Raw genomic sequence first — 57,509 nt, 5'->3', positions numbered from 1 at the left:
TTGATTAATTCTTGAGATACTTTTTGAGAGTTTGAGAGAATTAATCTTTCTCGTTTCAATTTATCCCTTAATTCAAGATTAGGTCTTAATTTGTCTATTTCTAATTTTTTATCTTTTAGAAATTTTTGCAGAGATTCATAAAATTCTTCAGGAAGCATTTGGAGTTTCTTTATTTTCTTTTCTTCTCTTAATAAATTGTACAGAGAATTGTAAGTTAATAAAGGTAATTCTGAAGAATTTTGGTTGTCCATATGTAAGACTTTCGTTGTTTATATATAAATTTTGTTAATTTTTAATAGGTTTTATTAATATTTGAGACTATTTAGAGTTCGAACAGAATAAGAATTAAATGATTTTTTATTCTTATAAATTGTGTTCTTTATCAATAATATGAATGACACAACAATTTATAAATCAATTAAGGTTAATATTTTTAGGTGTTATTGTAATAATAACGCTATTTATCCTTCATAGAAGGTTGCTTAAATAAAAGACAAATGGCAAAAGAGACAATTGAAATATTAATCGAGGGTGGTAAAGCGAGTGCTGCACCTCCTCTAGGACCAGCATTAGGTCCACTAAAAGTAAACATTGGACAAGTTGTAGCAGACATTAATAAGAAAACTGCAGACTTTAAGGGTATGAAAGTTCCAGTAAAAGTTATCGTTGATACTGAGACTAAATCATATGATATTGAAATTGGAACTCCTCCTGCTTCACAATTAATTAAGTCTGAATTAGGAATCGCTAAGGGTAGCGGAACTCCTGATAAGACTTATGTTGCAGATATTACAATTGAACAAATTAAGAAAGTAGCTAGAATGAAATTTGACTCATTACTTGCAAATGACTTATCTGCTGCAGTTAGAGAAATGGCTGGAACATGTTATTCATTAGGTATTAAAGTTGATGGGAAAGTTCCTAGAGAATTTATTGCAGATGTAAAGAAAGGAAAGTACGATAAAGTATTAAATGAGGAAATCTAAAAATGACTAAATCTAAAGAAAAGGCAAAATCATCAGCTCCATCAAAGAAGTATGAAGCATATTCAGATGGTAAAAAAGTTAAGAAAGAGTGCCCTAAATGTGGTAGAGGAATTTTTTTAGCAGAACATAAAGATAGATTCCATTGTGGAAAATGTGCTTACACAGAATTCAAATAAGAATTCTGTGATTAAAAATTACATAATTTTTATTTTACAGAGTTTAAAACTCAAAAATAATTTTTTAATTTTATTTTATATTGTGAATTTATTTATTCTAAAATCTAAACTTCGATACATTAATAAAAACTTAAGTTGAATTTATTCTATGAATGAGAACGAGTATGATTTAATTATTGTTGGTGGTGGGTGTGCTGGTTATCCTGCTGCAATTTATGGTGCAAGATTTAATTTGAAGACTTTAGTTATTGCTAAAGAACTTGGCGGTTTAATTACAACAACAAATGAAGTTGAAAATTATCCTGGATTTACAAAAATTTCTGGACCTGATTTAGCAAAGAACATGGAAGACCATGTTAGAGCAAATGGAGTTCCAATTGAAAATGATGTTGTGAAGAGTGTTGAGAAAAAAGGTGAATTTTTTGTTGTGAAAACTGATTTGATGAATAAAGAATTTACTGCAAAATCTATTGTTCTGGCAACAGGAACAAAACATAAACATCTTGGTGCTCCAGGAGAAGAAGAGTTTAGAGGTAAAGGAGTTAGTTATTGCGCTACTTGCGATAGTATGTTTTTTAGGAAAAAGACTGTAGGAATGATTGGAGGTAGCGATAGTGCTGCAAAAGAAGCTATGGTTTTAGCACAAAATTGTGAGAAAGTTTATATGTTTGTGAGGTCACATCTTAAAGCTGAACCTGTAAATATTGATAGATTAAGAAAAATCTCAAATATTGAAATTATTGAAGGAGTTAATGTTAAAGAAATTTGTGGAGATAAATTAGTTAATCATGTTATATTAGATAAAGAGTATAATGGTTCAAATAAAATTGACCTTCAAGGAGTTTTTATTGCTGTAGGACAGCTTCCTCAAAGTGAACTTGCAAAGAATCTTAGTGTGGAACTTGCAGGAAATGGAGAAATTATTATAGATAAATTGTCAAAAACTAACATTGAAGGAGTGTTTGCTGCTGGAGATGTTACAAATATGGGTTGGAAGCAAGCTATTACTGGAGCTTCAGAAGGCTCAATTGCTGCATATTCTGCATTTGAGTATATTCAAAAAAAATTCTAAAAATCATTAAATTTGATTTTGCTGCCTTCAAGAAAATTTTAAATGAGGGAATTTCTAGTATAAAGTTTAGATAAGTGATAAGAAAAATTTTTAAAGAAACTTCAACATAATCAATTATGGTTGTAGTCCCTATAGTTTTTTGGAGTTATGTTGGAATTGGAACTTTACTAATTTTATTTAGTAAGTCAATTAGTTCTTATATCTATAAAATGGTTTTAGTTTTCACAAATAAGGCTAATCTTTCTGAGCTTTTCATATTTAAAACTAATAAAACTCAAAGAGATTCATTTTTTATGTTTGCAAGATCTTTTACTGTAATATTTGGTCTTCTCATCGCATTTTTTAGTTTATATATCATGTATTTTAATTGATATTATAACTTTAATCTAATTCAAAGTAATAAATAATATTATAAGTCTCTAGTTTAAAGTATAGATATGGTAGATAAAAATGAAAACCATTTGAAAAAGAACTGGAAAAATTATGTTATAAGTATTTTTGCAGCAATGTTTCTAATTCCAATGCTAGGAGTAATTTTAATGATTGGAGTTAATTTTACAGATTTTGGTGGACTTAGTTCTATGAGTTCAAAGAGTATATCAAATGATATGATGTATGAGAGAAGCATGGGAAGTAGTTATTATCCTTCTTATGATGAAGGATTTTCTCCTGAGGCTGAAGATAGGAAAGTTATCAAGAATGCTAATATTCAATTAGAAGCTGAAGATTTTGATAAGTCTAAATCTCAAATTCAAAATTCAATTACAGCACATGAAGTAATTGTATTGTCTGAGTCTGAATCAAAATATAGAGATGATTACAGAAATGTGAATTATAGATTTAAAGTTAATTCAGCATCACTTGATGTATTTTTGGGCGAGATTAAAACTTATGGAGAAGTTCAGAGTTTGAATGTTTATGTTAATGATGTAACTGGATCTTATACAGATTATACTCAAAGAGTTGAGAGGTACAATAATCAAATTGTAACTTATATTACAATGCTTCAAAAAGAGAATATCTCAATTCAAGATGAAATCCAAATTCAAAATAGAATTGATAATTTAGAGGATCAAATCTTTTATCTCAATAATAGGATTTCAACTATTGATGAAGAAGTTGCATACTCTGAAGTTTATTTAACAGTTAGAGAGAAACCATCTACACTCTCAGAGATTGACTTTTTAGGATTAAAGGATGGATTCAAATTATTTGTTAATTCATTTGAAGCAGGATTACAAATCATGCTTGCTCTTTTAGGATTTATCATAGTTCCATTTGTTGTTGGATATGGTGTATTTAGAAGTATTAAGTGGATGAGAAAATAATTTATTATTTATTTATTATTTTTCTATAAAATAACCAATATAATTATACAAGTTTTCTTCTATGGCAAAACATAAACCCCCAATAAATGAGTCTCTATGGATATTTTTTTTAAATTTAGATAATAAGTCATACATCTTATGAATATTATTCTCGAATAAATAGACTACATACATCTCAATTGATTTGATTGTTAGATCTATATTTTCTATATCTGTTTTTGAGATTCTTTTTTTGACATCTAGTCTTTTTGATAGTTCAGATAAATAATCTCCGATACTCTCTATTGTTGAAGTTAGTAAAAAATATTTGTAAGAGTTTTCTACTTTTTCATATTTGTTAATATATCTTAGACAGTAAAATAAATTATTATCAAGAAGCCTTTCTTCATTTTTCACATCTTCTTTTGTGGCTTGTTTTTCTAGTTGCTTTCTTATTGTTCTTGCTTGCTGAATTAATAATTGACATCCTCTCTTAAATAACATTATAAAATCATCTTCTGGAATCCCTATTATGTCTTTCATTATCAATTCTTCACTTGTATGGTTTTCAATAATCATTCCTAAAAACCCATTGCCAATTTCTTGTGACAAAGAAAAGTTGTCGTGCTTTAATATTATTCGATCATATCCTTCAATATATTTGCCCGTGATTATATGAAAAGCTAGTCCTCTTCTCATACCCCTGATGTCAAGTTTTATTTCTCTTTTTTCTAAAGACTTATTTGAACTGATAATTAATTCTCCTTTTTCTTCTCTTACCTGAACTGAATCCTTTTCGGATAAATAGTGTGATTTTATCCACTTAGATGGAAGCGTCATTGTTAGAGCATTTCTTCCTTGTTTTACTAGTTGTCTTTCCATTGTTATATTTGTTATATAACATATATAGTTTAAATATATATAAATCTATCGCCTTAAATAAGTATTATGGCTTCAATAATATTTTATGACTTAGATGGTGTTCATGTAGATTGGGAAGGTAGAGCAATAGAAATTTTAGGTTTAGATAAATCTGAAATAATGCCTCAACTAAAATCAGGAAAAAAATTGGAAGATATTCATTCTGACATTTATGATAGAATTGAGAATAGTGGGACTGATTTTTGGACTGGCCTTGAGTTGTATCCTTGGGCAAAAGAGTTAATTGAATTAGGTAAGAAATATGGAGAAGTTGCTTTTTTATCTTCCGGAGGTAATATTCATAAAAGAACAAATGCAGTTGCTGATGCTAATGCAGGAAAGACTAGATATGTTGCAAAAAATTTTCCAGGCATCCCCTTAGTTCTTACAAGAGAGAAGTATTTATGTGCTAGTCCTAATGCGATTTTAATTGACGATACACAGGAAAAAATAGATAAGTTTAGAGAATATGGAGGGATTGGTTTTGAGTTTCCCCATCCTTATAAAATTATAGAAGGAGATTTAAAATTGAATGAAGTTTTAGGTCAGCTTGAGAAGAGTTTATCAAATATGTAATAAATTGTGAAAATATTAATATTTTTTGCACATTGCGTAAGCACAATATTTATATATAATCTTTTTTTATTAATTCTATGAGTATTAATATATTACCTGGAGAGATTATTAATCAAATTGCAGCTGGTGAGGTTATTGAGAATCCTTCAGCAGTTATTAAGGAATTAGTTGAAAATTCAATCGATGCAAATGCTAGTCAAATAGATGTTGAGATTGAAGATTCAGGACTTAAAAAAATTGTCATTAAAGATAATGGTAAAGGAATTTCTAAAGAAGATTTACTTAAAGCACCACTTAGGCATGCAACTTCTAAAATCAAAAATTTTGATGATTTGTATCATATTTCAACTATGGGATTTAGGGGTGAAGCATTAGCCTCAATTTTTAGTGTGTCAAATGCAAAGATAGTATCTAAAACTCATGGTTCTAATGAGGCGTACGAGATTACTTCTGAGAATACTAATGAGGTTAAAGTTTCTGCAACTAGCTTAGGTACAACTATTAGTGTTGAGAATTTATTTTACAATACACCTGCTAGAAAGAAATATATGAAATCTAGTAATTTGGAACTCAAAGCAATTGTTGATATTATGAATAGATTTTTAGTTTATTATAATGAGGTTAAATTTACTCTAAAACATAATGGAAAATTACTGATAAATAAACCACAATTTAAATCGAAGTTAGATAATCTCTATTATATTTTAGGTAAAGATTTGAAAGATAATTTGATTTATTTTGAAAATGAGAATTATGGAATTAAGGTTTCAGGATTTTTAGGAAAACCATCACAAATAACTTATGGATATAAAAAGAATCAACATTTATATGTTAATTCAAGATATGTGAAATCTAAATTAATTAATGATTCTATGTATGAAGGATTTTCTACAAATTTAATGGAAGGCAGACATCCCCTTTTTGTTTTATTTGTCGAGATTGACCCAGAGATTATTGATGTAAATGTACACCCTACAAAAATTGAGATTAGATTTGAGAATGAACTTGAGATTTATGAGTTTGTGAAGAATTCAATTAGAGAAGTTTTTGAAAAAGTTGATACAATTAAACCTTTTGATAAAGCTGAGAGGAATTATTCACTTGATGAAGTTAGCGAAGTTCAACCTGTTAGAGAATATACTAAACAAGAAGTTATAAATAAACATTATACTAAAGATGTTCAAAAAACTTTTGAAGTTAATGAGGATGAAATTGACTATAAAAAATCATATGATTTTCAAGAAGATATTCTTGAAGATAGTCAAGTTGAACAAGAAAAAAAAGAAATCTCTTATGGACCACTTTTCGAGATACTTGAAGATTATAGAATTTTAGGACAAGTAGATAAAACTTTTATTATTGTTGAAACTAAGAACGAGATGATTTTATTTGATCAACATGTTGTTGAAGAAAAGTTTTTTTATGAAACTTTTAAGAAACAAATTGAAGAGAAAAGTGTTAAGAAACAAGTTTTATTGAAGCCAGATATTATTAATTTCTCACAATCCGAAATGCTGCTTTACAAAGATAATGTAGGAATGTTTGAGAAACTTGGTTTTGAGATTGAAGAGTTTGGGAGTAATGAGATTGTTGTAAGAAGTGTTCCTATTGGACTCTCAAGGTTTGAAGTTAGTGCAAAGATTGTTGCAGATATTATTGGTGAGATTACTGTTGATAAGAAATTTAAATTACTTGAAGATTCAAAGCTTGATAAAATAGCTTCTATGTCTTGTAAGAAGTCTTTGAAAGGTGGAGAAGAATTAACTATTCCTCAAATTCATATGATGATTGAGAATCTAAAGAGATTAAAAGAACCATTTAATTGTCCTCATGGAAGACCTATTATGCTTAGATATACATTTAAAGATTTGGAGAAGAATTTTAAGAGGATTGTTTGAAAAAAGCAAATTTTATAAACCTTAAATGTTGAAAGATTATTATGAAAGAAGAAGCTGAAAAATTATTAGAGATTATTTAAAGCCTATGATAAGAATACTTCATTATTTGAAACTGTTACTTCAATTTCATCAGAAATTTATCCAGGAGATGCCAGGATTTTTTTGAATATTTATCATGAATTAACTAATGATGATGATAGTGAAAAGATACTTTTAACTTATATGAAAACTGCTGCAAAACTTTGTAATAGGTCAGGAAATAGATCTTTATTGGAGATTCAATTAAATGAGAGTATGCAAATATTGGACGAAAATGAAGTACTTAAAGATGTTGGGAACAAACTTGTATATATAACTCAACAAAGTCTAAAAGAGCCTGATTATTTTGTGAAGCCTAATAAAATAGTTGAACAAGAAAATCCAACTTATCATTAATTAATATCTTCATGAATAATACTTGGACAACTCTCAGTTACACCATTAATTCCATTTATTTCTTCCATTATTTTATTTAATTCTTTCATTCCTTTAACCCAAACTTCAAACATTATCATATGATCTCCTGAAGAAGTTGTTAAATTTTTTATGTAAGAAAAATCTTTTAGAATATTCATAACTTTAAAATAATCTTTAGGAGTTGTATCTACACCCATTATTATCTTATTTGAATATCCTAATTTTTTATAATTAACTGAAGCCTTATATCCTAAGATTATCTCTTCCTTCTCTAATTTCTTTACTCTTTTTCTTATTGCAGCCTCAGAAATATTTAGTTTTTTTGCAATTTGAGTAAAAGATATTCTAGCATTTTCTTCTAACATGTCAAGAATTGTTTGATCCTTTGTATCTACCATTTTTCTATTATATATAAAAATGAAGAAATTTATTAATAAATTTCTAAATTAAGCAATACTAAGTATTTTACTTAATACCATAATATATCTTAAAGTTATTTGTTTATAAATCTTACCTAATAAGTTCGATACTCGAGCCAAACCTTTATATATTTGAAACTTCAAATATTAATATCAAAATGGTTGAAGAAATAAAAACAGAAACAATAATTATTGAGAAAGAAACCCCAAGTATGCCTAGATTGGGAGAAAAAGCTCCACACTTTGAAGCAAATACTACTCATGGTATGAAAAAATTAACAGATTACAAAGGTAAATGGTTAATATTATTCTCACATCCTGCAGATTTTACACCAGTATGTACTACAGAATTTATGGCTTTTCAAGATATTAAACCTGATTTAGACAAGAGAGGAGTTGATTTACTTGGATTAAGCATTGATAGTATTTATGCACATATTGCATGGGAGAGAACAATTGAAGAAAAATTTGGAAGAAAAATTGAATTTCCTATTATTGATGATTTATCAATGAAAGTTGCTAATGCATATGGAATGGTTCATCCTGGAGAAGCAGTAACTGCTGCATCTAGATGTGTATTTGTTATAGATGATAAACAAATAGTTAGAGCAATGATTTACTATCCTTTATCTGCAGGTAGAAATATGGACGAAATTCTAAGATTGATTGATTCACTTCAAACAACAGATAAACACTCAGTTGCAACTCCTGCAAATTGGAGACCTGGTGAAAAAGTAATTGTTCCTCCTGCTGGAACTACAAAGCTTGCAGAAGAGAGAATGAATGATAAATCCTTAGAATGTACAGATTGGTTTTTCTGTAAAAAAAATATTTAAATAATTTTTAATTTATTCTTTTAAACTGCAAGTTCGATATTCGAGCCAAATCTTTATAAAATAAAAACCTTTAAAATTAATACGATGGTTAAATTAAATCAAGAGGCACCAGTATTTAAAGCGCAAGCAATGCAAGATAAAGGTTTTAAGGAAGTTAGTTTAGAAGACTATAAAGGAAAATTTGTAGTTTTATTTTTTTACCCTGCAGATTATACTTTCGTATGTCCTACAGAGTTAGAAGATATGGCTGAGAATTATGAAGAATTAAAAAGCTTGGATGCTGAAGTTCTATCTGTTTCAACAGATACTCATTTTGTTCATTTAGCTTGGCATAATGAGTCTCCAAGTATTGGTAAAATCAAATTCCCAATGATTGCAGATGCAACACATCAAATTTCAGTAGCATATGATGTACTAAGAGATCAAGAAGGTGTTGCAGATAGAGCAACAATTGTAATTGATCCGGATGGAATGATTAAAGCAATTGAGATTACCGATGAACCTATTGGAAGAAATGCTAAAGAGTTACTTAGGAAGATTAAAGCTTTAAAATATGCTAGAGAGAATCCTGGTTATGCTTGTCCTGCTAAATGGAATGTTGGTGAGAAAGTTTTGAAACCTGGTGCAGATTTAGTTGGAAAATTATAAATTTTATTTTTTAACAAATATTTATTAATTCAAATTAAATTCTTTCTTATATGGTTGATTTGAATGAGTATATTTATAGTAATCATTTATTATCCAAAGAAGTTGTTACTTTGGTTTATAATTTTGAAAATATAAATTATCAAAATTTTTTGGAATCTTTTAAATCAAATTCTCCTTTTAGTGGGAAAAATGAACATTATTCCTTTGAATCTCTAAATTGTGTATTTTTTAGAAAAGGAAGAATTGAAAATATGTCTGAAAATAGGAGCCAATTTAGTAAGTTAAATGTTTTCTTATATGATTTTGACATATTTAATCACTCTGCTCCTAATCGCGCTATTAAAACTTTAGATATGATAGTACAAAAATATGATGATGAAAATGGAGATTATAACTTAAATAAAGTTTTAATATTTGCAAAATCAAATGCTAAACTTTTTTGTAAAGACAAACAAGAAGAAAGTAATAAACTGCTAAATTTGATGGGAAGAATGAATATTATTGACCTTTTAAGGATCTAATCCATCTAATTTCTTTATTTCTGAGTATAAATTAAATCCCGGACAGGATTGAAATTTTTTTATTAAAGTTACGCTACTATCTGAAGCATCAAATTCTAGAACTTGAGTTGTTATGTCCCTTGTGAAATTTTTATATGTTTCTTTATTTTCAATATCTAGTGGATTAATGTTTGGCAAATGTAATTTCCAATTTCTTTCTTTAATCTTTTTGTATATTGCTTCATTGTGTCCAAATATTTTTTTAATATTATAATTCTCTTTTAATTTGGTTACTAATGAATTTAAAGCATCAATTTGTTTTTGAGTAGGTTCTACTTCATCAAAATTTCCAAATAGTGCTATACCAATTGCATTTTTATTGTATCCATAAGTATGCGCTCCGGCTGATTTTAAGTCTCTAGCGTAATAAATAGTTCCTTTTTTAGAAATCATGAAATGATATCCTATTGATGAATAATGTTGTTTTTTTACATGATTATCTATTAAACTTTGAATAGTTTTGTTCTTTCCAGTATGATGAATTATAATTTTTATGAATTTTGTGGGTTCGTTTGTATCTTGAACTTTAAAATCATAATGAATTTTCTTCATTGGAAGTCCAAATTCCACTATTTTTGCAAGTATATATTGTTTCATTTATTTCTTATGGTGTTATTAATTAATAAATTTAATTGTTGAGTATAAAAATGAAAATCTTAAATATGAATTTTTGAACATTATTTCTGAAAACCTTTTATTTGAATTAATTACCATTCATGAATAATAAGATATAAATTTATAATTATCATCTGTAAATTAATTACTAGTTAGAGATGATAAAATAAAAACATTTATTAATGAATAAGATTTTAATAATTTAAGATGGAATTAATTTTAGAAAACCCAGGTCTGTTAAAGAAGAGTATGGAAATTATTTCTGATATTGTTTTAGAAGGAACTTTCGTATTTAAACCTGATTATATGGAGCTTGTTGCCCTAAATTCAAACAATGTTGTTATGGTAATTTTTAGATTATTGTCAACTAATTTTGAAAAGTATGAGATTAAAGAAAATTTTCAAATCTCACTTAGTTTAGAGCATTTTAGTGATGTTTTGAAAAGATGTAATGATAAGTCTAAACTTATATTAAAAGTTGATCAAGATGGAAATAAATTGAAAATTGTAAGTGAAGGTAAGAATAAAAAAGAGTTTGAATTATCACTTATTGATTTTAATGATGAAAATCTACAAAAGGTCCCTAATTTAGATTTCCCTTTAAAAATTGTTACTTCTTCTTCTAATTTTACCAATTCAATTAATGATTTAAATTTCCTTGAGAATGGAGTTAGTTTTAAAATTGCAAATAAAAAGTTTTCAATTGAAGGAAAAACAAATTCAATGTCTGGGAAAATTGATTTTGATGAAGATATTGATATTAAAACTGAATCCTCTAAAGATATGCATTGTAGATATTCAATTGAATATTTAAAGAAATTCATTAAAGCTGATAAGATTGTAAATAATGTTGAAATGAGTTTTAATGATGATTATCCTTTGAAGGTTGAGTATAAATTAGTTGACAAATTACTACTAGGATTTATCCTTGCTCCAAGAGGAGAGGATTAGTTTTATTTTATTCTTTTTTAATTGAAAAGACAAAATTTTATAAATAATAAACACAGAATTTTTTTATATGCCTCATCAATGTCTTAAATGCGAATCAATATACGATAATACTTCAGAAGTTATTATTCAAGGATGTCCTAAATGTGGGTCAAAATTATTTTTATTTATGAAGAAAATCCCAACAGTAAAAGCTGAAATCGAACTTAGCAAGGAACAAAAAGATATTATTTTAAAAGAAGTTGAGAGTTTTGTTGATATTGAAGAAATAGATAAACCAATTATTTTGAAATTAGAAAATGTTAGAGTTTTAGCTCCTGGAAAGTATGAGATAGATATTAATCAGCTGATGAAAAGAGAGAAACCTCTTATTTACAAAGTTCAAGATGGAACTTACATTATTGATATTGATTTTTTAAGAGGTGTTAGAAATGACAAATAAAACCTTGTTAAATGAGAAATTAGATTTAATTTTGAAGAACCAGAAGAAGATTTTGAAGAATGAGGAAAAGATTCTTGGAGAAGAGTACAAGCTTGAGGAGATGGAGAAAGAAGACTTAGCAAATGATGTTAAAAATTTTGAAACAGAAGAAGACGCAATCAAAGAATTGAAGAAGCTAGAGAAAGATTTAAAGAAGAACAGTATTTCTCCAATTAATAAAATTACAAAAAGAGATATGTTTAAGGGTTTTATCGGAGCATTTGTAGGAATTATGGGACATTTTGCGTTTTCTAAGGCATCTGATATTGCTCAAACAATAGATTGGCAAAGAGCAACAGTTATGTACATTATTGCATTTATCATGATTATAATTATGCTTTATTATACTGGATTTAGAAAGGTTCAAAAACATCTTATTTTGAAATTCATGCCACTTAGAGCGACAATTTTATATGTAGTCTCAATTGTTGCTATTTTATTTGTAAATCTTTTATTTGGTAAGTTTCATACACCTTATCATTTTTTAGAAATATACAATATTGTTGGAGCAACAATCATCTTAGCTGTTCTTGGAGCAGGAACTGCAGATTTGATTGGTAATGTGGGGCATGAGTAGAATGGGATTTTTTAGCAAAGCCAAACCTTTGGACAAAATAATTAATATTCTAAATAATTTAAAAGTAAGATTAGAAAATTTGCAAATTATGATTTACCATAATTCAAATGAAGAGATTAGTTTAGAAATTAACAGCATAAATGATAGTATTGGACAGATACACAGAGTATTATACAATATATTTAAAATGAATTATGCTCAAGAGATTAATCATTTAAAAGCAATACTTATAATTCCAATAAGTAATTTAAAATTTAAGAAAAATTACTCGGAAATTGCCATTAAAGAAAGGATTAATAGTATAAATGCAATAACAACTTCAATTCATAAATTTAACCAAAACAATAAAGAAAAAAAAGTCTTTAAAAAAGCTGTATAAAATATTAATTATTTACTACAAGATGGAAAATTTTATAAACTTCGTTTAGTGTTTAATTATTATAATGACAGAGAAAGAAAAACTTCTACAAAATCTTATTGATAAGTCTGGTAAATCTTCTGAAGAAATCAGCTCAATGATTGCCGAGAAAGTTAATGAATTATCAGGATTAATCTCAGATGAAGGAGCAATTTATATTATTGCTAATGATTTAGGCGTAAGGCTTGATTCAGAGAGACCTAAAAAAGATGCAGAGCTTGCAAAGATTGAAGATATTACTGAACCTAAGACTCCAGTTAGTTTTATTTGTAAGATTATTAGAAAATATGATTTAGTTACTTTTTCTACTGAGAAAAACCCTCAAGGTAGAGTTCAATCGATGCTTGTCGGAGATGAGACTGGAATTACAAGGCTTGTTTTTTGGGGAGAGAAAACTGAATTATTAGATTCTATTCATGATGGAGATGTTTTAAAAGTTTTAAATGCTTATACTAGAGAAAATACTAATCAGGAGAGAATTGAAGTTCATTATGGACAATATAGTGATATTGAAGTTAATCCTAAAGATGTGAAAATTGAATTAAAAGAATTTGTTCCACAAGAAATTGTGAGTAAAGAGAAAAAAATTAATGAACTTGAAGAAGGAGATAGAAATATTAAACTTTCAGGTATTGTGACAGATTTTGAGATTCCTAGATTCTATCTTGGATGCCCAGAGTGTTTTAAGAAAGTTTTTCAAGATGAAGGAATATATAAATGCGCCGAGCATGAAGAAGTTAAAGCACTAAGAATTCCAATTGTAAATATTGTATTTGACGATGGAGAATCAACTATATCTATTGTTGGATTTAGAGATAGAGCTGAGAATTTAACAAAATTAAAAGATATAGAAATTATTGGACTTACAGAAGATATTGATAAATATAGAGATTTCTCTAAAAAGATGATTGGTTCAAAACTTGAGATTGTAGGAAATGTTGGACTTAATAATATGACTGGAGATAAACAATTTTTAGTTAATCAAGTACTTAGTGTTGAGTTCACAACAGTTGAAGATACGAGCAATCAAAAGATTGCTGGACAATCTGAAACAAGTTCAGATAGAATTGTTAAGAAAGAAGAATCAAAACCTGCTGCAAAAGAAGAGAAAGTAGAAGAAGTGGATATTGATGATAATTTAGATGATATTGAAGAGATTGATATTGATGATGATTTGTTATAAATAGTGAATTCGTATAAAATCATATGAGACTACAAAAAACATTAATAGGATTAATGGCAATTGCAAGTATTAATGTTGCATATGCAGAAGATTCACCATTATTAAAAGATGTTGTTGCTTTTTCAAATGATCAACAATTATTTGAAAAAGAATATCAACCCATATTTGATAAAATTTGTAAGGTATACAGACAAAACTTATTAGAAGATTCTAGTAAAGAACTCGAAATGATTAAGAAAGTTTATGATTTTAAAGCTCAAATTGTTCAAGCAAAAGGAGACATAATATTTATTACAAATATTGAACCTGAAGATGGTATTCAAAATTCATCGGAGTTTAAATTTTTTTATAAATGTAAAAAATAATTACTAAAGTTTATTTGTTTTAAATTCTATTAGGTTTTTATTTTAAATACTTTTTTAAACACATTTTTATTCTAAATAAATATAAGACAAAATGAGTAAAGAATTAATTTTAAGAGTTAAGGGGTTTGAAAAAACCTTTGGAAGTGATGTTCTATTTGAAAATTCAGAACTTATTATTCATAAAGGAGACAAGGTTGCTCTGCTTGGACAAAATGGAACTGGAAAGTCAACTTTTGTTAAATGTATGGTTGGTGAAGAAGAGTATGAAGGGGTTGTTGAATTAAATACTGATATTACTATTGCAATAATGGAGCAAGAGAAAGTATTTGAACAAACTGAACTCACTTTTCATGATTATCTTGAAAATAAAAAAAACAAACTCTCAGTTAAAAAAGAAGCAATTGAAGCACAATTTGGAGATCCAAATATTTATGATGATATGGATTTGTATGAAAAACTATTGTCTGAACATGCTAAAATATCAATAAGACAAGAATTAAATATTGATGATAATGTGATTAGAGAAATTCTTGAAGAGATTAATTTTGAGATGCAAGATTTTAACAAGAAAATTTGCGATCTAAGTGGTGGACAAAGAACTAAATTAAGACTTGCAGAAGTTCTAAGTAAGGATGTAGAATTCACAATTCTTGATGAGCCTACTAATCATTTAGATTTTGAAACTATTAGATGGCTTGAGAAGAGAATATTTTATTCTAAGAAAAGTTTTATGTCGATTTCTCATGATAGATATTTTGTTAATTTAGTCTCAAATAGAATTGTTGAGATTGAGAATAAACATTTTGAAGTTTATGATTGCGATTATGTTGATTATTTAAAAAAAAGAAAATTACATCATACTCAATTAAAAAATAAACATCATGCAATTACTAAAGAGAAAACTAAATTAAAAGAGTCAGAGATGCAAAAAAGAGAATGGGCTCATTTAGTTGGAAGTAAAAAGATGAAAGTTCAAGCTGATAGATTACAAAAGAAAGCTGAAGATTTAGGAGATCCTCCAAATCCAGATGATTTTACAGACGAGTTTAAATTAAAATTTGAAGAAGGAAGTTTCATTGGAAATATGATTGCAAAGGGTAATGATATAGATAAAAGTTTTGGCGCAATTGAGATTTTAGAAAATGCATCATTTGATATTAAAAATGGAGAGAAAATTGCAATTATTGGAAAAAATGGTGTAGGTAAGACTACCTTACTAAAAATAATTAAAGGAGATGAATCTATAAATAGTGGAAATTTGAAATTTGGTTTAAATATGAAAATTGGTTATTTAGACCAAGAGTTTAAAGATATGGATTTGAAACAATCAGTTATGGATTATTTATGGGAGGCTGACCAAAAATTAATGGAGCATCATATAATATCCAATCTTATTAAATTCGGATTTGAAAAAAGCAAGATTCATAATAAATTAAAATCTTTGAGTGGAGGAGAAAAAACTAGAGTTTCATTAGTTAAATTAATGCTTAGTAAATGTGATATTTTATTGCTTGATGAGCCTACGAATCACTTAGATGTTGAATTGATTGAATCATTAGAAAAAGCTTTGAAAGAATTTAGTGGGACAGTAATTTTTGTATCACATGATAGACGTTTCATTAATAGAGTTGCACAAAAATTATTTTTGATTAAAAACAAAGAATTTGAGATATTAGAAGGTAATTATTCTGCTAATTTTTAATTATATTTTTAAACTCTGTTTTATTCTTTTTTACACAGTCAAAATCAAAGATTTTTCGGTGCATTTTTAAATTATAGAGCATTCAAAAATATATGAGAGAAATTGAAGATACTCCTTATTATTCTAAAAAAATAGGCGAATTACCTAAAGGATGTCAAATGTGTGTTAAAGGAGAGAAATTGGTTTTGTATGTGACAGGGATTTGTCCTAGACAATGTTGGTATTGTCCGCTTTCTGATAACAGAAAAGACCAAGATGTTATTTACATCAATGAATGGAAGACAGATTCATTTGAGGATATGCTTGAAGAAGCAAAATTAACTCAAGCAAAAGGAGCAGGAATTACAGGTGGAGACCCACTTTCAAGACTTGAGAGAACTCTTGAGTACATTAAGTTTCTAAAAGAAAAATTTGGAAAAGAGTTCCATATTCATCTTTATACAAGTTTAATTTTGATTAATAAAGATAATTTAAAACAATTATATGATGCAGGACTTGATGAGATTAGATTTCATCCAGATTTTGAAAAGAAAGAAGAATGGAGCAAAATTGATTTAGCAAATGAGTTTGATTGGGATGTAGGTGTTGAGATTCCTTGCGCCCCTAATGATAAAGAAGCAATATTAGATTTATGTGATTTCATTGAAGGAAAAGTGAAATTTTTGAATTTGAATGAATTCGAGATTTCAGACAGGAACTCAGAAGATATGATGAATGAGGGTTATGATACTAAAACTGACATTTCTCACGGAATCAAGGGTTCTGATGAGTTAGGATTGGAAATTTTAGAGCATTGTGAGAATAAACCATACAATGTTCATTTTTGTACTGGAACTCTTAAAGATAAAGTTCAGATGCAAAATAGATTTAAACTAAGGGCTCAGAGTATTGCAACTAAGTTTGATATTATTACAGATGAAGGATTAATGCTTCGAGGAGTAATTTATACCAAAGAAAAAGACTTAGAAACTCTTAATAAAACTAAAGAAATGCTTGAAGAAGAAGGCCTTGGAGTTATGATTGATGAGAAGAAATTAAGGATTTTAACATATCCCGAACATGTTCAGCAATTTGCCGAAGTTTTGAAGGAATTAAGTTTAGTTCCTGCAATTATAGAAGAAGATCCGACAGTTGAAGCATTTGAAGTTAATAGGGATTTTTTGTGAATCAGATAATTTTATATATTCCAAATTTCATTTTATTTAATGATTAAGTCTTTAATTAATAAATTTTCTCTGAAACTTGATTCTTATTCTGAAAAAAATATTATTGGAGAAACTAGACCTATTAATAAACCAATAGATTTATCTATACTTTTAGATAAAATTAAAGAAGAATTGTATTTTGATTCAAAGAAAGATTTTGATAAAGTTGCAATGGCAGTTTCAAGATCAAAGCATATGAAATATAAGTTTAATAATAGATTAATTTATCATTCATATAAAGTAGGCCTTATTGGAGCAAAACTTACCCGAAATCTTAAATTTAAAAATCCAAGTAAGTATTCTTCATTAAAAAAACGTGAAATTAGAGACGCAGGATTTTTGCACGATATAGGACATTTAGTTTCACCTATTGACATTTATTTTAAAAAGAATAAATTATCTGAAAAAGATAAGGAAATTTTAGCTCAACATATGCAATATGGAGAAATAATACTCTCAATTCTAGGAATTAAAAATTCCACAGTAGTTAATGCTGCAATGTTTCACCATGAAAAAATGGATGGTTCAGGACATTTTAATTTATCAGGCAGAGGTATTCCATTAGTTGCAAGAATTATTGCTGTTGCAGATATTTATGATGCTCTAAGAAGTGAGAGAGAATATAAATTGGGATTGACACATAATGAGACTTTTGAAATAATGTATAATGAAAATATGATGAAAGTTTATGATTCTGATATTCTAAATGCTATGAAATATATGTCTCCAAAAATTAATTTTTTTTATGATTTAAGATTTCAAAAAAAACTAGAACTATTTAAATAATAAAATTGACCCAAATCTTGAATTTCTTACAATTTTTTAGTTTTTGAGAGAAGTTTTATAAATAAATTCTCCTTATTCATATTAGATAAAAAATGACAAAGAACTATTATGATATTCTAGGCATTGAAAAAGGTGCTTCAAAAGAAGATATTAAGAAGGCATATAAAAAATTAGCAAAGAAGTATCATCCAGATATTTCCAAAGAAGCTAATGCCGAAACAAAATTTAAAGAGATTAATGAAGCAGCAGGAGTTTTACTTGATGACCAAAAGAAACAACAGTACGACACTTATGGTAGTACAGATGGACCTCAAGGTTTTAGTGGATTTGGTGGAGGAGGAGGAGGCTTTAATCCAGGAGATTTCGGAATTAATTTAGATGATATTTTCGAACAATTTGGTTTTGGTGGTTTTGGAGGAGGTTCCCGAAGACAGTCTCAAAAGAAAGATACTAGAATTTATTCTGAAGTTGAACTTACTCTAGAAGATGTTTATTTTGGTGTCAAAAAAGAAATTAAGATTACACATGATGTTGAGTGTTCTAATTGTTTAGGAAAAGGTGCTGAAAAATCTAGTGATGTTGAAACTTGTCCAACTTGTGATGGTAGAGGAGTTGTTATTGAAACTCAAAGATCTATTCTTGGACATATTAGAACACAAAGAACTTGTTATGATTGTTCAGGTAAAGGTAAGAGAATTAAGAACGCTTGTAGTAAGTGTTCAGGTAGCGGTACCGAATCTAAACATGATATTATTGAAGTTGCAATTCCTAAAGGTATTGAGAGCGGAGTTACATTAAGAGTTTCAGGTAAAGGAAATTATGATTCTCAAACTAGTACTTATGGAGATTTGTATTTGAAGATTTATGTTAAAAAAGATAAACAGTTTGAAGTTGAAGGTCCTGATTTGTATATGACGTTAGATATTAATTTTATTCAAGCAATACTTGGTGATGAAGTTGAATTTAAACATTTTAAGAAAACTCTTTCACTTAAAATCCCTTCAGGAGCACAACCTGGAACAATTTTAAGGTTAAAAGAAAAAGGTATTCCTCATTTTAATTATGGTGGTTTTGGAGATTTATATGTGAAGATAAATGTTGATATTCCAACTAAGAGTACTTCTGAACAAAAGAAGATTCTAGGAGAGTATGCTAAAACACTCAAAGATAAAAGTATCCTTAATAGAATGAAAGGATTATTTAAATAAAAATGAAATTTGATACACATAAATTTTTATATACATTGTTTGATAATGGGACAGTTATAGGTCATAGTATTCTTTATTTAAATAAAGATAATGAAGATGAAATAATTAAGATCTATAAAATTGAAATTGGCACATCTCCCGTTTCTTTTAAAGTATACAATGAGGATGGAAAAAGATATATTATTCCTTTTATTAGAGTAAAAAAAATTTTCCATAATGATACACTAGTGTGGGAAAATACTGATTTCAATATTTCTGATACGAAAATTATCAAAGGATTTAAATGAATTAAATTTAACTCTCTAAGTCATTCATGAAAGTTTGAAGTTCTTGAATTTGATCATTTTTTATTATGTCAATATTAATTAATGTGATTAAAATACCATTAAATCTCTCAGTCCTACTTGTTAAATATTTTAAAAATTCTAATACAATCGTGTAATTATTTGTTCTAAGAAGAAGATTTAGATCAACCATTAAAAATGGATTCTGGGATTGTTCTAAAAAATTGTCAACAAAAGTTATTAAATTGTTTAATTGGAGTGGGTCTACTATGTCTGAATTTTCATCTAAAGAATCTTTCAAATAATTTGAATCAATTCCCATGTCGATTTGTGATATCCAAGCTATTGGAGTTTTTTGTAAATTGTATTTGGATCTTATTTGTTTAGGATTGTCTTCAGTTATTAAAAATCCTTCAAAACCTTTTTTTGTTGCCTGAGAGAATTGTTCTAATAAATATTTTTTATCTTTTTTTACTGCAATATATGAACTTCCATTTGATACATTTAAATCTATTTCTCCACCTAAAGTTCCTTCTTGAACCGGAATAAATTTCATTTTTACAAATTTTCCTTTGAAATATTTTAAAATTACTTGTTCTAGAATTAGACCATATGTTAGAAACATAATTGAAATGAAATCTAACATGTATGTTGTTGCCTCAGTTATGTTTAAATTTATAATATAAATGTTGAAAAATCCTGCAAGAAATCTTAAAATTTGGGAACTTCCTAAGAATAGTGTTGAAATACCAATAAATAGCCATGGTTTCTTGTAGTCTTCCTGATATACTTTATTAAAAATAGATAAAACTATGATAATTGCAATTACTGAGATGATTCCAGATAATAAAGATATGAAGGAAAATGATATCATTGATTATTTTTGTTTATTCTTTTTTATAAAGTTTTATCATCACTTATTTAACATATATATTTATAAACCATATAAAATTCCTATTATTATGGCAATTAAAGTTGTTATTGGAACAAAATCTGGGAAATGCTTTCAAAAGGAGCTTTCTCAAGAAGAAGCTGAGGCTTTGTATCAAAAGACTCTCGGGGAAGAATTTAACAGTGAACTTATTGGTATCACTGGTGCTAAATTCTTAATTTCTGGGGGTTCTGATGCAAGTGGTTTTCCTATGAGAAAAGACCTACCAGGTATTAACAAAAGAAAAATCTTAGTTGGTAAGGGTATTGGTTTTAAAGGAAAACTTAGAGGTAAGAGATTTGGTGGTTTAAGAATTAAGAAAATGGTTGCAGGAAATACTGTATATGAGAAAACACACCAATTAAATCTAAAAACTATTAAGGGTGACGATGCTGTTGTTAAAGCATTTGCTCCTACTGTAGAAGAAGTTGCTGCAGAATAATAATATAAAAATTTATTAACTAAATTTTTTTCTAAATAATATGTCTAATTTTAATTTTAAGAGAAACCTATCTTTTACTAAAGAATATTTTATTGTGCATTTGAAAACTTTTAAAGAATATAAGACTAATTTATATTTAGGCATCTTTGCGCATCTGACATTTATGATAATTATATCCTTTAGTTTTTTTGTTCTAAAAGAACAATTCTCTGAAATTTTTTATTGGAACTTGAATGAATTTGCATTATATCTTATTCTTATGGAATTATTTCTGTTCTTCTTTCATCCTTGGTTTAGAGGATTAAGGGTTGATCTACTAACTGGAAAATTTAACGCTTATCTTACAAGGCCTGTTAGCCTATTTTTACACCAATCATTAGCAAATATTAAGATGGATACAATCCTTTTTAGTTTAATATATATGCTTGCACTGATAATCTATTTTGCATTCATTGATATAAATTTTAATTTAATTAGAGCTACAGTTACTATGGGATTTTCATTTTTGGGAGGAGTTTTTTTAATGAATGTGAGATGCTTTCTGAATTCATTAGCTTTTTTTATAAAGGAGAATGGCTTTCTGGGTGAAATTTATTTTGGAAATTTTACAAATGCTTTTTCTTATTATCCTATTTCTTTTTTTAAGAATAATTCTATTAGATATTTTGGATTAATTGTTGGAGTAGTATATTATGCAACACTACCTACTGATTTTTATTTTGGATATATAGGATACAAAGAATTGTTTGATTATTTTTTGATATTAATGGGAATGATTGTAGTATTAATAATTAGTAGCTATTTCTTGTGGAAGAAAGGATTAGAAAAATATGAGGGTTATAATTAAATAATTATTATTTTGTTTTTGGAAGCTCTTTTCTTAATTCTTCGAGTAAAACTTCAGTTATATCAATTTTATTTGTTTCGTGCTCAACGGTATTACATGTTACAATATCATCAAAACCTGCTCTTTTCATTTTAATATATCCTTTTTCTACAAATAAACCATGAACACCAATCGCATTTACTGTTTTTGCGCCTAATTTCCTTGCTTTTTGACATGCTTTAACCATTGTGTTCCCAGTTGAGATAATATCATCTACAATCACCACATTCTTGCCTTTAATTATAATATCTTTAGTAACTTCGACATCAACTGTTCTGGATGAGTGACGAGTTTTGTCAAATACTGTATCTTCAACGCCAATTTCTTTTGAAATTGTATCTGCCCATTGATAAGATTCCCAATCAGGACCAATTACCGCAACATTTCTATATTTTCTTTTTATGAATTTTGCAATTAGATGATTTGCAGTTACATTTTTTGCTGCAATTGTAAATACATCTTTCATTTTTAAAATTCTATGTAGGTGTGGGTCTACAGTAATTATTTTATCGATTCCTGAATTGTTAATTAAATCTGACATTATTTGGGCATTTATAGACTCTCCATCTTTGAATCTTTTATCTTGTCTCATGAAGGCTAGATATGGTACTACAAGAACTACTTTCTTTGCTCCTAAATCTTTTGCAGTTTTTGCAGCAAAGATTACATCAAATAATGATTTATTTGGATTTGGTTGAAAACTTTCAACTATTATTAATTTTTCTTTGCTTAGTTCAGTATTATATTTTAAATATAAATCTCCGTCAGGGAATGTAGTAACCTGAGTTTTAGAGTATTTAGCTCCAAGTTCTTTTGCAATTTTTTTTGCAATTTTTTCTGAATTATTTAATGTTGTGATTATCATAATTTAAAATTTACAAAATAACTTTATAAACTTTAATTTTCACTAGCAAAGATGATTAGGATTAAATTTATAAATTAATTATATCTTTTATTTATTATGGAGAAATTTAATTTAGTAAGATTAAATGATTTTCGGCCTAGATAATTGTAGAATTTACTATTTTAAATCAGATACTTCACTTCCCGTTTTATTCTAAAATTTAATTTGAAAATTAAAGAAATAGTTCTACGAATTTGTAGTTTACAATAGAAAATAGAAAAACAAAATGAAAAGAAAATTAGAAAGAGAAATAAGTGATTGTCGGCCTAGATGTAGGATTAATTGCAGAGATTGAATACTCACTTGAAGAATTAGGTGTAGGGAATAAAGAAGGGATTAAAAATACTTTATTTGGATATCTTAATGGAGATTATAATTTAAATATTGAAAATTATTATTTTGAAAATGATTCTATTTTTATACATTATAATAAATTAGATTCGTCTTTTACAAGAAAATTTAGAGAATATAAATTAGAAAATAATCAATTTCAACTAGTTGTGAATAATTAGAAACAAATATAAAGTAAAAATTAACTTAAATTATTAGGTAAATAAAAATGGCGAAAAATGATAAACAACAAGAACTGGCAATTACAGTTAAGAAAGAAGAGAATATCTCTGAGTGGTATACTCAAGTTATTCAAAAAGCAGATTTGATTGAACATACTAGAGTTAGTGGATGTATGGTTTTTAAACCAAATTCTTATCAAATTTGGGAAAAGATTACTGCATTTTTTGATGCAAAAATTAAAAAATCTGGTGTTAAAAATGCATATTTTCCTCTTCTTATTCCTGAGAGTTTATTAATGAAAGAAAAAGATCATGTTGAAGGTTTTAGTCCTGAAGTTGCATGGGTGACTCATACAGGACACTCAGAATTAAAAGAGAGATTGGCAATTAGGCCTACTTCTGAAGCAATTATGTATGATTCATATTCAAAATGGATTCAGTCATATAGAGATTTACCTTTAAGGTTAAATCAGTGGTGCTCAGTAGTTAGGTGGGAATTTAAGCATCCAACTCCTTTTATGAGGAATAGAGAATTTTTATGGCAAGAAGGACACACAGCATTTGCAACTAAAGAAGAAGCTGATGCAGAAGTTTTAGAAATTTTAGGATATTATGCAGATATTTATGAAGAATTGCTTGCCATGCCTGTTGAAAAAGGACTGAAATCGGCAAAAGAAAAATTTGCAGGAGCAGATTATTCTACAACAGTTGAACCTCTTGCACCAGATGGAAAAGTTATTCAAGGTGGTACTTCACATATGCTTGGTCAAAATTTTGCAAAAGCTTTTGATATTACATTTTTAGATAAGAATCAAAAAAAACAACATGTTTGGCAAAATTCGTGGGGAATCTCAACTAGAACTATTGCAGGAATGATTTTATTTCATTCAGATAATAAAGGTTTAGTCTTACCTCCTAGAGTTGCATCAAATAAAGCGGTAATTATTCCTTTACTTTTTAAAGGAAAAGAAGATATTGTGCTTGAAAAAGTAGAAGAGTTGAAAACTATACTTGAAGAGTTTAATCCAATTATCGATGATGATAGGAAAGATAGTCCTGGATTTAAATTTGCAAAATGGGAAATTCAAGGAATTCCTATTAGAATTGAAATTGGACCAAGAGATTTGGAGAGTGGACAAGTAATTATTAGTATCAGAGATTCAGGGGAAAAGAAAGAAGTAAAATTTGAAAATTTGAGAGAAGTTGTAGCTAAAGAACTTGAAGAAATGCATGAGAGATTATACAATAAAGCTAAAAAAATACAAGATGAAATAACTATCGAAGTTAATAATTTCAAAGATTTCGAAAACGCTATTAAAGATAACAAAAGATGTCTTGTTCCTTGGGCAGAGAGTACTGAGAGTGAAGAAGAAATTAAAGAAAAGACTGGTTCAAAAAGTTCATGCATCCCTTTTCGATTTAAAGATAAATCTCTTAAGAACATTAAATGTTTTTATTCAGGAAAACCCGCTACTTGTTGGGCTTATTTTGCTAAAAGTTATTAAAAATTATATTTAGTTTTTGATTTCATCAATTTTTGATTCTATATCATCAATGCCTAATAATCTTTGAATTTTAAAATTAAATTCTTTGTCTTCTTCAAGTTCCTCTAAAAGAAGTTTTTTTATATTTTCTCTTGTAATATCTTGTGTCATTTTAACTGATTTGATATTTATACTAAGTATATTTTATTTATAATACTACTCTCCGGTAAAGTTTATAAGTTTGGGTTTGCTATTATAAATAATGAAACTTCTTTTAAGGCCTATTAATCTTGATGAATCATACGAAGAATATGGTAAATTATATTTACCTAGAAGTTATGATAATTTAACAAGAACTAATGGTTCTCCAGTCTATGAAGATCATATTTTAGATACATTAAATAATTCTAAAGGACTATATATACATGAAAAATATTCAGATTTGTTTTCAGGAATTGTTCTCTTTCATGATTTTCCTGAAGATTTTAAAGCATATTTTAAAAATACTTATTCAAATACATTAATGATGCAAGTATATAATCCTTTGAAAAATATAACTGGTCCTAAAAGTATAGAAGTAGTTACTTTGAATCATTTCTTAGAGGGAAAAGTTTATTCAAATTTATTACTTTATGGAATTTATAAAATTTCTAAAAATATTGGAGAAGATTCACAGAAATATGTTTCAGAAGTTCTAAGGAGAAGTGATGAAAGAGATGTTGATTTCTCGTTAGTTTCTAGAGAAGAATTGAAGAATATAGATTTATTGGTTTGCCTTGCTAAAACTTGTGATATAGATTCAAATAATAAAAATTTCCTTGAAGAAGCTAATGATGAAAAAGAACAGTTCTCTTTTAGGGGGAAAAAAACTAGAAATAGTTTAGAAAGAATTTTCTTTGATATACCAAATCTTTCAAAAAGAATTGAAGAAGATAAAAATTTTAAAATTAAAGGAGAAAAAATATTTGATAATAATTTTGCTCAAACTATTTTATCAGTTACAAAATATAATATTCTTGAATATTTTAAAAGATTTGACATTATAGAAACTTTAGTTGAGAATAAAGGTTTGGGTTCAAAAGTTAATACTTCAAATTATAGTGATTATCAAATACTTTTAGATAAATTAAAAGAAAGAAATCCTGAATTATTTTCAGAAAGAGCAAATTTAAAAAAAGTAATGGGAATTTAGAAATCTAATTCTTCTCCAATATAGGGATCATAAACTTTAGCATCAGTATTTTCTTTTGCCCAATTTCTTACAGCTTCAATTGCTTCTAAATCTCCATGCTGGAGTATTAGACTTTTAGGTTTAATTTTTTCAATTAAATTATGAATACTGTCTTGGCCATAATGTGCTGAAAAATCAAATTTTCTTACATGTGAGACTACTTTTTCTCTGTGATGATTTGTATAAAAAGTATGATCTTCAAAAATTGATCTACCATTTGTTCCTTTTGCTTGATATCCAGTTAAAATAATAAAATTTTCTTGAACATGAGTATAATGACCCATATAAGATACTACTGGTCCTCCTTGTACCATTCCTGAAGTTGTAAGAATTACTATTCCTTTCTTTTTAGCAATATCTTCTCTTTCCCTAGGAGATTTAATTTTTATTGCTCTTTTAAACATTTGATCAAGTATATCTTTATTGTCAATATAAGGGTCATCAGATTTTACCATATGTTCAGTCAATTTTCTTGCCATACCATCAAGATAGATTGGAATACTTAGATCTAATTTATTTAATATTATTAGAACCTCTTGAGACCTACCAACTCCAAATACTGGAACTAATGCTGAACCTCCTTCTTTAACACAACTTTCAATAGATTTAATTATTCCTTCTTCTGCATCAACCCTATCAGGGTGTCTTCTATCACCATAAGTATTTTCAGTAATTAAAATATCTACTTCATTTTGAAGTTTGTCTAGATTTGATGGAATCATTAAATTTGTATCTTCAGTATTTATATCGCCAGTATATAGAACTGTTTTACCTTCAATTTGCATAAGAATTGATGCACTTCCTGGAATGTGACCAGCATTTAAATATTGAAACTTAATTTTTCCATCTTTTGTAGTGTATTCCTTATCATAAGTTACAAATTTCAAATCTTGTTCTACAGCTTTTATATCTCTTTCAGAATAAGCCGGATGAAGATGTTTTAATTTTTCTAAATGATATGAGTCTGCAAGAAGCATATTAACAATTCTCCAAGTCATATCTGTTGTATAAATTGGACAATTTAATTGTTTGTGCTCAAGCATAGGAAGTGCACCACTGTGATCAAGATGTGCATGAGATAGGAATAAACCATCCAAATCATGGATTTTATCTAAATATTTAGGATATTCAATACCTTGAGGTATAAATTTAACTCCTGCATCTAATAAATACCTTTTTCCTTCTGATTGAATCTCAATACAGCTCTTTCCTACTTCTCTTGCCGCCCCATGGAATATTATTTTCATAATATAATTTTAATAATTTTAGTTTATATTCTTTTGTTACTTTAGATAAAGGAATAATAATTATAAAATAAATAAATATTTTTTAAGTATGTTAGATGATATGTACCTTGGCCTTATGCTCTCAATACTTCTTGGACTTTTAATTGGAGCTCAAAGAGAGATAAGACAACAAAGACTTAACAAAAAAGATTTTGCAGGCCTTAGGACATTTACATTCATCTCAATTTTAGGTTATATTATCGGATTTTTCTCTTTTGAAATCATTAATGATTCTAGTCTTTTTATTTTAACATTTTTCGGATTGATTTTGCTTATGGGTCTGACATATTTTATTGTACCAAAAGTTAATTCTACACAAATTGGTATTACTTCTCAGGTGAGTGCACTTCTTACTTTCTTAATTGGTGTTTTAATTAGTTTAAAATATTATCAAATAACTATTGGGCTTGCAATTATTATAGCTACAATTCTAGCCCTTGGGACAAAGCTTCATAGCTTTGTTAAAAAAGTTAAAACTTCAGAAGTTTATGCTACTCTTGAATTTGCAATTATTTCATTAGTTATACTACCTCTTTTACCAAATAAAAATTATTCTCCACTAGATTTACCATTTATAGGGCAAATTTTCCTTTCTCAAAAAAGTATATCTTTAGAATTTTTAGCAAAACTTGATGTTTTTAATTTTTATTATTTATGGCTAATGGTTGTTTTTATTTCTGGTATTGCTTATGTTGGATATATTTTAATGAGAACTATTGGCGCAAAAAAAGGAATTATAATTACAGGTTTTTTAGGAGGATTTATGTCTTCAACTGCACTTACTTCATCATTTTCTATTGAAAGTAGGGAGTATAAAGGGCTTTCTAATCCACTTGCACTTGGAGTAATTATTGCTTGTTCTACTATGTTTTTTAGAATTATTTTTGAAGTTTTAGTTATTAATCCTGAATTGGTTTATGGAGTTTTTATGTCTCTTGGGCTTATGGGAATTACAGGATTTATTTTAGCAGGATATATAATGTTTAGGAATCATAATGATAAAAAAACATTTAAAAAATTTGAAACAGATTCTCCTTTTTCAATTAAACCTGCATTAAAATTCGCATTATTATTTTTATTTATCACATTTTTTTCAAAGCTTTTCACATTGATTTATGGAAATTCGGGAATTTACATTTTAGCTTTTATTTCAGGAATTACTGATGTTGATGCAATTACTATTTCTCTTCTTACTCTTGCAAAACAAAATTCAATTTCAAATATTACTGCCCAGTTTGGAATAATTATAGCTGCAATTTCAAATACATTATTTAAAGGAGGAATTGCATATTATTTAGGTTCGCATGAATTCTTTCAAAAAGTCTTTTTTGTATTTTCTATAATTTTAGCAATTGGTGGAATTAGTATGTTTATTTAGAATTATTTAGTAAATAATAAATACACAAATCAAAAGTAAATTTAATTATTCCTCTCATAAGTATGTTGTCACATACTTTTATAAATATAGAAAACAATTAACAATTGTTAATAATTAAATAAGTATTGACAAAGGTGATCGAAATGAAAAAGAAAAATAAACATGTAGTTCCTCACGATATTGGGTGGGCAGTTTTAACTGAAGGAAAAAGTCGCGCTTCTAAACTATTTACTACAAAAGCTGGAGCTCTAAAATATGCTCATGAGGTAACACTTAGAGATGATTTATGTATGTTTGTTCATGATAAACATGGGAAAGTTAGTCATGTTAAATGTCCAAGAAGAATTGCTCCTGCAATCCTTAGGTTGTTTCAACATAAATATGGATTAACTTGAAAAATAATAATTTGAAAATTTACATGAAAATTAAAATTTTTTAAATATTGCAAAAATGCAATACTTTATTCTAAAATTATTGAAGGTTCTCTAGGGATACAATTATTTGAATCTATTTCTAAATTATCTGCATTATCAATTACAATTTCGCAATTAAATGTTTTTTTTAAGAAATCAATCATACTTGTAATAAATTTCTTTTCATCTTCTCTAGATAAATAATTGGACAAACCATCTTCTCCAAGAGTTTTTGGTACAAATTTTTGAATGAATTTCTTGTCTTCTGAAAAGTCTTTATTTAATTCACCAAAAATAGTTTTAATATCTTTAGTATTAGATAGTAATTCTTTTAATCTGTCAAATAATTTAAACCTTGCTTCTTTAGCTTGAACAATTGTAATTTTTTTAAGATGAGATAATTGTTTTATGTCCTTTGTTCTTGAAATAATATTAATTAAACTTTGACCTATCTCTTCGATATCTTCTGCTTTTTTATTCATATAATCTTCAATTTTTGTTTCAAATTTCGTGAGACTAATTTCAGATTTATTCCCCAATTGTTCATTTAATTCTTCACAAATGTGAGGTATAACTGGAGTCATCAAAATTAAATAGTCTTGAGCAATGAATCTTATAACTTCAAGAGTTTCTTCATTTGAAGTTCTTCTTTCATGATAATTTATATCATTTAATAATTCGTATAAAACAGATACATATGCTTCTCTAATTCTGAAGTCGTCCATATAATTAAAATACTCTTTTGTTCTAGAATAGAATTTTGAAATTAACCATTTGTTTGTGTCTGAAAATTCATCATATTTTTTAATTGGTTTTTTAATTGAGTATTCAATTAGTGATTGCCATTTCTCGAATTTTTTTTCTAATTGAAGGATTTCTGTATCTTTAAAGTCCATCTCAATATCATAATTTGCACCAACTCCAACATATAATCTATATAAGTCTGCACCGTAAATATCTTTAATTCTAAATAATGGTATTCCGTTCCCTTTAGATTTTGCAATTTTTTCTCCATCTTTAGTTAATAGTCCTCCAATTGTTATACATTTTGGCCAATACTCTTTTTCAAATATTAGTCCATAATGATAAATTAAAAATGATAAATGATTTGACATGTGTGGTGCTGCAGTATATCTTAGATCAAAACTTTTCCAATACTTTACTTCTGATCTCATCTCATTAATTAATTTTTCATCAATATCTAATTTGTTAATGTCACCTTTTCCTAATAAAACATAATCAAATAATTCTAAAGTTAGTTTTTTAGCAGGAATGTTTTCTTTGTAAATAGTTTTTGCCATCAAATAAAACATTTGATAAATTGTTGAGTCTGATAATGCTTCAATTACCCATTCTTTATCGAAAGGGAGTTTTGTACCAAGACCTCTTTTCCTTGCGCAAGGTCTCATTTGAACCCACTCTAAATAACCTCTTTGAGTTGGCCTCATTTTATGAGGATTATATTTCATATTATCTAAAACATCAAAGGCAACTTGTTTTGTTTCATCTTTAGTGTAATCTAAGAACCATTGTTCATCAAGGATTGCAACAATTACTTGATCATTTCCCCTAGTTTTTGCCCTTCTTGAAGTTTCATAAAAAATTCCACCTAATTCTAAATCTTTTAATTTTTGAGCAACTTTATCTTTTGCATATTTAATTGGAACACCTTCGAATTCTCCAGCATTTTCATTTAAAACTCCTCCATAATGTTCTTCTTTGTATAGTTCTTGTTTTGCTTGCTCTAAACCTTCAGAACTCTTAGAATCTTTTACTTTAAATTTGTTACATTTATTTTCTGCAGGACAAGAAGCATTGTAGTTTATTATATTTCCTTTCTTATCTTTTGTTATAACTGTATTTATTACTTGAATTGTTTCAGGAAGTCTTTTTTCTTTTTTTGCATCAACTAAGGCAATGTAGTCATGTGGCGCTCCGGCTGGTGATGAATATACAATACCTGTCCCATGATTTGAATCTATAAATGATGCTTCTGCTATAAGAACTTCTCTATTGACAATTGGAGCTATTGCAGTTTTCCCGATAAATTCTTTACCTTTATGTTCGCTAATTACTTTTACATTATCAAATTGGTTTTCTACTTTTACTAATGCATCTTTTGAGATTACCCAAGTTTTATTTTCTACTTGAACTTTAATCAAGTCCATTTTGGAGTCTACCCACATATTAGTTGTCCCAAATAATGCATCAGGCCTTAGAGTACATATCACTAAATATTCATTTGTATCTTTTAATTGAAATAATATATAATTCATTTCTTGAAGAGTTACTTTTTCAGTATCTCCATCTTTTATGTCATCTTCACCAACTGCATTTTTATCTACTGGAGAATATAATATTGGGTATTTTCCTCTAGTTAAAATTCCTTTGTCATGCAATTTTTGAAATTGCCATTCTATGAACTTGTTGTAGGCTTCATCACCTGTTGTGAATTGTCTGGACCAATCAATTCCTAAACCTACGCTATTGAATGTTTCTTCAATTTTAGATGAGAAATATTTTGCAATATTCATTGGATCTTTAAATGTTTCAATTAAGTCATCTTGACCTTTTTTATCTTTAACATAATCTGAAATTGCTTCTCTTGTTAATCGAATTTGTTTTTCATCACCTTTTGCGATTCCATCTGAAACAGCTAAAACTGGAGTTCCTGTAATGTGAAATCCCATAGGATATATCGCATTTTTTCCTAAAATTCTTTGATACCTTGTATAAATATCGCAAGTTGTAGAAGTTCTTCCGTGTCCTATGTGCATTACTGAATTTGCATAAGGATATGCAATAGTTGCAAAGTATTTTTCCTTTTTATTATCTATTTTTGGCTCGAATGTTTTATTTTCATTCCATTTATTTTGCCATTTTTTTTCTATTTGTTTTTGTTTATCACTAACCATTCTTCAAATCTATTATTATTTCAATTGTATTCTTTTTATATATTTTTTTAAATTTATGAATAATTTGAGTGTTTATTTGAAAAATTACATACTTTTTTAAATCATTATAAAGATATATAGGTTATGGATACTAATGAAATTAAAACTAAATACCCTAAGACATATGAAAATATTATGACTGCATTTGCAGGAGAGTCACAAGCTAGAAATAAATATGATTTTTTTGCTAAAGTTTCTAGAAAAGAGGGACATCAAAAACTTGCAGAATTTTTTGAAGAGACTGCAAAAAATGAGATGGAACATGCTAAACTTTTATTTAAATTAGTTAATGGAATTGGTTCATCTAAAGAAAATTTACAAGAGTGTATTGATGGAGAGAATTATGAGACTGAGGAGATGTATCCTGAGTTTAAAACAATTGCACAAGATGAAGGATTTAAAGGTGCTGAACTTTTATTTGACAAACTTGCAAAAATTGAAAAGCTACATGAAGAAAGATATAAAAGATTACTTACAGAACTTGAAGCAGATTCTTTATACAATAGCAAATCTGGAGAAAAAATTGCTTGGATTTGTCAAAAATGTGGAAATGTGCATGAAGGAGAAAAAGCTCCAGAGGTTTGCCCTGTATGCGCTCATCCTAAAGGATATTACGAGAGAGAACAAATTCAATATTAATTCTTTTTTTAAATTTTTAATTTAATTTAAATTTTTTTACTCCTTTTTAGTCTAATAAATCTTTATATAGGACTTCTTTTATTAATATAGTAGGTAAATAAAAAATGTATAGTCATAAGTGAATAAATCACTTATTCGAATCCATTTTTAATAAATAAAAAATGTATGATATTGTTTTAGGAAGAAGCGCTTCTGATATAAAAAAGTACGGAAAAGAAGGTGCAGTTTTTATTGGAAAACAGTATGTACAAATGGGACAGACTTCATCACTTTCTAATCCAATTTATATGGATGTTGCAAGAGCGCACGCCATGCTTATATGTGGAAAGAGAGGAGGAGGAAAGTCCTATACAATGGGTTCGATTGCTGAGGGACTCGCTGATATGGACCCAGATATTGCAAAAAACTTAGCTTTTGTTTTACTTGATACTATGGGAGTTTATTGGTCTATGAAATACGCCAATAAGAAAGAAGAAGATATTCTTAAGAGATGGGGTCTTGAAGGTAAAGGTTTAGATGTTGTAATTTTTGTTCCAGGTGGTTTTTATAATAAATATAAAGAAGATGGAATCCCTGTTGATTTTCCATTTTATGTTAGACCTAATGAATTAAGTACTGAAGATTGGATGAATGCATTTAAATTAGGAACAGATGATCCGATAGGTGTTGCAGTCCAAAGAGTAATTAATAAATTATTAGATTCAGGGAAGAATTTTGAGATAGATGATGTACTTGATTTTACTAATAAAGATGATAGATTAAATGACCAAACTAAGCTTGCTGTAACAAATAGATTTGAGAATTGTAAGACTTGGGGTATTTTTTCTAAGAATGCTAGACCAATTAGAGAAATTTTGATTGGTGGGAAAGTTACTGTTATGGATTTATCACCTTATGTTGCAATGCCTGGTGGATGGGAAGTTAAAGCATTAACACTTGGAATTATTGCTAAGAAAATTTTTGTTGAGAGAATGCTTGTTAGGAAAAGAGAAGAACTATACGATATTGTTAATAAAACGCAAGTTCTTAAGAGTGATGATGTTAAGGATGATTTGCCTATGCCTTGGCTAATTGTTGATGAAGCTCATGAGTTTTTACCAAGAGATGATACAGCCCCATCTTCACAAGCACTTATTACAATTCTTAGAGAAGGACGTCAACCAGGTGTTAGTTTAATTCTTGCAACTCAGCAGCCAGGAAAAATACATACAGATGCAATCACTCAATCAGACATAGTTTTATCTCACAGGATTACTTCTTCATTTGACCTAGAAGCACTTGATAAAATTTTTTTGAGTTATGAGTCCAAAGGTTCAAAAGCTCTTTTTAATTCGATGCCTAGAACTAGAGGTTGCGCAATTATTATGGATGATAAGAATGAGAGGTTACATACCATGCAAGTTAAACCAAGATTTACATGGCATGGAGGTGAGGACCCTAATGCAATTAGAGAAATCAAAGATGATTTTGATTTTTAATTAAGGACAGTATATTATTCTTGTATTAGGAGAGTCAATTGAATTTTGAGGAATTTTGCCACCATAGTACACTATTTCTGGAACATCTTTTTTAAAAAAATAAGACCTAACTTTTGGCGCAATATCTTTTGAACCATCACCACCAAATACTATTCTATCTATATTTTCTTCTGAAAATCCTTCAATTAGTTCTATTCCCCTTTGAATTGCAATATCTTTGTTTTCAGAAATTAATTTGATTATTCTTTTACTTAAATCCATATTATAGGTTTCGTGTCTTTTAATATTATAAATCTTTTGTATTTGTTTTTATATTACAAAACCTTTTTTAATGAATTAATATTTAAAAATATATGAAAAAAACATCTCTTAAAGATTATTTGAAAGAAATTTTACCTGAAGATAAGCAAAATGTTGCTTTTCGTTCATTTGAAGTTGTTGGAGATATTGCAATTATTGAAGTTCCAGAAGAAATAGAAGCTTATGGGAAACAAATTGGTGAGGCAATTTTTAAAGTTAATTCTTCAATTAAAACTGTTCTAAAAAAATCTGGAGTTCATCACGGAGAATTTAGAACTCAAGATTTAATTTATGTTACTGGAGAGAATAAGAAAGAGACTCTTTATTTAGAAAATGGTATTAGATTAAATGTTAATCCTGAAGTTGTTTATTTTTCTGCAAAACTTTCAACAGAGAGAGAGCAACTTATGGAAAATTTGAAGGAAAATGAAAAAATTCTAGTTATGTTTTCAGGAGCTGGACCTTATAGTTTTGTTGCATATAAAAAACAACCAAATTTGCAAAGAGTTACCAGTATTGAGATTAATCCTATGGGTCATGATTTGGCGGTTTCAAATATAGATTTGAATAAAAATCTAGTTAAAAAATCAAAATTATATAAATCTGTATTAGAGTTTGTGAAGAATAATAATTTTCCAATTTATGAAAAAGTCTTAACTGAGATTATTAGTAAATTAAAATTTAATTTTATTAATGGAGATGTAGAAAAAGTTACTCAAAACCTTCATTTGAAAGAATACTTAGAACCAACAGATTCATATGATAATTATATTATTAATCAGACGATTGAAAAAATATATGATAGTTTGAAAAATTCAACAAAAGATGTATTAGTTTTGGATCTAGATAAATTTATTGTTAAATCAGATATTATAAATTATATTGTATTGTTTTCACAAAAATTTAATTTTATTTGTAAAATTGAGGGTACAAAATATTTGTTTGATAATAGTTTAACAAAAACCTACCTTATCAATTATTTAGAAAATTCAAAAGATGGACTTTTAAATATTAATCTTTTTGATGAGATTTTTATGCCTCTGCCAAAGGATGCTTCACATTTTTTAGAAAGTGCTTTTAGAGTTGCTTCTAAAGGGGCAATTATTCATATGTATGACTTTGTACATGAAAATGATTTCCCTCATTTTACTGAGAATACAGTAAAAGAGAATGCAAAGGAATTTGGACGAGAAGTTGAGATTATTGAGACTAGAAAAGTAGGACAATATAGTCCAAGAAAATATAGAGTTTGTTGTGATTTTAAAATATTAGATTAAGATAAAGATTTAAATGTATCCTCTAATTTCTCATCATAACTATTTTCAGCATAAGCGGGACCATTATAATTTCTTGCGATAATACTCCAATCAGTATTTTCTTTATCTAATTCATTTTTTAGTACTGGTGTTGATTCAATAAAGTTAATCATTGCAGCAATTTGTTTTTCTGGGTCAAACATATCTTTGTAAAATTTTTCAGGACTATCATATCCTGCTTTTTGATAATTAAAACCCATTATTTGTCCAAAACCAAAACTTGTACTTAATATTGCCGACCTTTCATCTATTTCCTTTGCTTTCATGAACGCATCTTTATTTGTTTCAGATGAAACTCTACTAAAACTTTCTCCAGAATTTATTGTACAAGGCATTGTATTTGCTCCCACATATTTATTAAATTTATGACATTCAAATCTAAGTGTTGGATGACCTTCAGTATCTAAAGGGTTAGATTTTGTCTCAATTAAGATTATTGATTTTATTTTATTTATATCATCAATAGTTGAATATTTACTAATTACTTTGTCTAAGTCTAATTCTTCGTAAACTTTTTTAGCTTCACTTTCTGCAAGTACATTTTCATAATTTGAATTTGAAAGAGAACTTTTTTCATCAGATTTTAAATCTTCTAATCTCTCTTTAAATTCATTCCATCTATATTCTTCTTCTTTTGAACAACTATCTTCATAATAATCACAATCTTTAATTTCAGAATATAACTTTAAGATGCTTTCTTCATCTGAGGAACATTCTTCGTCATTACAATTTTTTAGAACTTTATCACAATATTTATCTGAGATTTCACATTGATTATCATAATAAATTTGCGCTGCATCTAAAATTTTTAGAGCATCTGAATTTTTAGAAAATGAAGACCATACTATCATTACAACAAATAACATAATCATTAAAATTATTATTTTATCCCATATTCCTTTCTTATTTTTAAAAAGGTTTGACATTTTAATTTATCCTTTAATTATTGGAAAAGATTTAGTGTACCTTCTAATTTTTCCTTTTGATTTTACTTCAATTTCTAAATCTGGAATTTTAATATCTCCTAAAATTCCTCTTGAATTAATTACTGCAAATCCTAATATTCTTGAATCATCTTTTTCAAATTTTTTGAAATCCCAAATTAGTTTGTATTGATTTTTTCCTTTAAGTACATGATTTGGCTCAGTTAATAAGAATGTGTTATCTTTCACATTTAAATATCCTGGCATTCTAAATACTATACTTAGATCATCAATCATTTGTTCTTTTATATTTTCAAAACCAATTCTAATTTTCATAGATTTTACTCCTTCATGATTTACTTTTTTAATTTCATAAATTTTAGTTTCAACATCAATAGGGTTTGAATTTTTTCGAATATAAATATAAATTGATAAAATGATTATTACAAATAATATTACATAAATTGGTAAATAATTAAACCAGAAAACTATGTCTTTAGTTTCACCTTTTTCAATACCAATATTTATTTGAGCTTTTCCATCTACTCTTTCTTCTTCAAGATTTGAGGTGAAGAATAAGTAATTAAATAAATTTACATTAATAGATTTTTGATATTCTTGGTCGATGTTACCTAAATTTGTAACTGTAGTTGTATAAGTATTTTTGAAAAAACCTTTTTTGCTAGTTTCTTCTATGTCTAATTGTGTATATTCAGAAACAATTATATCTTTTTCTTGAATCCATTCCCATACTAATCCATTTTCTTTTTTTAGACGAATTGTAATTTCAACTAAAATAGGACCAGGTGAGATTGTGTTTTCAATTGTTTGTTCATAAATTTTGTAATGTTCTGAGGCACTAAATGTGTCTTCGAATACTTCTTCTTTGTCTGCATATTTTAATACAACTTGAATAGTTTGCGCAGAAGCAACATTTTCTCCTTTGATTGAAAATTTAAGTGGTTGTTTTGGTGAAATTTTTTGAGTTGCAATTTCAATTTTATATTCTTCAGCAGTATTTTTTCTCTCAACAACCAAATTATAATTAAAAGATACATTCTCATTTTTTCCTAAAATTGTAAATAAAAAGTTAGTATTTCCTTCATAATTATCTTTTTGTATGATTTTTAATAAATCTGGACTTACAACACTTTTACCATAATCAAAATTTGCATTAGCAATGATTTTTAGTGAAATAATTTGTTTTTCATTTGAATCCAAAACTAGATTTTCTTCAGAGATTTCAATATCCCATCCTTCTATTGTTGGTTTTAGTATTTGAATTGATTGTTTAGAATTCAAATTGTTTGAAACTTCTAATTCGAATGTTTGTACAATATCATCATTAAATACATTTCCCTTTAAGGAATCAATGTCTACTGTTAAATCTCCATTTTGATTATATGTTGCAGCAAAACTTGAAGTAAATAATGCAATAAATAATACAAAAATAAATCCTAATTTATAATCCACTTTCATTGTCTTCTTCCTTCTCCTTATTTTTTGCTTTGATTTTTTTAATTTCGTCTTCAAGATTTAATTTAGTAATTATTTCTTTGTATCTATTTCTAATTGTAACTTCAGTTACTCCAGAAACTTCAGATATGTCTCTTTGTGTTCTTCTTTCTCCTTCTAAAAGTCCGGCAATATATAGAGCTGCTGCTGCAATTCCAATTGGTCCTCTTCCAGAAGTTAGTTCTAACGAGAGTGCTTGTGATAAAATCTCGATTCCTCTTGATTGCGTTTCAGGACTATAGTTTAGAACTGATGCAAATCTTGAAATATAATCTACTGGATTTGATGGTAGAATCTTAATTTTTAATTCTCTTGTAACATATCTATATGATCTTCCAATTTCTTTTTTGTCAATTCCTGATGCTTCAGAAATCTCATCTAAGGTTCTTGGAATGTTTTGTCTTCTACATGCTGCATAAATTACTCCTGCAACAACACTCTCAATACTTCTTCCCCTAACCAAATTTTTTTGAACAGCTTCAGTATAAATTTTACCTGCTTCTTCTTCAATTGAAGTTGGTAGATTTAAGTAAGATGATAATCTTCTTAATTCCCCTAGAGCAATTTTAAGATTTTTTTCCATTACAGTAGATAACCTTTTTTGCCATCTCTTTAATCTTTGTAGTTTGTATCTTTGTTTTTTGTCTAACGAATAAGTATCACTCTCAGAACCAATTGCAGTTCCCATACCTAAGTCGTATTTTGTATATGAAGTTGGAGCTCCAGATCTTCTCATTTCAGAATCATCGTCTTCTTCAAAATCTCTCCATTCTTTTCCAAGAGAAATATTTTTATTATCAATCACTAATCCGCATGTTCTACAGACAATTTCTCCTCTATCTTTGTTGTGGTATAAGTTAGTTCCACCACAGTCAGGACATTTTTTTATATGTTCATCAACCATTTTGTTCCTTTTTATGCACTTTTTAGAAAACTTTTTAAACCTTTATATAAAATGACCTATATTGACTTTATAAAGTTTATTAATATCTTTAAAGTAATTATATAAAAATAATTGATTTTTAGAGACTACTCTTTAGCAATTAATAGATCTCCAGAATTAATTGTTTTTCTTCCTGAATGTGAAGCAATTTTTGATGCTTTTTGAGATAAGTCGTAGAGATAATTTTCCAAGATTTTCTTTAATTCTTCTTTTGCATCATCTGAAACTCTTTCGGCTCCTTTTTCTTTCATTAATCTCTCTAGTGCTAAAATTGGTAGTCCTTTCATTCTCAAAAATCCCCTCTTGGTGATTTTTGGACGAAATTAAAATTTATTTCATAAATTGTTTCTTTCATCATAATTCACCCTTTACTTGATTGTATGCAAGATTTATATCTTTACTTTTTACAGTTTTTCTTTTAGAATGTTCTGTAATTAATGCTGCTTTTTTTATGATTTTTTCAGTTACTTCTTCGAGTATCTGCGCAGCTGTTTCTTTTGCATCTTTTGAGACCCTTTTTCCTGTTGAGTCTTGAATTAGCTTCCCAATTGGAGCAAAAGGCAATATATTTTCTCTTTTTGCCATAATATTAACTATTTTGATTTGGATTTAAAAATATTTGTAGTCATAAATAAGGAATTTTACAAATCAAAAACAATGAAAATGTTTCAAGAAATTAAAAAACTTTAAAAGGAAGTTAAGATTTGAATTATTACTAGTTCTTGTGGGGACGTAGTATAACCTGGCAGAATGGCCGCCTCCAGAGCGGCAGATGGGGGTTCAAATCCTTCCGTCCTCACTTCTTATTTTGAATTTTCAACAAACCTTATATACTTTTACAGAATATTAATTTTTATGAATAAGGAAGAATTTATTAAAGAATTAATAGAAAGAGGCGAAGAAGTTAGCTTCTATTCACTCGCTTCCAACCTTACAACTTGTAGAATGAACTCTCAAATATTTGGTGACAAACAGAAATTTAGACAATTAGAACAAGAGTTAATGATAAAGACAGAAGAAAAGTTTCCGGGAGCATTAACTTTTGATTGTCTATATTTTATATCTGAAGAATTTGATGGGAAACAAATAATACCTGGAAACATAAAAGAATTATATGTAAAATGTTTAGTATATACTCATAGCATTTGAAAAATAAAAATCAATTACATGATTTCTTTGTAATTGATTTTGTGTTCGTTTGTTGGAGTTTCTACAGGTTTGCTGTGTAGAGCTCTTCTTTCATCGTATTTTCTTTTTGCTGCAAGTATTTCTCTGATGTAGACTCTTCCGATATTTTCAGCATCAATGCCTAATTTTTCAATGTATTCTTCTACTATTTCGTAGCTATCTCCTTCAATTTCTAAGATTGGAGGCATTCCTAAGTATTCATCAATGTCAAACTTTACTTCAAGTAATTTGTATTCAGTTCTATATTTGTTTAATTCAAATATTTTAATGAAACCTAATTCGTTTAAGATTTTGTGCATAATTTTACCATTACTTAATTTTACACCAATTTCATCCCTACCAGTAATATTTTGAATGGATTTCTTTTTTCCTTTAAGGTTCAAAAAGATGTATCTTCCTTTTTGCCTAATTCTTAAAGCTTTTCCTTGCTTTGATAATTTTCTATCTGGAGTGTCAAATCTAAAATCAATAACTTTACCTGTAAAATTCTTTTGACCTCCTAATTTTTCAATTTTCTCGATAATATCTTTTTTATTGATATTTCTAATTTTAATTTCAATTTCTTCCATTTTATAATCTCGTTAAAACGATTTTTTTATCTTTATCAAAAACTACGCTATCTTCAAACTGTGTAATTATACTTCCATCATTTGATACCAAACAGTCATATTCGTACAATATACCATGATCTTTTAAAATTTTTACAGCGTAATTTACTTTTCTTAAATCAAAACCTTTTTCCTTGCCTTTAATATTTGGATTAATTTTTGTTATAACATCTTTTAGTAACCATCTTTTTGAAAATGGTAGTTCAGGAAAATTTTCCTTAATATAAATTAATACTTTTTTAGCGATAGGATCTCTAATAGGTTTGTCTTTTGCTAAATGCATATGATTTGAAGAACCAATTGATTTTACTTTTGGTTCTCCTTTTGTAAAAAAAGGTTCAATTGCAAATTCACAATCTTCTTTAATTTTACTATTATTTAAATTCCCATAATTTGGAATACTTAAGCCACAGTGTAAATCATTTTTGCCAATTTGGTGTCCAGAGAGATTATGAATTGTATTAAATCCATTTTTTTTAGCAATTTCATTAACCGCTTTTCCAATCTCATGTAAACTTACTCCGACATTTATTAATTCAACTGCTTTATTTAGTGCTTCTAAGTTTGCTTGCATTAATTTCTCATATTTATTATCTTCAATTTCGAGTGTTATTGCATTATCTGTTATAAAACCTTCATGAGTAACCCCAAAATCAATTTTTACAACATCTCCTTTTTTTAATAAAATATCTTCATTAAAAACAGTATAGTGGGCAGCAATTTCATTGATTGATACTCCACAGGGGAAAGCAGGCATGTAACCAGCTTTAAATATCTCAGATTCTACAAAATCTATTAATTCTGTTATACTAGTTCCAACTTTAGGAATAGTTGATACTCTTTTTCTTAAATCGTGAGTAAATTTACCCAATTCTTTAAGAATATCTATATCTAGTTCGCCCATAATTTATACTTATTTTAGTTTATATATAAATCTTTTTTTTATTTGAGTAAGAAAAATTAAATTTTTGGAATTTCAAAGACTAGAAAACTTTTATCTAAACAATCAATTTTTTTACAACGAATGTTCTCACTTGGTTGAATTTCATCCCTATATTCTTTAGGAATTAGTATATATTTTGTGGATTCTCTTTTGCCTCTTTTTACTATTCTAGTATTTGATGCAAGATTATTTTCAGAAAAAATTTGAATATTTTCTAAATTTCCTTTTAGTCTTATAGACTCTCCTAAATTAACTTCAAGATTTAAGATTATTTTATTATCGTTTAAATTTTTTAGACCAATGATTTTGCCCATAAGGTCTTATTATAGAAACTTTTTATAAAAATTCTTTATTATTCAAGAAAAATGAAAAGGATATTTTACTCTTCAGAAGGTGTTTTTTCAATTTTGTCTTCTGCAGGAAGAATAACTTTTCCACCTGCTTCTTCTACTCTTTGTTTTGCAATTTCTGAAATTTGATCAACAATGATAGTTACTTTTTTAGAAAATTTACCTCTTCCTAAAATTTTATCGTATCCCGCACTTGTTGCATCAAATACAAATTCAGTTTTTTCTTTTAAGATTAAACCAGTATCAACCATTTTATCAAAATTAGTTTCAATGTAATTTAATGATAAAACATCATTAGTAACTTTATGGAGTGATTTGAATCCTTTTTTACCAAAATGCATGTAGTTTTTAGCTAGAGATTTTAATGTAACTCCTTTTTGAGCAGATACAATTTTTAAAAAACTACTCGCTCCACTAAGAACTGCAGATTTTCTTTGATCTCCTCTTGCACCAGTACCAGCGAGTCCTTTTCCACCTCTATGTCCTGCTCCTCTATGTTTTTTCTTGTGTCCCCAACCGTGACCACTTGAGCCTCTTTGTCTGGATATTTTTGTTCTTTTTTTAATTAACATCTTAAATTCTCCTCGAAATTGATTCGTATTATACTAATAAAAACGCAAATCTGTTTATAAAAGTTAGTATCTTTAAAAAAAACCACTTTCAAATTACAATAGAATTTTTTATTAAACTAGGAGTGTTTTATTTTATGATTCAAAAAGTTTTAAATGTAAATTCTGATAAAAGTTTAGATAAACTCTTTTATCCTAAATCTATTGCAGTTATTGGTGCTTCTAATGATGTTAGTAAAATTGGAGGATTTATTTTTTCTAATATTAAAAAGTTGTCCGGACTTAATATTTATCCTATTAGTGTTAAATTTGAAAAAATACAAGAAGTTAGAGCATATACTAATATTATAGAAATTAAATCTAGTGTTGATTTAGCAATTATTGCAATTCCTAAAGATTATGTTATTAATTCTTTGAAAGATTGTATCAAAGCTAATATTAAAAATGTAGTTATTATTTCTGCAGGATTTAAAGAAACTGGAGAAGAGGGAAGAATTAGAGAAGAGAAAATTAAAAAAATTGTTTTAGAAAATGAGATTAATTTAGTTGGACCTAATTGTTTGGGAATTTTAAATTCAGATATTGGATTAAATTGTTCTTTTGCAAAAGATATTCCGAAAAATGGTGATGTTGCACTTATCTCCCAGAGTGGAGCAGTTATTGATGCAATTATCGATTGGAGTTTTAAACAAAACATAGGATTTTCCAAAATTATTAGTTTAGGAAATATGGCTGGAGTTAATGAACTCTCAATTCTTAAGTATTTAAAAGATGATAAAAAAACTAAAGCTATAGTTTTTTACATGGAAACGCTTGAGAACGGGAAAGAATTTCAAAAAGTTTTGCGAGAAGTTTCAAAGACTAAACCAGTAATTATTATTAAGCCAGGAAATTCTGATTCTGCAAAAGCTGCAATTGGGTCACATACTGGAAGTTTGGCTCAAGATAATATTTTAGTTAAAACTGCAATTAATGAGAGTAATGGTATTTTAGTTAATACACTTAATGAATTGTTTAATACTTTAATTGGTTTGAAAACAAATTTGCCTGTGAATAATAAACTAATTATTTTAACAAACGCTGGAGGTCCAGGAGTTATTGCTACAGATTTTGCAGTAGAGAATAATTTAGAATTGTATAAATTATCTAATGAACAAAAAGTTAAATTTGATTTCTTACCTAAGGAAGGTTCACTTAATAATCCTATTGATATTTTAGGTGATGCAAAATCAGATAGATACACTAGTGCTTTAGAAGAGATTGAAAAAATTAAAGATGTTTCAAATATTTTAATTTTATTAACTCCGCAGATGATGACGGACTCACTTGAAATTGCAAAAAATATTGCTAAGATCTCAAAGAAGAGTAAGAAAACTATTTATGTTTCTTTTTTGGGTTCTAAAGAAATTTTTGAAGCTACTAAATATTTTGATGATAATGGAGTTGCAAGTTTTTTTACTCCTTCTGATGTAATTAAGAGTATGAAAAAATTATTAGATTATAATTGCTTTGAGTATATTAATAAGAATGCCAAATATAAATTTTCTAATACCAAAGTAAAAGAGGTTAATAAAATTTTAGAGAATAAGAAGGGACTTTTAGATTTTGAATTAACGAAAAAGATTATGGATATTTTAAAAATTAATCTTCCTGAAAAAATAGTTTTTAAAGATATAGATGAAGTTCTTTCCACTAAGATAAGTTCAAATAAAAAATTTATTTTAAAAGTTGATTCTAAGTCTGCAATTCATAAAATTGATTTGGGTGGAGTAGAATTTAATATTGATTCTGAAAATTTTAAAGATAGAACAATTGAGATGTTTGATAAAATTTCAAAAAAAATAAAAGATTTCACAATTACCTTAGAAGAAGAAGTTAAAGGATTTGAAACCATTATTGGTTTGAAGTCTGAGGATAATTTAGGTAATTTTATTATGTTTGGAATGGGAGGAACATATGTTAGTTTGTTTAATGATGTGAATTTTGCAACTTGTCCTTTGACTAAAACCTCTTCAGAAGCACTTGTTAAGAGTTCTAGAGCTTACAAGGGATTAAATGGATTCAGGGGGACAAGGCCAATTCACTTCGAACATCTTTATGAGATATTAATTAGAATTTCTTATTTACAAGAAACATTTCCTTTGATTAAAGAAGTAGATTTAAATCCAGTTATTTGTAGCGATAAAGGGATTTATTTGGTAGATGTTAAATTAATCGTTTAAAATTGATTACCAAAGCACAATAAATACAATTACAATAAGAGAAAGAGCTAAAAATACATAAAATATCGAAGATTTTTTCGTGTTTGATCTATCTGAAGTGTAAATTGTTATATTTTCTTCAATATTTAAATCAGGTTTTGAAGTTAATATAGAGTCTTGACTTTTTTCAATGGACATGTATTGGATAGAGTTGGAATTGTAAGTGTCAAAAATAGTTGAATTTATTTTTTTCTTATTAGAATTTTGGATAATAGAATAGGTGAAATTTTGAGATAGATAGTTGTAAGTTTTTAGACCTAGTTTCTTGTATTTACAATACAGTTTTAAATTGAAATTTTTCTCTTTTGTTTCTTTGAGTTTAGTATCATTTATTTCTAAAAAATATGACGAACTTTTATTTGACGAGAGATTTAATACAGTTGAAACTTTTGTTCGGATGTTATTTACATAACAAAGGACAGATAAATTTTGAGAGATATTTGCAATATTGAAATGTAGTTTGGAATTGTTGATAGAGAATATTTGTAATTTTGGAGAATATGCTAAAGATTTTTTAGCAGGCATAATATTTTGAGAATTATTTCTTAGAAAGTTAAATTCTTTTTTCAAATCAAGTCCTTCAATTACTAGAGTGTTGTTGTAATTAAATTCTTTAAATTCTATTAAACCTTTTATTTTTGAGTATTTCTCTAATTCAAAACTACTTATTTTTTCTTTATTCAAATAAAAATATATTGTTCTCTTTTGGCTGTTTCCTTTGTAAATCTCATACTTTAACACATTTGTTGAACCATTTAAAAAGTCTAGTTCATTTAAAATAATAATGTAGGATTGAGATATTTTATTTTGATTATCGTTGCTAGAAGATGAACTTGAAGAAGATTTTTCCTCAGAATTTGTAGTTATAGGATTTTTATTGTAATAAGTTATTAATTTTGAATCGTTTAAAATACAGTTTAAAAAATATAGATTTGATTTAATGAAATATAGTTCTGTTTGTGAATTTGGAGTGTAGGTTTTCATATCAAGATTTGTCGTGTTTCTTTTATTTTTTACAATATTTCCCAAATACGATTCTATCCAATATTCTATTTGAAAATCCGAAATATTTGTTTCAAATTCAAATTCAATTTTATCAAATGTTAAATTTTTATAAGGAATTATTTTAAATGAAAAATTACATGAAGAAATATTTGTAGTTATATTTTGTATAGATTCATTTGTAATATTAATGTTTGAGTTTACTGGTAAACTTAAATTCTGAGATAACTCCCCAGGAGAAGAATTTGCTATAAAATAATCTTTCGAAGAGGAATTGTAATTTAGAGTTTGATTTTCTTCAAATTCATATTCTTGATTGTTTGGCCAGATTAAATTTAGAGTAGAATTTAGAGTTATTGTAAAATTTTCTCCTGAATCTTTTAGACCATAATAACCAAGTCCAGATTTTTGAGTTTCATAGATTGTTGCATTTATTTGTGAAATGTCATATCCATCTAAGAAATCATCACCAACGATTAAGTAAATGTTTGAATCTTTGTTGTTAATTAGTTTTAAAGTATTCGCCTTATCAATGCCGCCATCATCATAAAACAGTTTTTCTGAGAAGTTTAGATAGTTTGAAGAGTAAATCTCAACGAATTCAGGTTTTAAAAATGAGATTTCATTGATGTATAATTCTTCTGAAGCATTAATTGCTTTTCCAAACAAAATTATTGTTAAAAAAACAATGATTATCTTTTTCATATTTCACTTAAAAATCTATTATTTAAGTAGTTTGATTTGAAAATTTGTCCCAAAAATTAAATTGTGGATAAAAAATAGGATTATTTTATCTCTTTTCTAATATTTGTTGAAAAATCTTTAGAGTTTGCGTTTGCTAAAGCTAAGTCATTAATTTTGTAATACTGTTTTGCATCATCAAAACTTAAACTAGTATTAATTAAACCAATATCATAAATTAATTTACCCGAATAACCAGGAAATAAGACATAATAAGAGTATTTTATCTTTCCTTTGGTAATGTTGTCTACATGGTCTAAAATATTTGTTGTGCATGTGTTTGTTAAAGTATTGTAATATTCAAGATTTTCTTTTAATTGATTTGTCCTATTTATCATATCTAGGAATAATAATTGTAAACTTTCTTTTGTGATTTTTACAGGATACAAGTAAACACTATCATTACGATAGTTTGTTCTTAATTTAATTAAATCTTTTTCATCGTCAATTACATATACTAATTCAAAATTTCTAAATAATCCTTTTAGTGGAGAGAATGATTCATTTTTTTCTTTCCGAATTTCAACTGAGATTGAAAGGTAAGTTTCATTTTCAAATTTAAAAGATAGGAATGTGTGTGCTAGACCTTCAAATGATGAAAATGGTTCTACAATGTAGTCCAGTCCTTCAAGTTTATCTATGTCATAAGTTTGATTATAATAAGAAGTAGTGTAGTCTTTAGTTGTTTTATATGTGAAATTTCTAATATTGTAAATCTGAATTAAATTGTCATTAATTTTTGCATAGGATAGAGTTTTTTGATCTTCAGACCAATCTCGATTATTTGAAGGAGTTTTTAGAGATAAAGAAATAATGCCAATTAAGAGTATTGTAATTAAGATTATAAAAAATATTTTCTTTTTTTTTTCATAAAAAGTCTAAAAAATAAGATTTTATAAGGTTTTTTAATTTCTTAAGAATTTTAATTCAAAGATTCAAGTAAGTATAATCCTTTGAATAAATTGTCTTCTTTAAATTTGTCTGCAAGAATTTGAATTCCAACTGAGACTTTATCTCCTTCATCTTCAATTTTATCTTTAGATACAACTCCTCCACAAATTCCAGCAAGATTGGCAGGAATTGTGAAAGCATCGTATGCGTACATGTCCTCAATAGATAGTTTTGTTTCAAATTTGTGAGGAAGCGTAGGAGTTACTGGAGTTATAATGAAATCTACTTCTTTGAATACTCTTTCAAATTCTTTTGCAATTATCTCTTTTACTTTTAGAGATTTTTTATAGTAAGCCCCATCATATTCTGACCTTGAGATCTCTTTTCCTCCCAAGATTCTCCTTAGAACTTCAGGACCACAAGTATCTTCAATTTTTTTACCAAATTTAATTCCATCAAATTTCCTTGTTCCAGAGTAAAATTCAGTGTATACAATTGGATAGTACGCTTGAATTGCTAAATCAATATTTTTAATATCAACTTCTATGATTTCATGGCCTAGTTTTTTTAAGGATTCAATTTTGTCATCAATTAAATCTTGAATTCCCTTATCTTTTACCAAATTCTTAAAGGTTTTAATCACTCCAATTTTATATTTGCTCTCAGATTTAGAGTTTACAAAGTCTTGAACGGGCAAATCTACTGTTGTTGAGTCGTTTTCACTAAAACCTGCAATTTCTTTTAGTACTAAAGCTGAACCATACACTTCTTTTGAAAATGGACCGATTTGATCTAAACTCATCGATAAATCTACTAAACCATATCTTGATACTCTACCATAACTTGGCTTTATTCCAATGATTCCGCAATGAGATGCTGGATTTCTAATACTTCCACCCGTATCTGAACCAAATGCAATGTCACACATATCAGCTGCAACTGCTGCAGCAGAACCTGAGGAAGAGCCACCAGGAATCCTGTTTGGAGAAGAAGGATTAATAGTATTACCAAAAGCTGAGTTCTCTCCAGAAGATCCTGATGCAAATTCATCATTATTGGTGATTCCTATAATAATTCCATCCGCGTTTAGGATTTTTTCGATGATTTCTGCATTAAAAGTGCCCTTATAGTTCTCAAGAGTCTTAGAAGCACAAGAAATAGTTAATCCTTTAACTGATATATTTGATTTTACTGCAAATGTTAAACCAAAAAGAGTTCCTAAATTACCTTTATTTTTTAATTTAGAGTCTAATTCTTCTGCTTTTTTCAATGCATCTTTATTAATTTCAAGAAAAATGTTGTATTTTTCATTATTTTTTTCAATGTTTGCTAAGAAATTGCTAACATTTTTGACACATGAAAGCTTTCCAGACCTTAAATCCTTTAATTTCTTACAAATATCTTCATTAAATACCATATGAATATAATTTCTAAATACTATATAAAGTTTATTCTTTTGTTTGTTTTTCAAATAATTTGAAATCATTAAATATATACATGTTTAGAGGACCAACGACAACTAAATAATAAACAAAAAAAACTAAAACAAACAAACGCGAACAAATATGTTTTATTTGGAGAAATAAAGGAAAAATAAGACTTAAAACTTTCAATAATCAATATAAATGACTAGAAATCAATAATTAACTTTAAAATTGTTAAAAAAGTTAGAAATAATCTCAAAAATAAGATTTAAAGACAATAAAACAAACAAATATGAAAAATTAGAAAAATATACTAATTAATAATATTTTTGAGTAAAAATAGAGCTTTAATCAATAAAAAGAGATATTAATGAACGCGTTTGTTTATTAGTAAACATATATGTTTAAATACAAATTGAAAACTAATTTAAATGTGAAAGAATTAATCAAATTATGGATAAATTTCTATATCAAATAGAAAAGAAAGAAACTGAAGAGAATATCGAATTAAATTTTTTTTATGTAAATGAACAAAAACAGACCATTTATGAAAAAAACACCCTAGAATACACAATTTATATGAAAAAGAACGATTTTGAAGCTCTTAACATCAAAAGCGATAAGATTATTCTAGCAAATGACCAATTAAAAAACAAAAATACAGACAAAGTGCTAAAAATTGAAGTTAAAGACAAAGAATTGTACGAATTTATACTTTCTGAGTCTAGAAACAACAAATATGAGACATATGAGCAAGATTTGATTACAGAACATCAATATCTAATAGAAAATGAAGTCAAAATCTCAAATTTAAGTAAGAAAACTAACATTTTAAAGTATCTGTGTTTAGACATTGAAACTATTAGGGAGGGCGAAGAAGACATAATCATTATGATTAGTACATATTCTCCAGATAATTCTAAATCAAATAAAGTTTTCGTGAATGCTCAAGAAATAGATGAAAAACACCTAAAATCCATTGAAAAGACCAAATTTGAAGGTTTTAAGGTAGAATTGTTAGAAAATGAAGCAGAAATTTTAGAGAAATTTAAAAATGAAGTTGTTGTTTTTGAACCTCAAGTTATGATAGGATGGAATGTTATAGATTTTGATTTTAGAGTAATTAAGGAGCGAATGAAGCTGTATTCAATAGATTTCAAATTTTCAAAATATGGCCAGGAGAGTAAATTAAAGATAAATAAAGACTTTTTTAAAGACAGTACAATGGTTTGTTCAGGAATTCTTGTTTGGGACGCCATACAAATTTTGAAGTCTAATTTTATTGCTTTTGAAGATTATAAGTTAGATACCGTTGCTAAAGAGGCTTTAAAGGATGAAAAGATTGATTTAAATGATGAAAATGCAGATAATGATGACGATGATGACAAATTAGAACAAATTAGAAAGCTTTTGAATTCGAACCCCATTAAGTTAATTGAATACAATTTTAAGGATTCTGTGCTTGTTTCTAAGATTGTTGAGAAATTAAAACTCTTTGATCTTATGACTCAAAGATCCATTATTACAAATACTCCTCTTCAAAAAGTAAAATCCCCCATTGCAACTTTAGACATTATGTACCTTAAAGAATTGCATAAAAAAGGATTTGTTGCGCCTTCAAATTTTAATTATACTACTTCTTCACCAATTGAGGGCGCCTATGTTGTTAGCCCTGTGCAAGGATTTTATGATGATGTGTATGTTTTAGATTTTAAATCGCTTTATCCTTCAATTATTATGACATTTAATATTGACCCTTTCACCTATGATGAAAATGGACAAATTGAAGCCCCTAATGGCGCTAAATTCATTAAAAATAAAGGAGTTTTGCCTGAATTGATATTAAGATTGTATAAAGAAAGAGATATTGCGAAAAAGGAAAAAGATGAGGTTAAGAGTTTTGCACTTAAGACCACTATGAATTCGTTTTATGGTGCTGTTGCTAGTCCTAAGTCTAGATTGTACAATAAAGATGTTGGTGAGGCAATTACATCTTTTGCAAGATTTATTATTAAAAAAGCTAAGAAATTTGTTGAGGATAGAGGAGACCAAGTTATTTATGGAGATACTGATTCGATTTTTGTTAAGTTATCTGGTAAACTGGGTTTACTTGATGAAAAGATTAGTACGGGAAGAGATTTAGAGAAAGATTTGAATGAATATTTTAAGAAATGGGTTGAAGAAGAGTTTGGACAAGAAAATTTTTTAAATATTGAATTTGAGAAATTTTATTCGAATTTTTTTATTGCATCAAAAAAGAGGTATGTGGGATTTGATGAATTTAAGAAAGATTACGATTATGTGGGAATTGAAGCAATTAGAGGTGATTGGACAAATCTTGCTAAAAAATTTCAAATTAGTTTAATTGATAAAATATTTTCAAAGGTTAGCAATGAAGATATTAAAAAATTTATTCTTGAAGAAGTTGATAAGCTTAAGAAAGGAGAGTATGATGAAGATTTAGTTTACAAAAAAAAGACTACTAAACCCCTGTATCAATATACAAAAATGACTCCACCTCATGTTAAAGCTGCAAGAGAGCTTCCTAAATTTAACAAGAGATTGGTAGAGTATATTATGACGAAAAATGGACCTAAACATATCAAATTGATTGATGAAAAAACTCAATATGATTATGAACATTATGTTGAGAAGCAGTTAAAAGGCGTTTCAGATGATTTATTAGAAAATTTAGATATAGATTTTGATGAAGTTGTAAAAAGCAAATCTCAGAAAAGCTTAAATAGGTTCTTTTGAAGGGAAAGATAATGAATTAGGCGTTTTTTCATATTTTAATATAGAATCTAAAACTTCATTGCCATAATCTAGAGAATATTTTTGCTTTAAATATCCTATTTCATTTTTCAAATGTTTTTTCTGAGGATATGTTAGTAAATTTTGTGTTCCTAAATAAGATAAAAAACCTACTGTAAGAGATGATAAAAACATAGACTCTTGAGATTGATTTTTTAAAAAACACATTGTCCCGAATAATGAGATTATACTAAAAGCTAAAGAAATAGGGATTGTAGGACCAATTAAATTGCAATATTTTTTTAAACACTCAAATTCTTCTTCTGCTTTGTATAGGGGTTGCAAGTAATCAATAAAGTTTTCAGTCATAGAAGAATTATTTGTACCAATCAGATCTGATTTATCACTTAATAAAATTTTATAATTAGAACTTGAGTGTTTAAATAATGACCAAGTTTGTTTGATATCAGGAATTTTAGAGATTTGTGAAAAATCAGAATTTATTATTTTTTGTTCTAAATTTTGTTTTGAAGTTTTTAATCTCATGAATACCATTAATAAAATCGTATTTTTTTAATTTAAATAAGTTTCTAGTCATTTAGTAAACCAAGTTTACCAAGATTACTTAAAATCTGAAATTACTAGAGTAGAATTACTAGAATTTAAAAACCAAACTTTGATTCTTTAATGTATGACTAAAGTAATTACTGTGAAAGTATCAAAAGGAGGAGTTGGAAAGACCACTATTTCTTCGAATTTAGCATATTTACTCTCAGAGAAAGGATTTAGAGTTTTACTTATTGATTTAGATTCTCAAGCTAATTTGACAAAGAGTTTTATTAAAGAAATTGATGAGGATAAATTTACCAGTTCTAATCTTTTAGGTGATGATGATTTTGATTTAAATTATGCTAAATACAGTATTAAAGATAATTTAGATATTATTGGGGCTGATTCTGGACTTTATGAGGTTTCAAGATATTTAGAGAGTATTAAAAATTACCATTTGAAGTTAAAAGAAAAATTTGAAGATAAAAATTTTAGTAATTATGATTATATTGTATTGGACTTATCTCCAGGAGTTTCTGATACTTTAACAGATATTTCTCTTGTGGCATCTGATCTTCTCATTTGTCCTACTCATTTTGATGTTGATTCTCTAACAGGACTTATCCACACTATTAATGATATATCAAGACTTGATGAACTTAAAATTTTAACTAAAGAACTTAATTATTTAATTGTTCCAAATAGATATGATTTGAGATTTAAAGTCGATAATCAAGCAATTATTGATATGTTGTATGAAAATATCGAAGAAGAGTTTATTGCAACACCAATTAGAGAGAATTCGCACATTAAAAAGGCAAGAATGAGAGGTATTACTGCAATTGAATATGAAAGTGCACCGGAGAAGAAATATGAACACAAAAAAGCCACAGAAGATTTTGAAGAACTTTTAGTTAAGGTTTCAAAATTGATTTGAGATTTTCAAGTTTACTGGTAAACCATTAAAAAAATTTATAAATAATTCTTATGAAATTAAATTATGAGTAATGAAATTATTAATCCATTTAAACAAGTTAAAAAGACAGATTGGTCAAAGAAGAGTAATGAGAGATTGAACAATTTAAAGACGAATAAAGTTGTTGAAAAAACTAAGTTTACTGGTAAACCTAGTTTAGGAAAATTAGAAAAACCTCTTGAAAAAGAAAAGATTCAAAGAATTGCTAAATCATTTAAAATCTATCCTGGAGATATTGGAAGAGATTTTGATAAGAGAATTAACAAAATGCAAGTTCATTTTGATGATTTAGATTTTGATAAAGATTATGTGGATTCAGGCAAGTATTTGATGTTTATTATGGCTTTTGCAGAAAAATATAAATTATACGAATTATACGAAGATATTAATGATAGGAGCGATTTAGATATTTCTAAGAGTAAATTGACTAAACATTTCAATTAAATTAAATATTTCTTTGTCAAATTTATTTGAGAAGAAATTTATATAGTTCAAAGGTTTTTTAAAATTATGAATGAAGAAAATAACATCCAAAAAGAAATTCTTAGAAAGTTTATGTACAATAAGAAACTTAAATATGGAGAAATATGGGACAAGAAAATGTGTTCTTCTTCAAATTTTGATTATCATTTAAAAAATTTAGTTGGAGAAGGTATTCTAAAAAAAGAAGAAGATTACTATGTTTTAACAACTAAAGGCTTTAATTTAGTGACTTCAATTGATGGTGTTGAGATTAAAACTAAAGGAAAACCTCTTGTTTGTAGTTTTGTTATAGGATATAAAGATGGTAGAGTTCTTTTAAATACAAGAAAAAAACAACCTTTTTTAGGTTATTTGAATATTCCTGGAGGAAAAGTAGAACTTGGAGTCTCAAAAATAAAACAAGCAGAGATTGAATTTTTGGAGGAGACAGGATTTTTAGCCAAAGATTTGAAATTAAAATGCGTTACAGAAAAAATCAGTCTTGAAGAAGATACTAATGAAGTTGCCCATCACATTATAGGATATTTTTATATTTGTAGGGAGTTTGAAGGTGAATTACTAAAAGATACAAGGGAAGGAGATAATTTTTGGATAGAAGTTGATAAAATTGTAGATTATAAAAGATTTGTTGATATTGATCCAATTATTAAGCATTCAATAGAAGGAGAAAGTATTAAACATTATGAAATTAATAGAATTCTAAGGAATGGAGAGATCATTAAAACCAATATTAAAGAATTGATTTGATTTATTTTAAGATTTTTTCATGAAATCCCTATATGATTTGTATTCTTCTACGGTATTAGATTTTTGAATAGAATTTATTTCTTCTAACATATCTTCTTTATTTACTTGTGGAACTAATTTTAAATACAGTGAATTAATGGTGTCTTCATCAAATATCCCTACATCCTCACATCTATAAGTAAATCTTCCTATCTCTTTTGAACTTTCATAATTACCTTTAATGTTGAATCTTTTAAGCCAATTAATTGTTTCTCTTGATAAATAGCCATTTCCAACTACATATACTGCTTTTTTTCCATTAAAAAAATTATCTTTGTCAATGTCATAGATGTATAACAAATAATTCGTAAATTCATCAATTAATTCTTCATATTTTAAGTTTAATTTGTATTCAAAATAATCCTTATCTTGTTTTTCTATATAATCTTTGAAGGTTTCTACAAATTTTATGTCAATTTCTAAGATTTTACCACAATATATGTCTTTCTTCTTTGAATACTTACCCCTATCTTTAGTTGCAGTACCATCTCCTAATTTAGAAGGTTTTCGTTTTAGAGTTCGCTTATCTCTTACATACTCAGATTCCCTAATGTATAGGTATCCTCTGCTTTGTTTAAAATTGGTAAATTTCTCTCTAAACATTTTATAAAAAATAATATGATTTATCCTTTATATATTTTTGTCCTCCTGAATATAAAAACTAGAAAAATAAGATATTTAATGGTTTTAAGCTACATCTAAAACCTTTTTAAGTATTAATGAATTAATGATTGAGAATACAATATAAGTTCCTAACCAACCAAACATAGTAAATCCTAAAAAATTGAAAAATTCACCAAATGGTCCATAATATTGTCTTAATATACCGATTAAGAATAGCATTGGAAGCATTGTTATGATCATTATTTTTGGGTTCATTGTGTGTTTCATATTTTCCAAATTTTTTTTCATCATTGCTTGTTGGATTTTTTGAGCCTTCTTTGGATCTTTTATCATAAGTTCTCTGTGTTCTTTACGCAAATCTTTCATTTCTACTTTTAGAGCTCTAATCTTTGTTTGATCTGACATATATTTGTTAACTAGTGTAATAAATGAAGAAGTCAATAGAGTTATTAGGTAAATATCCAAAATTGGCGAAGAAGTCACAGGTAGAGTTGAACCAAATAATTCGGGTATTTTTTGAATTGTTTGATTTATAGTCTCATTAATTGTTTCATTCATATATTTTTTAATAAAGACATATTTATAAATCTTATTTACACAATTTGTAGGTGATTTTTTAAATTAGAAAATATAATTATAGTTTATGAGATATACTAGACAAAATAAAATTGATTTTTTGCCAGATAATTTTAATGAAATAATTAAAGATAAAAAAATCGTAATTGTTGGTTGTGGTGGTATAGGCTCCCCACTAGCAGTACTTTTAGTAAAAGGGGGATTTTTGAATTTAACTTTAATTGATAATGATAAAATTGAAGAAATAAATATACAAAGACAAATTTATAATGATATAGATATTGAAGAGTTTAAAGTTGAATGTTTAAAAAAATACCTTATTTTAGCAAACCCTTATTCAAATATTACAATTTATAACGAATATTTAAATGGTCTAAATATATCTAAGATGTGTAATGGGTCCGATTTAATTATTGATGCGAGCGATAATTTTGAAACAAGGAGAATCATTAATAATTTTTGTGAAAAAAATTCTAAAGATTGGATTTACAATGGCGCAATTAAAACTGAGATTATTAGTTGTATTTTTAAAGGAAAAGATAAAAAATTTGAAAAAGTTTTTCCAAATAGTGTAGAAGATAAAAAATGCGCAGAATTTGGAATTTTAGGTTCTACTACATTTGCATCTGCTTCTTTAGCATATAATCATGTTTTAAAATATTTCTTATATGAAGAAAATAATAAATTAATTAAAATTGATTTGTGGAAAAATAAGATTTATGAAATTAAATATTAAAAAAATTAATGCTCTTTAATAATTAAATCAAGATTGTTTTCTTTTGCTTCTTTTTCTAAATTTTCTCTAAATTTATCATACAATATGTTTGCAGACTTCATATCATCATGTGTAATTACAATTTCATATTTTCCTGCCGCAGTATAAGTAATTTGGAATTTTTCATAATTTAGTGGTTCTAAAGAATTTGTTATAGATTTTTTAATTAATTCTACTCCATTAATCATTTTTGAAGATAAAACAAACTTTTCTTTAAATATTACTTCTTCAGGTTTAATTCTATCATTAATAATTTTTATGAAGCTTTCTTTTTCAACATCTTTTAATTCGTTAAATATTGAAACTTTAGTATTATCAAGCATTACTTCGTATAAAGCTTCAAATACTGTACCATAGGTATCAAAAATTACTGCATAAGTTCTTTCAAATAAATCTTCTTTAGTAGTATTTGTTTCTTTTGCAACATCTACATAAATTCTCTCAGAATATTCTTCTTTTTTAATTTCTTCTAATTTCTTTTTCATTACAGGTAAAGGAACTCTTCTTAGAGATACATCAATCCTTCTTCCTTTTGCATCTATCCTTAAAACTTTACATATTATAGTTTTATTTTCAACTACATACTCCCTTAAATTTCTAATTCTTCCAGGCGCGATTTCAGATATTGTTAGAACTCCTTCTTTTTCATATTCAATTAAATCTACAAATGTTGTATTTCCATAAATTTTTTTAACATTACATAGAACAATTTCATTAGGTTCTGGATATCCATCTTTTGTGTATAACATATATAATAGTAATTAATTCTTTTTTAAAAAGGTTTGGAGTTATAAATATTTATAAAATTAAGATTTTTATTGGTGTTTATTCATAATTTATATTTTTC

Annotated in this window: 65 protein-coding genes and 1 tRNA gene (1 of these 66 running past the window's edge); 40 read left to right on the top strand and 26 right to left on the bottom strand. The window is 27.1% G+C overall.

The window, feature by feature from the left end:
- Positions 1-251: the 5' portion of a hypothetical protein gene (locus tag PF569_06020; GenBank protein ID MDA3855793.1), read on the bottom strand. The gene continues 151 nt to the left of window position 1, outside the view; only the first 251 of its 402 coding nucleotides appear in the window; its start codon is at positions 249-251; the stop codon falls past the left edge of the window.
- 246 nt (positions 252-497) lie between these two features.
- Here PF569_06020 and PF569_06015 point away from each other — a divergent pair, with 246 nt between their 5' ends.
- The 5 genes from PF569_06015 to PF569_05995 all read left to right on the top strand — a co-directional run bounded on the left by PF569_06015 (position 498) and on the right by PF569_05995 (position 3,562).
- Positions 498-986 (top strand): 50S ribosomal protein L11, encoded by a 489-nt coding sequence (locus PF569_06015; GenBank protein MDA3855792.1) that lies wholly within the window; start codon positions 498-500, stop codon positions 984-986.
- Positions 987-988: 2 nt separating this feature from the next.
- Positions 989-1,162, top strand: coding sequence for a 30S ribosomal protein S27ae (locus PF569_06010; GenBank protein MDA3855791.1), 174 nt, complete (start codon positions 989-991; stop codon positions 1,160-1,162).
- Positions 1,163-1,310: 148 nt separating this feature from the next.
- The gene (locus tag PF569_06005) at positions 1,311-2,234 is read left to right on the top strand and encodes an FAD-dependent oxidoreductase (protein MDA3855790.1); all 924 of its coding nucleotides are present in this window, start codon (positions 1,311-1,313) and stop codon (positions 2,232-2,234) included.
- 116 nt (positions 2,235-2,350) lie between these two features.
- Entirely contained in the window at positions 2,351-2,605 is a 255-nt protein-coding gene (locus PF569_06000; protein ID MDA3855789.1) for a hypothetical protein, read from the top strand.
- 66 nt (positions 2,606-2,671) lie between these two features.
- A complete protein-coding gene (locus PF569_05995; protein ID MDA3855788.1) occupies positions 2,672-3,562 on the top strand; it encodes a DUF4349 domain-containing protein in 891 nt (296 codons plus the stop codon).
- Between the two features lie 15 nt (positions 3,563-3,577).
- On the opposite strand, the gene PF569_05990 is transcribed toward PF569_05995, so the two are convergent.
- Positions 3,578-4,423: a hypothetical protein gene (locus PF569_05990; GenBank protein ID MDA3855787.1), complete on the bottom strand. Its 846-nt coding sequence runs from the start codon at positions 4,421-4,423 to the stop codon at positions 3,578-3,580.
- Between the two features lie 66 nt (positions 4,424-4,489).
- Between PF569_05990 and PF569_05985 the strand changes: the two genes are divergently transcribed.
- The 3 genes from PF569_05985 to PF569_05975 all read left to right on the top strand — a co-directional run bounded on the left by PF569_05985 (position 4,490) and on the right by PF569_05975 (position 7,371).
- Positions 4,490-5,038, top strand: a complete 549-nt coding sequence (locus tag PF569_05985; protein ID MDA3855786.1) for a hypothetical protein — start codon at positions 4,490-4,492, stop codon at positions 5,036-5,038.
- Between the two features lie 77 nt (positions 5,039-5,115).
- Positions 5,116-6,936 carry a DNA mismatch repair endonuclease MutL gene (gene mutL / locus PF569_05980; GenBank protein ID MDA3855785.1) on the top strand — a complete coding sequence of 607 codons (1,821 nt, stop codon included), beginning with the start codon at positions 5,116-5,118 and terminating at the stop codon, positions 6,934-6,936.
- A 162-nt stretch (positions 6,937-7,098) separates the two neighbouring features.
- On the top strand, positions 7,099-7,371 hold the full coding sequence (locus PF569_05975; GenBank protein ID MDA3855784.1) for a hypothetical protein: 273 nt from the start codon (positions 7,099-7,101) through the stop codon (positions 7,369-7,371).
- Here PF569_05975 and PF569_05970 read toward each other — a convergent pair.
- A complete protein-coding gene (locus PF569_05970; protein MDA3855783.1) occupies positions 7,368-7,790 on the bottom strand; it encodes an Lrp/AsnC family transcriptional regulator in 423 nt (140 codons plus the stop codon). The two genes, PF569_05975 and PF569_05970, sit on opposite strands and share 4 nt — an antisense overlap.
- Positions 7,791-7,969: 179 nt before the next feature.
- Here PF569_05970 and PF569_05965 point away from each other — a divergent pair, with 179 nt between their 5' ends.
- The 3 genes from PF569_05965 to PF569_05955 all read left to right on the top strand — a co-directional run bounded on the left by PF569_05965 (position 7,970) and on the right by PF569_05955 (position 9,816).
- Positions 7,970-8,647 (top strand): peroxiredoxin, encoded by a 678-nt coding sequence (locus PF569_05965; protein ID MDA3855782.1) that lies wholly within the window; start codon positions 7,970-7,972, stop codon positions 8,645-8,647.
- An 84-nt stretch (positions 8,648-8,731) separates the two neighbouring features.
- Entirely contained in the window at positions 8,732-9,295 is a 564-nt protein-coding gene (locus tag PF569_05960) for a redoxin domain-containing protein (GenBank protein MDA3855781.1), read from the top strand.
- Positions 9,296-9,345: 50 nt separating this feature from the next.
- Positions 9,346-9,816 (top strand): hypothetical protein, encoded by a 471-nt coding sequence (locus PF569_05955; GenBank protein MDA3855780.1) that lies wholly within the window; start codon positions 9,346-9,348, stop codon positions 9,814-9,816.
- Here PF569_05955 and PF569_05950 read toward each other — a convergent pair.
- Positions 9,805-10,452 (bottom strand): peptidoglycan recognition family protein, encoded by a 648-nt coding sequence (locus PF569_05950; protein MDA3855779.1) that lies wholly within the window; start codon positions 10,450-10,452, stop codon positions 9,805-9,807. The genes PF569_05955 and PF569_05950 overlap by 12 nt on opposite strands.
- Before the next feature lie 225 nt (positions 10,453-10,677).
- Here PF569_05950 and pcn point away from each other — a divergent pair, with 225 nt between their 5' ends.
- The 11 genes from pcn (at position 10,678) to PF569_05895 (ending at position 19,630) form a co-directional block, all read left to right on the top strand.
- The gene (gene pcn, locus PF569_05945) at positions 10,678-11,421 is read left to right on the top strand and encodes a proliferating cell nuclear antigen (pcna) (protein ID MDA3855778.1); all 744 of its coding nucleotides are present in this window, start codon (positions 10,678-10,680) and stop codon (positions 11,419-11,421) included.
- Positions 11,422-11,488: 67 nt separating this feature from the next.
- On the top strand, positions 11,489-11,860 hold the full coding sequence (locus PF569_05940; GenBank protein MDA3855777.1) for a Zn-ribbon containing protein: 372 nt from the start codon (positions 11,489-11,491) through the stop codon (positions 11,858-11,860).
- On the top strand, positions 11,850-12,476 hold the full coding sequence (locus PF569_05935) for a hypothetical protein (protein ID MDA3855776.1): 627 nt from the start codon (positions 11,850-11,852) through the stop codon (positions 12,474-12,476). The genes PF569_05940 and PF569_05935 overlap by 11 nt, the downstream gene beginning before the upstream one ends.
- A 1-nt stretch (position 12,477) precedes the next feature.
- A complete protein-coding gene (locus PF569_05930) occupies positions 12,478-12,855 on the top strand; it encodes a hypothetical protein (protein ID MDA3855775.1) in 378 nt (125 codons plus the stop codon).
- Positions 12,856-12,919: 64 nt separating this feature from the next.
- Complete coding sequence (locus PF569_05925; GenBank protein ID MDA3855774.1) at positions 12,920-14,077, top strand: OB-fold nucleic acid binding domain-containing protein; 1,158 nt, start codon at positions 12,920-12,922, stop codon at positions 14,075-14,077.
- A gap of 23 nt (positions 14,078-14,100) precedes the next feature.
- Complete coding sequence (locus PF569_05920) at positions 14,101-14,442, top strand: hypothetical protein (protein MDA3855773.1); 342 nt, start codon at positions 14,101-14,103, stop codon at positions 14,440-14,442.
- 91 nt (positions 14,443-14,533) lie between these two features.
- Positions 14,534-16,144, top strand: coding sequence for an ABC-F family ATP-binding cassette domain-containing protein (locus PF569_05915; GenBank protein MDA3855772.1), 1,611 nt, complete (start codon positions 14,534-14,536; stop codon positions 16,142-16,144).
- 92 nt (positions 16,145-16,236) lie between these two features.
- On the top strand, positions 16,237-17,310 hold the full coding sequence (locus tag PF569_05910) for a radical SAM protein (GenBank protein ID MDA3855771.1): 1,074 nt from the start codon (positions 16,237-16,239) through the stop codon (positions 17,308-17,310).
- Between the two features lie 39 nt (positions 17,311-17,349).
- Positions 17,350-18,135, top strand: coding sequence for an HD domain-containing protein (locus PF569_05905; protein MDA3855770.1), 786 nt, complete (start codon positions 17,350-17,352; stop codon positions 18,133-18,135).
- A 92-nt stretch (positions 18,136-18,227) separates the two neighbouring features.
- Positions 18,228-19,343, top strand: a complete 1,116-nt coding sequence (gene dnaJ / locus PF569_05900; GenBank protein ID MDA3855769.1) for a molecular chaperone DnaJ — start codon at positions 18,228-18,230, stop codon at positions 19,341-19,343.
- Between the two features lie 2 nt (positions 19,344-19,345).
- The gene (locus PF569_05895) at positions 19,346-19,630 is read left to right on the top strand and encodes a hypothetical protein (GenBank protein MDA3855768.1); all 285 of its coding nucleotides are present in this window, start codon (positions 19,346-19,348) and stop codon (positions 19,628-19,630) included.
- Between the two features lie 7 nt (positions 19,631-19,637).
- Here PF569_05895 and PF569_05890 read toward each other — a convergent pair whose 3' ends face one another.
- A complete protein-coding gene (locus PF569_05890; GenBank protein MDA3855767.1) occupies positions 19,638-20,501 on the bottom strand; it encodes a DUF835 domain-containing protein in 864 nt (287 codons plus the stop codon).
- Between the two features lie 88 nt (positions 20,502-20,589).
- Here PF569_05890 and PF569_05885 point away from each other — a divergent pair, with 88 nt between their 5' ends.
- Together PF569_05885 and PF569_05880 are read left to right on the top strand one after the other, a co-directional pair.
- Complete coding sequence (locus PF569_05885; GenBank protein ID MDA3855766.1) at positions 20,590-21,000, top strand: 30S ribosomal protein S6e; 411 nt, start codon at positions 20,590-20,592, stop codon at positions 20,998-21,000.
- Positions 21,001-21,040: 40 nt separating this feature from the next.
- Positions 21,041-21,847 carry an ABC-2 family transporter protein gene (locus PF569_05880; GenBank protein MDA3855765.1) on the top strand — a complete coding sequence of 269 codons (807 nt, stop codon included), beginning with the start codon at positions 21,041-21,043 and terminating at the stop codon, positions 21,845-21,847.
- Between the two features lie 7 nt (positions 21,848-21,854).
- Here the strand turns inward: PF569_05880 and prs are convergent, their stop codons facing one another.
- Entirely contained in the window at positions 21,855-22,751 is an 897-nt protein-coding gene (prs, locus tag PF569_05875) for a ribose-phosphate diphosphokinase (GenBank protein MDA3855764.1), read from the bottom strand.
- 293 nt (positions 22,752-23,044) lie between these two features.
- Here prs and PF569_05870 point away from each other — a divergent pair, with 293 nt between their 5' ends.
- Positions 23,045-23,302 (top strand): hypothetical protein, encoded by a 258-nt coding sequence (locus tag PF569_05870; protein ID MDA3855763.1) that lies wholly within the window; start codon positions 23,045-23,047, stop codon positions 23,300-23,302.
- Positions 23,303-23,349: 47 nt separating this feature from the next.
- Complete coding sequence (gene proS / locus PF569_05865; GenBank protein ID MDA3855762.1) at positions 23,350-24,807, top strand: proline--tRNA ligase; 1,458 nt, start codon at positions 23,350-23,352, stop codon at positions 24,805-24,807.
- Positions 24,808-24,816: 9 nt separating this feature from the next.
- Here the strand turns inward: proS and PF569_05860 are convergent, their stop codons facing one another.
- A complete protein-coding gene (locus PF569_05860; GenBank protein MDA3855761.1) occupies positions 24,817-24,957 on the bottom strand; it encodes a hypothetical protein in 141 nt (46 codons plus the stop codon).
- A 91-nt stretch (positions 24,958-25,048) separates the two neighbouring features.
- Here PF569_05860 and PF569_05855 point away from each other — a divergent pair, with 91 nt between their 5' ends.
- Complete coding sequence (locus tag PF569_05855) at positions 25,049-25,978, top strand: hypothetical protein (GenBank protein MDA3855760.1); 930 nt, start codon at positions 25,049-25,051, stop codon at positions 25,976-25,978.
- Here the strand turns inward: PF569_05855 and PF569_05850 are convergent.
- Positions 25,975-27,264: an MBL fold metallo-hydrolase gene (locus tag PF569_05850; GenBank protein ID MDA3855759.1), complete on the bottom strand. Its 1,290-nt coding sequence runs from the start codon at positions 27,262-27,264 to the stop codon at positions 25,975-25,977. The two genes, PF569_05855 and PF569_05850, sit on opposite strands and share 4 nt — an antisense overlap.
- A gap of 88 nt (positions 27,265-27,352) precedes the next feature.
- Here PF569_05850 and PF569_05845 point away from each other — a divergent pair, with 88 nt between their 5' ends.
- The gene (locus PF569_05845) at positions 27,353-28,681 is read left to right on the top strand and encodes an MgtC/SapB family protein (protein MDA3855758.1); all 1,329 of its coding nucleotides are present in this window, start codon (positions 27,353-27,355) and stop codon (positions 28,679-28,681) included.
- Positions 28,682-28,824: 143 nt separating this feature from the next.
- Entirely contained in the window at positions 28,825-29,076 is a 252-nt protein-coding gene (locus PF569_05840) for a DUF2188 domain-containing protein (GenBank protein ID MDA3855757.1), read from the top strand.
- 65 nt (positions 29,077-29,141) lie between these two features.
- Here the strand turns inward: PF569_05840 and leuS are convergent, their stop codons facing one another.
- Complete coding sequence (leuS, locus tag PF569_05835; GenBank protein MDA3855756.1) at positions 29,142-32,009, bottom strand: leucine--tRNA ligase; 2,868 nt, start codon at positions 32,007-32,009, stop codon at positions 29,142-29,144.
- 123 nt (positions 32,010-32,132) lie between these two features.
- Here leuS and PF569_05830 point away from each other — a divergent pair, with 123 nt between their 5' ends.
- The gene (locus PF569_05830) at positions 32,133-32,687 is read left to right on the top strand and encodes a rubrerythrin family protein (protein MDA3855755.1); all 555 of its coding nucleotides are present in this window, start codon (positions 32,133-32,135) and stop codon (positions 32,685-32,687) included.
- Positions 32,688-32,848: 161 nt separating this feature from the next.
- Positions 32,849-34,165: a DUF87 domain-containing protein gene (locus tag PF569_05825; GenBank protein ID MDA3855754.1), complete on the top strand. Its 1,317-nt coding sequence runs from the start codon at positions 32,849-32,851 to the stop codon at positions 34,163-34,165.
- On the opposite strand, the gene PF569_05820 is transcribed toward PF569_05825, so the two are convergent.
- Entirely contained in the window at positions 34,166-34,426 is a 261-nt protein-coding gene (locus PF569_05820; GenBank protein MDA3855753.1) for a hypothetical protein, read from the bottom strand. It abuts the gene before it with no gap.
- Between the two features lie 92 nt (positions 34,427-34,518).
- On the opposite strand from PF569_05820, the gene PF569_05815 reads away from it, so the two are divergent.
- Entirely contained in the window at positions 34,519-35,742 is a 1,224-nt protein-coding gene (locus PF569_05815; GenBank protein MDA3855752.1) for a hypothetical protein, read from the top strand.
- On the opposite strand, the gene PF569_05810 is transcribed toward PF569_05815, so the two are convergent.
- The 5 genes from PF569_05810 to PF569_05790 all read right to left on the bottom strand — a co-directional run bounded on the left by PF569_05810 (position 35,739) and on the right by PF569_05790 (position 39,747).
- Positions 35,739-36,707 (bottom strand): N-acetylmuramidase domain-containing protein, encoded by a 969-nt coding sequence (locus PF569_05810; protein ID MDA3855751.1) that lies wholly within the window; start codon positions 36,705-36,707, stop codon positions 35,739-35,741. The genes PF569_05815 and PF569_05810 overlap by 4 nt on opposite strands.
- Positions 36,708-36,713: 6 nt before the next feature.
- On the bottom strand, positions 36,714-38,183 hold the full coding sequence (locus tag PF569_05805) for a hypothetical protein (GenBank protein MDA3855750.1): 1,470 nt from the start codon (positions 38,181-38,183) through the stop codon (positions 36,714-36,716).
- Positions 38,167-39,123, bottom strand: coding sequence for a transcription initiation factor IIB (locus tag PF569_05800; GenBank protein MDA3855749.1), 957 nt, complete (start codon positions 39,121-39,123; stop codon positions 38,167-38,169). Before PF569_05800 ends, PF569_05805 begins: the two co-directional genes overlap by 17 nt.
- 125 nt (positions 39,124-39,248) lie before the next feature.
- Positions 39,249-39,449, bottom strand: coding sequence for an NFYB/HAP3 family transcription factor subunit (locus tag PF569_05795; protein MDA3855748.1), 201 nt, complete (start codon positions 39,447-39,449; stop codon positions 39,249-39,251).
- 67 nt (positions 39,450-39,516) lie between these two features.
- Positions 39,517-39,747 (bottom strand): NFYB/HAP3 family transcription factor subunit, encoded by a 231-nt coding sequence (locus tag PF569_05790; protein ID MDA3855747.1) that lies wholly within the window; start codon positions 39,745-39,747, stop codon positions 39,517-39,519.
- Between the two features lie 141 nt (positions 39,748-39,888).
- Between PF569_05790 and PF569_05785 the strand changes: the two genes are divergently transcribed.
- Together PF569_05785 and PF569_05780 are read left to right on the top strand one after the other, a co-directional pair.
- Positions 39,889-39,961 (top strand) — tRNA-Trp (locus tag PF569_05785).
- A gap of 56 nt (positions 39,962-40,017) precedes the next feature.
- Positions 40,018-40,311, top strand: coding sequence for a hypothetical protein (locus tag PF569_05780; GenBank protein ID MDA3855746.1), 294 nt, complete (start codon positions 40,018-40,020; stop codon positions 40,309-40,311).
- 14 nt (positions 40,312-40,325) lie between these two features.
- Here the strand turns inward: PF569_05780 and cyaB are convergent, their stop codons facing one another.
- The 4 genes from cyaB to PF569_05760 form a co-directional block, all read right to left on the bottom strand.
- Entirely contained in the window at positions 40,326-40,919 is a 594-nt protein-coding gene (gene cyaB / locus PF569_05775) for a class IV adenylate cyclase (protein ID MDA3855745.1), read from the bottom strand.
- A 1-nt stretch (position 40,920) separates the two neighbouring features.
- The gene (gene map / locus PF569_05770) at positions 40,921-41,862 is read right to left on the bottom strand and encodes a type II methionyl aminopeptidase (protein MDA3855744.1); all 942 of its coding nucleotides are present in this window, start codon (positions 41,860-41,862) and stop codon (positions 40,921-40,923) included.
- Positions 41,863-41,918: 56 nt separating this feature from the next.
- A complete protein-coding gene (locus PF569_05765; protein MDA3855743.1) occupies positions 41,919-42,215 on the bottom strand; it encodes a hypothetical protein in 297 nt (98 codons plus the stop codon).
- A 65-nt stretch (positions 42,216-42,280) separates the two neighbouring features.
- A complete protein-coding gene (locus PF569_05760) occupies positions 42,281-42,823 on the bottom strand; it encodes an uL15 family ribosomal protein (protein ID MDA3855742.1) in 543 nt (180 codons plus the stop codon).
- Positions 42,824-42,957: 134 nt separating this feature from the next.
- Here PF569_05760 and PF569_05755 point away from each other — a divergent pair, with 134 nt between their 5' ends.
- The gene (locus PF569_05755) at positions 42,958-45,042 is read left to right on the top strand and encodes an acetate--CoA ligase family protein (protein MDA3855741.1); all 2,085 of its coding nucleotides are present in this window, start codon (positions 42,958-42,960) and stop codon (positions 45,040-45,042) included.
- A gap of 6 nt (positions 45,043-45,048) precedes the next feature.
- Here PF569_05755 and PF569_05750 read toward each other — a convergent pair whose 3' ends face one another.
- From PF569_05750 to gatA, 3 genes are all read right to left on the bottom strand, one after another.
- Positions 45,049-46,788, bottom strand: a complete 1,740-nt coding sequence (locus PF569_05750; protein ID MDA3855740.1) for a hypothetical protein — start codon at positions 46,786-46,788, stop codon at positions 45,049-45,051.
- An 80-nt stretch (positions 46,789-46,868) separates the two neighbouring features.
- Entirely contained in the window at positions 46,869-47,531 is a 663-nt protein-coding gene (locus tag PF569_05745; GenBank protein MDA3855739.1) for a DUF4105 domain-containing protein, read from the bottom strand.
- 215 nt (positions 47,532-47,746) lie between these two features.
- Positions 47,747-49,132, bottom strand: a complete 1,386-nt coding sequence (gene gatA / locus PF569_05740; protein ID MDA3855738.1) for an Asp-tRNA(Asn)/Glu-tRNA(Gln) amidotransferase subunit GatA — start codon at positions 49,130-49,132, stop codon at positions 47,747-47,749.
- Between the two features lie 460 nt (positions 49,133-49,592).
- Here gatA and PF569_05735 point away from each other — a divergent pair, with 460 nt between their 5' ends.
- Positions 49,593-51,896 (top strand): hypothetical protein, encoded by a 2,304-nt coding sequence (locus PF569_05735; protein MDA3855737.1) that lies wholly within the window; start codon positions 49,593-49,595, stop codon positions 51,894-51,896.
- Here the strand turns inward: PF569_05735 and PF569_05730 are convergent.
- Positions 51,879-52,448, bottom strand: a complete 570-nt coding sequence (locus PF569_05730; protein ID MDA3855736.1) for a hypothetical protein — start codon at positions 52,446-52,448, stop codon at positions 51,879-51,881. The two genes, PF569_05735 and PF569_05730, sit on opposite strands and share 18 nt — an antisense overlap.
- 136 nt (positions 52,449-52,584) lie before the next feature.
- Between PF569_05730 and PF569_05725 the strand changes: the two genes are divergently transcribed.
- From PF569_05725 to PF569_05715, 3 genes are all read left to right on the top strand, one after another.
- A complete protein-coding gene (locus PF569_05725) occupies positions 52,585-53,379 on the top strand; it encodes a ParA family protein (GenBank protein MDA3855735.1) in 795 nt (264 codons plus the stop codon).
- 63 nt (positions 53,380-53,442) lie between these two features.
- A complete protein-coding gene (locus PF569_05720) occupies positions 53,443-53,862 on the top strand; it encodes a hypothetical protein (protein MDA3855734.1) in 420 nt (139 codons plus the stop codon).
- Between the two features lie 66 nt (positions 53,863-53,928).
- Positions 53,929-54,648 carry an NUDIX domain-containing protein gene (locus tag PF569_05715; protein ID MDA3855733.1) on the top strand — a complete coding sequence of 240 codons (720 nt, stop codon included), beginning with the start codon at positions 53,929-53,931 and terminating at the stop codon, positions 54,646-54,648.
- A gap of 6 nt (positions 54,649-54,654) precedes the next feature.
- On the opposite strand, the gene PF569_05710 is transcribed toward PF569_05715, so the two are convergent.
- Together PF569_05710 and PF569_05705 are read right to left on the bottom strand one after the other, a co-directional pair.
- Positions 54,655-55,290, bottom strand: a complete 636-nt coding sequence (locus PF569_05710; GenBank protein MDA3855732.1) for a hypothetical protein — start codon at positions 55,288-55,290, stop codon at positions 54,655-54,657.
- 84 nt (positions 55,291-55,374) lie between these two features.
- The gene (locus PF569_05705; protein MDA3855731.1) at positions 55,375-55,869 is read right to left on the bottom strand and encodes a hypothetical protein; all 495 of its coding nucleotides are present in this window, start codon (positions 55,867-55,869) and stop codon (positions 55,375-55,377) included.
- Positions 55,870-55,954: 85 nt separating this feature from the next.
- On the opposite strand from PF569_05705, the gene PF569_05700 reads away from it, so the two are divergent.
- Positions 55,955-56,623, top strand: a complete 669-nt coding sequence (locus PF569_05700) for a ThiF family adenylyltransferase (protein MDA3855730.1) — start codon at positions 55,955-55,957, stop codon at positions 56,621-56,623.
- A 5-nt stretch (positions 56,624-56,628) separates the two neighbouring features.
- On the opposite strand, the gene PF569_05695 is transcribed toward PF569_05700, so the two are convergent.
- Positions 56,629-57,411, bottom strand: coding sequence for a S1 RNA-binding domain-containing protein (locus PF569_05695; protein ID MDA3855729.1), 783 nt, complete (start codon positions 57,409-57,411; stop codon positions 56,629-56,631).
- Positions 57,412-57,509 lie beyond the last annotated feature (98 nt).

The organism is Candidatus Woesearchaeota archaeon (genome assembly GCA_027858315.1).
In the GTDB taxonomy this organism is placed as follows: Archaea; Nanobdellota; Nanobdellia; order Woesearchaeales; family UBA583; genus UBA583.
The sequence above is the reverse complement of the archived record's forward strand: the minus strand, read 5'-3'. Positions and strand labels throughout refer to the sequence as shown.

Coding starts and splice junctions, on each gene's coding strand:
- PF569_06015 (MDA3855792.1), top strand. CDS start 498: ATGGCAAAAGAGACAATTGAAATATTAATCGAGGGTGGTAAAGCGAGT.
- PF569_06010 (MDA3855791.1), top strand. CDS start 989: ATGACTAAATCTAAAGAAAAGGCAAAATCATCAGCTCCATCAAAGAAG.
- PF569_06005 (MDA3855790.1), top strand. CDS start 1,311: ATGAATGAGAACGAGTATGATTTAATTATTGTTGGTGGTGGGTGTGCT.
- PF569_06000 (MDA3855789.1), top strand. CDS start 2,351: ATGGTTGTAGTCCCTATAGTTTTTTGGAGTTATGTTGGAATTGGAACT.
- PF569_05995 (MDA3855788.1), top strand. CDS start 2,672: ATGGTAGATAAAAATGAAAACCATTTGAAAAAGAACTGGAAAAATTAT.
- PF569_05990 (MDA3855787.1), bottom strand. CDS start 4,423: ATGGAAAGACAACTAGTAAAACAAGGAAGAAATGCTCTAACAATGACG.
- PF569_05985 (MDA3855786.1), top strand. CDS start 4,490: ATGGCTTCAATAATATTTTATGACTTAGATGGTGTTCATGTAGATTGG.
- mutL (MDA3855785.1), top strand. CDS start 5,116: ATGAGTATTAATATATTACCTGGAGAGATTATTAATCAAATTGCAGCT.
- PF569_05970 (MDA3855783.1), bottom strand. CDS start 7,790: ATGGTAGATACAAAGGATCAAACAATTCTTGACATGTTAGAAGAAAAT.
- PF569_05965 (MDA3855782.1), top strand. CDS start 7,970: ATGGTTGAAGAAATAAAAACAGAAACAATAATTATTGAGAAAGAAACC.
- PF569_05960 (MDA3855781.1), top strand. CDS start 8,732: ATGGTTAAATTAAATCAAGAGGCACCAGTATTTAAAGCGCAAGCAATG.
- PF569_05955 (MDA3855780.1), top strand. CDS start 9,346: ATGGTTGATTTGAATGAGTATATTTATAGTAATCATTTATTATCCAAA.
- PF569_05950 (MDA3855779.1), bottom strand. CDS start 10,452: ATGAAACAATATATACTTGCAAAAATAGTGGAATTTGGACTTCCAATG.
- pcn (MDA3855778.1), top strand. CDS start 10,678: ATGGAATTAATTTTAGAAAACCCAGGTCTGTTAAAGAAGAGTATGGAA.
- PF569_05940 (MDA3855777.1), top strand. CDS start 11,489: ATGCCTCATCAATGTCTTAAATGCGAATCAATATACGATAATACTTCA.
- PF569_05935 (MDA3855776.1), top strand. CDS start 11,850: ATGACAAATAAAACCTTGTTAAATGAGAAATTAGATTTAATTTTGAAG.
- PF569_05930 (MDA3855775.1), top strand. CDS start 12,478: ATGGGATTTTTTAGCAAAGCCAAACCTTTGGACAAAATAATTAATATT.
- PF569_05925 (MDA3855774.1), top strand. CDS start 12,920: ATGACAGAGAAAGAAAAACTTCTACAAAATCTTATTGATAAGTCTGGT.
- PF569_05920 (MDA3855773.1), top strand. CDS start 14,101: ATGAGACTACAAAAAACATTAATAGGATTAATGGCAATTGCAAGTATT.
- PF569_05915 (MDA3855772.1), top strand. CDS start 14,534: ATGAGTAAAGAATTAATTTTAAGAGTTAAGGGGTTTGAAAAAACCTTT.
- PF569_05910 (MDA3855771.1), top strand. CDS start 16,237: ATGAGAGAAATTGAAGATACTCCTTATTATTCTAAAAAAATAGGCGAA.
- PF569_05905 (MDA3855770.1), top strand. CDS start 17,350: ATGATTAAGTCTTTAATTAATAAATTTTCTCTGAAACTTGATTCTTAT.
- dnaJ (MDA3855769.1), top strand. CDS start 18,228: ATGACAAAGAACTATTATGATATTCTAGGCATTGAAAAAGGTGCTTCA.
- PF569_05895 (MDA3855768.1), top strand. CDS start 19,346: ATGAAATTTGATACACATAAATTTTTATATACATTGTTTGATAATGGG.
- PF569_05890 (MDA3855767.1), bottom strand. CDS start 20,501: ATGATATCATTTTCCTTCATATCTTTATTATCTGGAATCATCTCAGTA.
- PF569_05885 (MDA3855766.1), top strand. CDS start 20,590: ATGGCAATTAAAGTTGTTATTGGAACAAAATCTGGGAAATGCTTTCAA.
- PF569_05880 (MDA3855765.1), top strand. CDS start 21,041: ATGTCTAATTTTAATTTTAAGAGAAACCTATCTTTTACTAAAGAATAT.
- prs (MDA3855764.1), bottom strand. CDS start 22,751: ATGATAATCACAACATTAAATAATTCAGAAAAAATTGCAAAAAAAATT.
- proS (MDA3855762.1), top strand. CDS start 23,350: ATGGCGAAAAATGATAAACAACAAGAACTGGCAATTACAGTTAAGAAA.
- PF569_05860 (MDA3855761.1), bottom strand. CDS start 24,957: ATGACACAAGATATTACAAGAGAAAATATAAAAAAACTTCTTTTAGAG.
- PF569_05855 (MDA3855760.1), top strand. CDS start 25,049: ATGAAACTTCTTTTAAGGCCTATTAATCTTGATGAATCATACGAAGAA.
- PF569_05850 (MDA3855759.1), bottom strand. CDS start 27,264: ATGAAAATAATATTCCATGGGGCGGCAAGAGAAGTAGGAAAGAGCTGT.
- PF569_05845 (MDA3855758.1), top strand. CDS start 27,353: ATGTTAGATGATATGTACCTTGGCCTTATGCTCTCAATACTTCTTGGA.
- PF569_05840 (MDA3855757.1), top strand. CDS start 28,825: ATGAAAAAGAAAAATAAACATGTAGTTCCTCACGATATTGGGTGGGCA.
- leuS (MDA3855756.1), bottom strand. CDS start 32,009: ATGGTTAGTGATAAACAAAAACAAATAGAAAAAAAATGGCAAAATAAA.
- PF569_05830 (MDA3855755.1), top strand. CDS start 32,133: ATGGATACTAATGAAATTAAAACTAAATACCCTAAGACATATGAAAAT.
- PF569_05825 (MDA3855754.1), top strand. CDS start 32,849: ATGTATGATATTGTTTTAGGAAGAAGCGCTTCTGATATAAAAAAGTAC.
- PF569_05820 (MDA3855753.1), bottom strand. CDS start 34,426: ATGGATTTAAGTAAAAGAATAATCAAATTAATTTCTGAAAACAAAGAT.
- PF569_05815 (MDA3855752.1), top strand. CDS start 34,519: ATGAAAAAAACATCTCTTAAAGATTATTTGAAAGAAATTTTACCTGAA.
- PF569_05810 (MDA3855751.1), bottom strand. CDS start 36,707: ATGTCAAACCTTTTTAAAAATAAGAAAGGAATATGGGATAAAATAATA.
- PF569_05805 (MDA3855750.1), bottom strand. CDS start 38,183: ATGAAAGTGGATTATAAATTAGGATTTATTTTTGTATTATTTATTGCA.
- PF569_05800 (MDA3855749.1), bottom strand. CDS start 39,123: ATGGTTGATGAACATATAAAAAAATGTCCTGACTGTGGTGGAACTAAC.
- PF569_05795 (MDA3855748.1), bottom strand. CDS start 39,449: ATGAAAGGACTACCAATTTTAGCACTAGAGAGATTAATGAAAGAAAAA.
- PF569_05790 (MDA3855747.1), bottom strand. CDS start 39,747: ATGGCAAAAAGAGAAAATATATTGCCTTTTGCTCCAATTGGGAAGCTA.
- PF569_05780 (MDA3855746.1), top strand. CDS start 40,018: ATGAATAAGGAAGAATTTATTAAAGAATTAATAGAAAGAGGCGAAGAA.
- cyaB (MDA3855745.1), bottom strand. CDS start 40,919: ATGGAAGAAATTGAAATTAAAATTAGAAATATCAATAAAAAAGATATT.
- map (MDA3855744.1), bottom strand. CDS start 41,862: ATGGGCGAACTAGATATAGATATTCTTAAAGAATTGGGTAAATTTACT.
- PF569_05765 (MDA3855743.1), bottom strand. CDS start 42,215: ATGGGCAAAATCATTGGTCTAAAAAATTTAAACGATAATAAAATAATC.
- PF569_05760 (MDA3855742.1), bottom strand. CDS start 42,823: ATGTTAATTAAAAAAAGAACAAAAATATCCAGACAAAGAGGCTCAAGT.
- PF569_05755 (MDA3855741.1), top strand. CDS start 42,958: ATGATTCAAAAAGTTTTAAATGTAAATTCTGATAAAAGTTTAGATAAA.
- PF569_05750 (MDA3855740.1), bottom strand. CDS start 46,788: ATGAAAAAGATAATCATTGTTTTTTTAACAATAATTTTGTTTGGAAAA.
- gatA (MDA3855738.1), bottom strand. CDS start 49,132: ATGGTATTTAATGAAGATATTTGTAAGAAATTAAAGGATTTAAGGTCT.
- PF569_05735 (MDA3855737.1), top strand. CDS start 49,593: ATGGATAAATTTCTATATCAAATAGAAAAGAAAGAAACTGAAGAGAAT.
- PF569_05730 (MDA3855736.1), bottom strand. CDS start 52,448: ATGGTATTCATGAGATTAAAAACTTCAAAACAAAATTTAGAACAAAAA.
- PF569_05725 (MDA3855735.1), top strand. CDS start 52,585: ATGACTAAAGTAATTACTGTGAAAGTATCAAAAGGAGGAGTTGGAAAG.
- PF569_05720 (MDA3855734.1), top strand. CDS start 53,443: ATGAGTAATGAAATTATTAATCCATTTAAACAAGTTAAAAAGACAGAT.
- PF569_05715 (MDA3855733.1), top strand. CDS start 53,929: ATGAATGAAGAAAATAACATCCAAAAAGAAATTCTTAGAAAGTTTATG.
- PF569_05710 (MDA3855732.1), bottom strand. CDS start 55,290: ATGTTTAGAGAGAAATTTACCAATTTTAAACAAAGCAGAGGATACCTA.
- PF569_05705 (MDA3855731.1), bottom strand. CDS start 55,869: ATGAATGAAACAATTAATGAGACTATAAATCAAACAATTCAAAAAATA.
- PF569_05700 (MDA3855730.1), top strand. CDS start 55,955: ATGAGATATACTAGACAAAATAAAATTGATTTTTTGCCAGATAATTTT.
- PF569_05695 (MDA3855729.1), bottom strand. CDS start 57,411: ATGTTATACACAAAAGATGGATATCCAGAACCTAATGAAATTGTTCTA.